Source organism: Lichenicola cladoniae (genome assembly GCF_013201075.1).
Lineage (GTDB): Bacteria > Pseudomonadota > Alphaproteobacteria > Acetobacterales > Acetobacteraceae > Lichenicola > Lichenicola cladoniae.
Window position 1 is genome coordinate 2,060,404 of the sequence record NZ_CP053708.1, and the last position, 55,970, is coordinate 2,116,373.

Annotated in this window: 54 protein-coding genes (2 of these 54 only partly in view); 35 read left to right on the top strand and 19 right to left on the bottom strand. The window is 65.8% G+C overall.

Features of this window, described 5'->3' with window-relative positions:
* Positions 1 to 765, top strand: the 3' portion of a protein-coding gene (locus HN018_RS09525; protein ID WP_204259721.1) for an MGH1-like glycoside hydrolase domain-containing protein. It extends 1,827 nt beyond the left edge of the window; the window shows 765 of its 2,592 coding nt (coding positions 1,828–2,592); its start codon lies beyond the left edge, outside the window; it ends in the stop codon at positions 763 to 765.
* Positions 766 to 776: 11 nt separating this feature from the next.
* Here HN018_RS09525 and HN018_RS09530 read toward each other — a convergent pair whose 3' ends face one another.
* Both HN018_RS09530 and HN018_RS09535 read right to left on the bottom strand, forming a co-directional pair.
* Positions 777 to 1,550: a hypothetical protein gene (locus HN018_RS09530; protein WP_171834069.1), complete on the bottom strand. Its 774-nt coding sequence runs from the start codon at positions 1,548 to 1,550 to the stop codon at positions 777 to 779.
* 2 nt (positions 1,551 to 1,552) lie between these two features.
* Positions 1,553 to 2,212 carry a hypothetical protein gene (locus HN018_RS09535; RefSeq protein WP_171834068.1) on the bottom strand — a complete coding sequence of 220 codons (660 nt, stop codon included), beginning with the start codon at positions 2,210 to 2,212 and terminating at the stop codon, positions 1,553 to 1,555.
* Positions 2,213 to 2,822: 610 nt separating this feature from the next.
* On the opposite strand from HN018_RS09535, the gene HN018_RS09540 reads away from it, so the two are divergent.
* The 4 genes from HN018_RS09540 to HN018_RS09555 all read left to right on the top strand — a co-directional run bounded on the left by HN018_RS09540 (position 2,823) and on the right by HN018_RS09555 (position 8,213).
* On the top strand, positions 2,823 to 3,131 hold the full coding sequence (locus HN018_RS09540; protein WP_171834067.1) for a hypothetical protein: 309 nt from the start codon (positions 2,823 to 2,825) through the stop codon (positions 3,129 to 3,131).
* Between the two features lie 209 nt (positions 3,132 to 3,340).
* Positions 3,341 to 4,846 carry an IMP dehydrogenase gene (gene guaB, locus HN018_RS09545; protein ID WP_171834066.1) on the top strand — a complete coding sequence of 502 codons (1,506 nt, stop codon included), beginning with the start codon at positions 3,341 to 3,343 and terminating at the stop codon, positions 4,844 to 4,846.
* Positions 4,847 to 4,939: 93 nt separating this feature from the next.
* Entirely contained in the window at positions 4,940 to 6,250 is a 1,311-nt protein-coding gene (locus HN018_RS09550; RefSeq protein ID WP_171834065.1) for an RsmB/NOP family class I SAM-dependent RNA methyltransferase, read from the top strand.
* Between the two features lie 94 nt (positions 6,251 to 6,344).
* The gene (locus HN018_RS09555) at positions 6,345 to 8,213 is read left to right on the top strand and encodes a cation:proton antiporter (protein WP_171834064.1); all 1,869 of its coding nucleotides are present in this window, start codon (positions 6,345 to 6,347) and stop codon (positions 8,211 to 8,213) included.
* A gap of 15 nt (positions 8,214 to 8,228) precedes the next feature.
* Here HN018_RS09555 and HN018_RS09560 read toward each other — a convergent pair whose 3' ends face one another.
* Entirely contained in the window at positions 8,229 to 8,735 is a 507-nt protein-coding gene (locus HN018_RS09560) for a L,D-transpeptidase family protein (RefSeq protein WP_171834063.1), read from the bottom strand.
* A 237-nt stretch (positions 8,736 to 8,972) separates the two neighbouring features.
* Here HN018_RS09560 and HN018_RS09565 point away from each other — a divergent pair, with 237 nt between their 5' ends.
* Complete coding sequence (locus tag HN018_RS09565; RefSeq protein WP_171834062.1) at positions 8,973 to 9,692, top strand: response regulator transcription factor; 720 nt, start codon at positions 8,973 to 8,975, stop codon at positions 9,690 to 9,692.
* 24 nt (positions 9,693 to 9,716) lie between these two features.
* Here HN018_RS09565 and HN018_RS09570 read toward each other — a convergent pair whose 3' ends face one another.
* On the bottom strand, positions 9,717 to 10,526 hold the full coding sequence (locus HN018_RS09570) for an exodeoxyribonuclease III (RefSeq protein WP_171834153.1): 810 nt from the start codon (positions 10,524 to 10,526) through the stop codon (positions 9,717 to 9,719).
* A gap of 108 nt (positions 10,527 to 10,634) precedes the next feature.
* On the opposite strand from HN018_RS09570, the gene HN018_RS09575 reads away from it, so the two are divergent.
* From HN018_RS09575 to HN018_RS09605, 7 genes are all read left to right on the top strand, one after another.
* On the top strand, positions 10,635 to 11,693 hold the full coding sequence (locus tag HN018_RS09575; protein ID WP_171834061.1) for a dipeptidase: 1,059 nt from the start codon (positions 10,635 to 10,637) through the stop codon (positions 11,691 to 11,693).
* A gap of 526 nt (positions 11,694 to 12,219) precedes the next feature.
* The gene (gene uvrC / locus HN018_RS09580) at positions 12,220 to 14,121 is read left to right on the top strand and encodes an excinuclease ABC subunit UvrC (protein WP_171834152.1); all 1,902 of its coding nucleotides are present in this window, start codon (positions 12,220 to 12,222) and stop codon (positions 14,119 to 14,121) included.
* An 82-nt stretch (positions 14,122 to 14,203) separates the two neighbouring features.
* Positions 14,204 to 14,815 carry a CDP-diacylglycerol--glycerol-3-phosphate 3-phosphatidyltransferase gene (pgsA, locus tag HN018_RS09585; RefSeq protein ID WP_171834060.1) on the top strand — a complete coding sequence of 204 codons (612 nt, stop codon included), beginning with the start codon at positions 14,204 to 14,206 and terminating at the stop codon, positions 14,813 to 14,815.
* Positions 14,816 to 14,820: 5 nt separating this feature from the next.
* Positions 14,821 to 15,351, top strand: coding sequence for a molybdopterin-guanine dinucleotide biosynthesis protein B (mobB, locus tag HN018_RS09590; protein ID WP_171834059.1), 531 nt, complete (start codon positions 14,821 to 14,823; stop codon positions 15,349 to 15,351).
* A gap of 61 nt (positions 15,352 to 15,412) precedes the next feature.
* Positions 15,413 to 15,961: a hypothetical protein gene (locus HN018_RS09595; protein ID WP_171834058.1), complete on the top strand. Its 549-nt coding sequence runs from the start codon at positions 15,413 to 15,415 to the stop codon at positions 15,959 to 15,961.
* A 27-nt stretch (positions 15,962 to 15,988) separates the two neighbouring features.
* On the top strand, positions 15,989 to 16,249 hold the full coding sequence (moaD, locus tag HN018_RS09600) for a molybdopterin converting factor subunit 1 (protein ID WP_204259722.1): 261 nt from the start codon (positions 15,989 to 15,991) through the stop codon (positions 16,247 to 16,249).
* Entirely contained in the window at positions 16,249 to 16,710 is a 462-nt protein-coding gene (locus HN018_RS09605; RefSeq protein ID WP_171834057.1) for a molybdenum cofactor biosynthesis protein MoaE, read from the top strand. Before moaD ends, HN018_RS09605 begins: the two co-directional genes overlap by 1 nt.
* Before the next feature lie 46 nt (positions 16,711 to 16,756).
* On the opposite strand, the gene HN018_RS09610 is transcribed toward HN018_RS09605, so the two are convergent.
* The gene (locus HN018_RS09610; protein ID WP_171834056.1) at positions 16,757 to 18,007 is read right to left on the bottom strand and encodes an adenosylmethionine--8-amino-7-oxononanoate transaminase; all 1,251 of its coding nucleotides are present in this window, start codon (positions 18,005 to 18,007) and stop codon (positions 16,757 to 16,759) included.
* 96 nt (positions 18,008 to 18,103) lie between these two features.
* Between HN018_RS09610 and HN018_RS09615 the strand changes: the two genes are divergently transcribed.
* Genes HN018_RS09615 through bioD form a run of 3 tightly spaced genes read left to right on the top strand, consistent with a single transcriptional unit; the run spans position 18,104 to position 21,362 of the window.
* A complete protein-coding gene (locus HN018_RS09615) occupies positions 18,104 to 19,285 on the top strand; it encodes an aminotransferase class I/II-fold pyridoxal phosphate-dependent enzyme (RefSeq protein ID WP_171834055.1) in 1,182 nt (393 codons plus the stop codon).
* Complete coding sequence (locus tag HN018_RS09620) at positions 19,282 to 19,917, top strand: alpha/beta hydrolase (protein WP_171834054.1); 636 nt, start codon at positions 19,282 to 19,284, stop codon at positions 19,915 to 19,917. Before HN018_RS09615 ends, HN018_RS09620 begins: the two co-directional genes overlap by 4 nt.
* Positions 19,918 to 19,928: 11 nt before the next feature.
* Complete coding sequence (gene bioD / locus HN018_RS09625; RefSeq protein ID WP_239479177.1) at positions 19,929 to 21,362, top strand: dethiobiotin synthase; 1,434 nt, start codon at positions 19,929 to 19,931, stop codon at positions 21,360 to 21,362.
* Here the strand turns inward: bioD and lexA are convergent.
* Positions 21,301 to 22,074, bottom strand: coding sequence for a transcriptional repressor LexA (gene lexA, locus HN018_RS09630; RefSeq protein ID WP_171834150.1), 774 nt, complete (start codon positions 22,072 to 22,074; stop codon positions 21,301 to 21,303). The two genes, bioD and lexA, sit on opposite strands and share 62 nt — an antisense overlap.
* Positions 22,075 to 22,200: 126 nt before the next feature.
* Entirely contained in the window at positions 22,201 to 23,430 is a 1,230-nt protein-coding gene (locus HN018_RS09635; RefSeq protein WP_171834052.1) for a molybdopterin molybdotransferase MoeA, read from the bottom strand.
* A gap of 235 nt (positions 23,431 to 23,665) precedes the next feature.
* On the opposite strand from HN018_RS09635, the gene rpmG reads away from it, so the two are divergent.
* A complete protein-coding gene (gene rpmG, locus HN018_RS09640) occupies positions 23,666 to 23,833 on the top strand; it encodes a 50S ribosomal protein L33 (protein ID WP_171834051.1) in 168 nt (55 codons plus the stop codon).
* 94 nt (positions 23,834 to 23,927) lie between these two features.
* On the opposite strand, the gene HN018_RS09645 is transcribed toward rpmG, so the two are convergent.
* Complete coding sequence (locus tag HN018_RS09645) at positions 23,928 to 24,254, bottom strand: FtsB family cell division protein (protein WP_171834050.1); 327 nt, start codon at positions 24,252 to 24,254, stop codon at positions 23,928 to 23,930.
* Between the two features lie 167 nt (positions 24,255 to 24,421).
* Here HN018_RS09645 and HN018_RS09650 point away from each other — a divergent pair, with 167 nt between their 5' ends.
* Entirely contained in the window at positions 24,422 to 25,294 is an 873-nt protein-coding gene (locus tag HN018_RS09650) for a dimethylarginine dimethylaminohydrolase family protein (RefSeq protein WP_171834049.1), read from the top strand.
* 45 nt (positions 25,295 to 25,339) lie between these two features.
* Here HN018_RS09650 and eno read toward each other — a convergent pair whose 3' ends face one another.
* Positions 25,340 to 26,617: a phosphopyruvate hydratase gene (eno, locus tag HN018_RS09655; RefSeq protein WP_171834048.1), complete on the bottom strand. Its 1,278-nt coding sequence runs from the start codon at positions 26,615 to 26,617 to the stop codon at positions 25,340 to 25,342.
* A 138-nt stretch (positions 26,618 to 26,755) separates the two neighbouring features.
* Between eno and HN018_RS09660 the strand changes: the two genes are divergently transcribed.
* Together HN018_RS09660 and HN018_RS09665 are read left to right on the top strand one after the other, a co-directional pair.
* On the top strand, positions 26,756 to 27,226 hold the full coding sequence (locus tag HN018_RS09660; protein WP_171834047.1) for a DUF3429 domain-containing protein: 471 nt from the start codon (positions 26,756 to 26,758) through the stop codon (positions 27,224 to 27,226).
* Positions 27,223 to 28,707, top strand: coding sequence for a carboxylesterase/lipase family protein (locus HN018_RS09665; RefSeq protein ID WP_204259723.1), 1,485 nt, complete (start codon positions 27,223 to 27,225; stop codon positions 28,705 to 28,707). The genes HN018_RS09660 and HN018_RS09665 overlap by 4 nt, the downstream gene beginning before the upstream one ends.
* A gap of 2 nt (positions 28,708 to 28,709) precedes the next feature.
* Here the strand turns inward: HN018_RS09665 and HN018_RS09670 are convergent, their stop codons facing one another.
* Positions 28,710 to 28,934 (bottom strand): hypothetical protein, encoded by a 225-nt coding sequence (locus tag HN018_RS09670; RefSeq protein WP_171834046.1) that lies wholly within the window; start codon positions 28,932 to 28,934, stop codon positions 28,710 to 28,712.
* 114 nt (positions 28,935 to 29,048) lie between these two features.
* On the opposite strand from HN018_RS09670, the gene HN018_RS09675 reads away from it, so the two are divergent.
* Positions 29,049 to 31,376, top strand: coding sequence for an FdhF/YdeP family oxidoreductase (locus HN018_RS09675; protein ID WP_171834045.1), 2,328 nt, complete (start codon positions 29,049 to 29,051; stop codon positions 31,374 to 31,376).
* 21 nt (positions 31,377 to 31,397) lie between these two features.
* On the opposite strand, the gene HN018_RS09680 is transcribed toward HN018_RS09675, so the two are convergent.
* From HN018_RS09680 to tpiA, 8 genes are all read right to left on the bottom strand, one after another.
* Positions 31,398 to 31,997 carry a DUF1989 domain-containing protein gene (locus HN018_RS09680; RefSeq protein WP_171834044.1) on the bottom strand — a complete coding sequence of 200 codons (600 nt, stop codon included), beginning with the start codon at positions 31,995 to 31,997 and terminating at the stop codon, positions 31,398 to 31,400.
* Positions 31,990 to 32,709, bottom strand: a complete 720-nt coding sequence (gene gntA / locus HN018_RS09685) for a guanitoxin biosynthesis heme-dependent pre-guanitoxin N-hydroxylase GntA (RefSeq protein ID WP_171834043.1) — start codon at positions 32,707 to 32,709, stop codon at positions 31,990 to 31,992. The genes HN018_RS09680 and gntA overlap by 8 nt, the downstream gene beginning before the upstream one ends.
* Before the next feature lie 228 nt (positions 32,710 to 32,937).
* Positions 32,938 to 33,408 carry an FKBP-type peptidyl-prolyl cis-trans isomerase gene (locus tag HN018_RS09690; protein WP_171834042.1) on the bottom strand — a complete coding sequence of 157 codons (471 nt, stop codon included), beginning with the start codon at positions 33,406 to 33,408 and terminating at the stop codon, positions 32,938 to 32,940.
* A gap of 497 nt (positions 33,409 to 33,905) precedes the next feature.
* Complete coding sequence (locus tag HN018_RS09695) at positions 33,906 to 36,164, bottom strand: TonB-dependent receptor (RefSeq protein ID WP_171834041.1); 2,259 nt, start codon at positions 36,162 to 36,164, stop codon at positions 33,906 to 33,908.
* Positions 36,165 to 36,602: 438 nt separating this feature from the next.
* Positions 36,603 to 38,246 (bottom strand): CTP synthase, encoded by a 1,644-nt coding sequence (locus tag HN018_RS09700; protein ID WP_171834040.1) that lies wholly within the window; start codon positions 38,244 to 38,246, stop codon positions 36,603 to 36,605.
* Between the two features lie 51 nt (positions 38,247 to 38,297).
* Positions 38,298 to 39,632, bottom strand: coding sequence for a flavin monoamine oxidase family protein (locus HN018_RS09705; protein ID WP_171834039.1), 1,335 nt, complete (start codon positions 39,630 to 39,632; stop codon positions 38,298 to 38,300).
* Positions 39,633 to 39,653: 21 nt separating this feature from the next.
* The gene (secG, locus tag HN018_RS09710; RefSeq protein ID WP_171834038.1) at positions 39,654 to 40,016 is read right to left on the bottom strand and encodes a preprotein translocase subunit SecG; all 363 of its coding nucleotides are present in this window, start codon (positions 40,014 to 40,016) and stop codon (positions 39,654 to 39,656) included.
* Positions 40,017 to 40,035: 19 nt separating this feature from the next.
* Positions 40,036 to 40,791, bottom strand: a complete 756-nt coding sequence (tpiA, locus tag HN018_RS09715; protein ID WP_171834037.1) for a triose-phosphate isomerase — start codon at positions 40,789 to 40,791, stop codon at positions 40,036 to 40,038.
* Between the two features lie 256 nt (positions 40,792 to 41,047).
* Between tpiA and HN018_RS09720 the strand changes: the two genes are divergently transcribed.
* From HN018_RS09720 to HN018_RS09785, 14 genes are all read left to right on the top strand, one after another.
* Entirely contained in the window at positions 41,048 to 42,970 is a 1,923-nt protein-coding gene (locus HN018_RS09720; RefSeq protein WP_172443471.1) for a peptidyl-prolyl cis-trans isomerase, read from the top strand.
* Between the two features lie 2 nt (positions 42,971 to 42,972).
* Positions 42,973 to 44,523, top strand: a complete 1,551-nt coding sequence (trpE, locus tag HN018_RS09725; protein ID WP_171834148.1) for an anthranilate synthase component I — start codon at positions 42,973 to 42,975, stop codon at positions 44,521 to 44,523.
* Positions 44,524 to 44,564: 41 nt separating this feature from the next.
* Positions 44,565 to 45,167: an anthranilate synthase component II gene (locus HN018_RS09730; protein WP_171834035.1), complete on the top strand. Its 603-nt coding sequence runs from the start codon at positions 44,565 to 44,567 to the stop codon at positions 45,165 to 45,167.
* Between the two features lie 73 nt (positions 45,168 to 45,240).
* Positions 45,241 to 46,395: an anthranilate phosphoribosyltransferase gene (gene trpD / locus HN018_RS09735; RefSeq protein WP_239479179.1), complete on the top strand. Its 1,155-nt coding sequence runs from the start codon at positions 45,241 to 45,243 to the stop codon at positions 46,393 to 46,395.
* Positions 46,396 to 46,430: 35 nt separating this feature from the next.
* On the top strand, positions 46,431 to 47,237 hold the full coding sequence (gene trpC / locus HN018_RS09740) for an indole-3-glycerol phosphate synthase TrpC (protein ID WP_171834034.1): 807 nt from the start codon (positions 46,431 to 46,433) through the stop codon (positions 47,235 to 47,237).
* A gap of 9 nt (positions 47,238 to 47,246) precedes the next feature.
* Positions 47,247 to 47,795, top strand: coding sequence for a cyclic pyranopterin monophosphate synthase MoaC (moaC, locus tag HN018_RS09745; protein WP_171834033.1), 549 nt, complete (start codon positions 47,247 to 47,249; stop codon positions 47,793 to 47,795).
* 59 nt (positions 47,796 to 47,854) lie between these two features.
* Positions 47,855 to 48,814 (top strand): pyruvate dehydrogenase (acetyl-transferring) E1 component subunit alpha, encoded by a 960-nt coding sequence (pdhA, locus tag HN018_RS09750; protein ID WP_171834146.1) that lies wholly within the window; start codon positions 47,855 to 47,857, stop codon positions 48,812 to 48,814.
* Between the two features lie 5 nt (positions 48,815 to 48,819).
* Positions 48,820 to 50,193: a pyruvate dehydrogenase complex E1 component subunit beta gene (locus HN018_RS09755; RefSeq protein ID WP_171834032.1), complete on the top strand. Its 1,374-nt coding sequence runs from the start codon at positions 48,820 to 48,822 to the stop codon at positions 50,191 to 50,193.
* Positions 50,194 to 50,204: 11 nt separating this feature from the next.
* The gene (locus HN018_RS09760) at positions 50,205 to 51,512 is read left to right on the top strand and encodes a pyruvate dehydrogenase complex dihydrolipoamide acetyltransferase (RefSeq protein WP_171834031.1); all 1,308 of its coding nucleotides are present in this window, start codon (positions 50,205 to 50,207) and stop codon (positions 51,510 to 51,512) included.
* Position 51,513: 1 nt separating this feature from the next.
* The gene (gene lpdA, locus HN018_RS09765) at positions 51,514 to 52,923 is read left to right on the top strand and encodes a dihydrolipoyl dehydrogenase (protein ID WP_171834030.1); all 1,410 of its coding nucleotides are present in this window, start codon (positions 51,514 to 51,516) and stop codon (positions 52,921 to 52,923) included.
* Between the two features lie 111 nt (positions 52,924 to 53,034).
* Positions 53,035 to 54,075, top strand: coding sequence for a lipoyl synthase (gene lipA, locus HN018_RS09770; RefSeq protein ID WP_171834029.1), 1,041 nt, complete (start codon positions 53,035 to 53,037; stop codon positions 54,073 to 54,075).
* Positions 54,075 to 54,575: a type II toxin-antitoxin system RatA family toxin gene (locus HN018_RS09775; protein WP_171834028.1), complete on the top strand. Its 501-nt coding sequence runs from the start codon at positions 54,075 to 54,077 to the stop codon at positions 54,573 to 54,575. The genes lipA and HN018_RS09775 overlap by 1 nt, the downstream gene beginning before the upstream one ends.
* A 148-nt stretch (positions 54,576 to 54,723) precedes the next feature.
* The gene (locus HN018_RS09780) at positions 54,724 to 55,137 is read left to right on the top strand and encodes a hypothetical protein (RefSeq protein WP_171833929.1); all 414 of its coding nucleotides are present in this window, start codon (positions 54,724 to 54,726) and stop codon (positions 55,135 to 55,137) included.
* A 189-nt stretch (positions 55,138 to 55,326) separates the two neighbouring features.
* A complete protein-coding gene (locus HN018_RS09785) occupies positions 55,327 to 55,695 on the top strand; it encodes a hypothetical protein (protein WP_171834027.1) in 369 nt (122 codons plus the stop codon).
* 5 nt (positions 55,696 to 55,700) lie between these two features.
* Here HN018_RS09785 and HN018_RS09790 read toward each other — a convergent pair whose 3' ends face one another.
* Positions 55,701 to 55,970, bottom strand: the 3' portion of a protein-coding gene (locus tag HN018_RS09790) for a CinA family protein (RefSeq protein WP_171834026.1). 237 nt of this gene lie beyond the right edge of the window; only the last 270 of its 507 coding nucleotides appear in the window; its start codon lies off the right edge, out of view — the gene reads right to left on this strand; the stop codon is at positions 55,701 to 55,703.

A 55,970-nucleotide genomic window follows, 5' to 3' on the forward strand; every position in this document is an offset into this window, starting at 1 on the left:
AGCATGCGCGAACTGAAGCTTCGCTCGATGGTCGGCCTTACGCCGCTGTTCGCGGTCGAGACGCTGGAACCCGACATGCTCAAGCGGCTGCCGAACTTCTCGCGCCGGCTGCATCTGTTCCTGAGCCGCCGTCCGGACCTCGCAGGGTTGGTCGCGCGTTGGGACGAGCCGGGGATCGGCGAGCGGCGCCTGCTCTCCCTGTTGCGCGGGCATCGGATGAAGCGGCTGTTGCTGCGCGTGCTTGATCCGGCCGAGTTCCTGTCGGATCATGGCATCCGCTCGCTATCGCGCTACCACGCCGACAACCCGTACGTCTTCGAAAGCGACGGAGCCCGTATCGACGTCGGCTACGAACCAGGCGAGAGCCGTACCGAGATGTTCGGCGGCAATTCCAATTGGCGCGGGCCGATCTGGTTCCCGATGAACTTCCTGATCGTCGAGGCGCTGGACAGGTTCCACGACTATTATGGGCGCGACTTCCTGGTCGAGTGTCCGACCGCGTCCGGCCAGTTCCGTACGTTGCACGATATCGCCGACGACATTGCCGAACGCCTTACCCGGCTGTTCACGCGCGACGCGGACGGCAGGCGGCCGATCTATGGCGATTGCGAGAAGCTGCAGAGCGATCCGCATTTTGCCGGTCTCGTGCTGTTCCACGAATATTTCCACGGTGACACCGGCAAGGGCCTCGGCGCGTCCCACCAGACCGGTTGGACCGGCCTCGTCGCCAACCTCATGGCCCGGCGGCGCGCCAGCAACGGCTGAGTCCACTACGGTCAGTGTGCTGCCGCGGCCAGTCCGTCAGCAGTGAACCGGTTTTCAATATCCGGCGCCAGAGACTGATACGTCTTCATGAGCAGACGCAGCTTTCCCTGCATCCGTGTGTTGCCTGGCAAGGCGGCGACGAGATCGGCTGGATGGCCGAATGCCCGCTGCGCATAGCTTTCGAAGTCGTTCTCGCGGCCGGTCATACCGAGAGCGGTGGCGAAACCATCTCGGTTGAGGAGACTTCCGCCGTCACTGGCACCAGGATCCTGCAGTTCGTGCTTGTATGTTGTCTCGTCTCCGTAGCGAAAACCGTCAGGGTTGAACTTTTCCCATTCTGACCAATCCGGCTGAGCATGCATCAACACCAGAGCCGCGAAGCTGTTATGGAGGGAGGCTATCTCGTAGGCCACGTTCAGGTCCGCGGCTTCGCAACTTACCGCAATGAGGCCGGGTGCATGAAACCCGCCGATCCGGATGTCCCAGGCATGGATCATGTCGGCCAAGGCCAACGTGTGGACCAGGGATCGTACCAGGGCGGGCGGATAGATGGAGAGCGCATCGCTCACTCGATGGAGACAAGGCTGCCGGTCGGCATCGGCCAGATCCCGCATGGTGACCGGCCTGTCGGGTCTCGCGACTGTCGGCACGATTCGGGTCGACAGGTTCTGGGTCACGATCGACAGGCCCAGCCTGTCCCGAAGCATATCGAGATCGTTGGCGCGAGCGGGAGCACTTCCCACCAACAGAATGCCGATGCAGAAGGCCCGGCTGAGGATGGCCATGGTCAATGCGCGAAGGCGCGAGACCACATGCCTCCCGCCACCGCGAGTGCGGCCGGATCGACCTCCGCGTCCGCGCCCCACGTTATGATGTTGGTGGCCAGGACGCCCAACACGAGAATCGCGGCGCCCGGCACCAAGACGCCCGGACGGTCCCACCAGGCGCGACCGCCGGTGTCCGACGCCACCTGAGGTGGGTTGCCGCCGGACGACGTGCCGGCGGAACCAGCGCGTGACGGAGACGCCGCCGTTGCGAAATCATGGCCCCGGGGTGCTGCGGCCGTCGCGAAGTCGTGCGCGGCCGCACCGCTTGGACTTGGCGGCGCGCCGATCCGGGGTCGTATGTCGATCGTCAGGGTGACTGACTCGCCTACGAACAGCGTCATCGGAGGCAAGCGTCCCGCCAGCCTGGGGATGCTGATCTTGGTTCGGAACGCCGGGCGTGGGTCGCTGGTGTCGATGACCGACCCGACGGAGATCAGGCTTGGTGGCACGCCGACGGCATTGGCGGTCATCAGGTTCTCGAAAGTGATCTTTCGTGAGGCCTGATCGAAGGATACTTTTGCGCTGCTGACCAGTTGGTTCAGGGCGGTGTCGGTGTGTTGCTTCGCCGCGAGCTCGTAACCCTTGTCCGTGAAGGTGAGCAGGTCGACCTGCCTGTCCATCCACAGATAGATCTGCCCCTGATACCTGATTTCGTAATCGAATGCCGGTGACGATCCTTTGGCCGGTTGCATCAAATCCAAATTATACTTGAAGGCCGGGCTGTTGACATGTGTCCGCCGGTTAGCTTCAGGCTTTGCATTGAAGCTTGAAGCGCGATGGCTGCCGGCGAGGCTCGGGCGCGGGTTCGCATACTGAGTGGTTGAAGAGCCCGGCGCCGAACAGGCCGCGGCAGTCGGACCATGATGTGCATGTGTGCTTCCGGCAGGAGCGGTCGCTGATCGGATTAGAGGCCTGGTGTGTTGCAGTGGATGCCTGAGCGGACGATGTCTGGCCCGGATCAGGATCACCTGGCCGATCTGAAGCCGGTCAGGGTCCAGCAAACGCGGTTTTGCGTGACTATGGGGGCCCGCGTGATAAGCGAACAGAGATGGCCACAGCTCGGCTTGCCCCAGTTCCTTCGCGGCAATCCCGGAGAGGCTCTCGCCAGCCCGAACGATGTGATGTCGCATGTCAAGTCTCCATGGTCAGCACTCAGGTCCGGCCTTTGCAGCTTAACAGAGCCAGGATCGCGCACCAGCATAACTGCGGCCACTTCGCCGAGCTGAAGCCATGGCGCTGAACTGGACCGCCTTAAGCTGCGCCGCTGCTGCCCTCGTCGGTGCGGGGGTTGTTCATGGCCTGATCAGACTGGCGGACATGCTGGACCGCTCCGGGCGCGTTGCGCATCGCGACTGGATCATACTGGCGGGGTTGATTGTCTGGATTGCTTTGCTGGTCGCCGCCCTTCGCCTGATCGACCTGGTTGCTCCGGATCTCGCCGATCCGGTGGCGGCGGCGGCGGTGCTGGGAATGACGATAGGTAAGCCGATGCCTGGATCTGGACAACGTCCCGGCATCCGGTTCGAGAGCGAAGACTAGCCTACGGCGATCCGCTATGAGTCGTTGAAGATCTTCCCAGCCCTTCCCGGCTTCGTTTTAAGTCTGTGGATCGCCGGAATGCTTGCGCCGGCGTGCCTGTCGTTGTAGGGGGACCCGCCAAAGGTCGGGAACCCGAGGTGCTGCCGCCGAGCTGTCGATGGATCCCATCGGCTCGCCATACGGGCGCTCCCAGACAGGAGAGTCGCGTCATGGATGCCGCCCAAGCTGCTGCCTCCGCCCGATATTCGTTCGACGATCGTATCCGCGAGGCGCTCGCCTTCGACGACGTGCTGGTCGTGCCCGGCTATTCCGAGGTGCTGCCGAACGCCACCGACACCCGCACCCGCCTGACCCGCCGGATCGGCCTCAACATCCCGCTGATCTCGGCCGCCATGGATACGGTCACCGAGGACGCGATGGCGATCGCCATGGCGCAGCAGGGCGGCATGGGCGTCATCCACAAGAACCTGAGCATCGAGGAGCAGGCCGAGCACGTCCGCCGGGTGAAGCGGTTCGAGAGCGGCATGGTGGTCAATCCGGTGACCGTCAATCCGCACCAGACCCTGGCCGAGGTGCGGGCGATCATGGCGCATAACCGGATCAGCGGCCTGCCGGTGGTCGAGCCCGGCACCGGTATCCTGGTCGGCATCCTGACCAACCGCGACGTCCGGTTCGCGACCGACCCGGACGCGCGGGTTGAGCAGATGATGACCCGCAGCGACCTGATCACCGTGACCGACGGCGCCACGCCCGACCAGGCCCGCCAGCTTCTGCACAAGAACCGCATCGAGAAGCTGCTGGTGGTGGACGGGCAGGGGCGATGCATCGGCATCATCACCGTCAAGGACATGGACAAGGCGGTGGCACATCCGCTCGCCAACAAGGACGAGATGGGCCGACTGCGCTGCGCGGCTGCAACCGGCGTCGGCGAGGACGGCTTCGCGCGCGGCAAGGCGCTGATCGAGGCCGGCGTCGACCTGCTGGTGATCGACACGGCACACGGCCATTCCGCCGGCGTGCTGGCCGCGGTCGAGCGCGTGAAAGCACTCTCGAACGACGTGCAGGTGATTGCTGGCAACGTCGCCACCCCGGAAGCCGCGATCGCGCTGATCAACGCCGGAGCCGACGCGGTCAAGATCGGCATCGGCCCGGGCAGCATCTGTACCACACGGGTCGTCGCCGGCGTCGGCGTGCCGCAGTTCAGCGCGGTCATGGAGACCTCGGCCGCCTGCCACGAGCATGACACCCCGGCGATCGCCGACGGCGGCGTGCGAACCTCCGGCGACATCGTCAAGGCGATCGGCGCCGGAGCGGACGTGGTGATGGTCGGCAGCCTGCTTGCCGGCACCGAGGAAGCACCCGGCGAGGTGTTCCTGTATCAGGGGCGCTCCTACAAGGCCTACCGCGGCATGGGCAGCCTCGGAGCAATGGCCCGCGGGTCGGCGGACCGCTATTTCCAGCAGGACATCAAGGACACGCTCAAGATGGTGCCTGAGGGCATCGAGGGCCGCGTCGCGTTCAAGGGCGGCATGGCGGCGGTGGTGCATCAGCTCGTCGGTGGGCTACGTGCTGGAATGGGCTATACCGGCAGCGCCAATATCGCCGACCTGCAGACCCGGACGCGGTTCCGGCGGATCACCGGCGCAGGACTGCGCGAGAGCCACGTCCACGACGTGGCGATCACGCGGGAAGCTCCGAACTACCGCCAGGATTAAGGGGTCCGCCCCCGAAGACCCCGCCAGAGGACAGTCGTCCTTTGGAAACCTAGGTTCTAAGGGCGGCGCCCTGGCCTTGCCCTTGGAATGATCATGACCCCCACCGCCCGCCTGGCCGCCGCCATCGACCTGCTGTTCCAGATGGAATCCACGCCCAAGCGTCCTGCGGATGCGGTCGCCAACAACTTCTTTCGCGAGCGCCGCTACATCGGCGGCGGCGACCGGCGCGACGTGTCGACCCAGGTCTGGGCGGTGCTGCGTGCCTGGCGCCGGCTGGAATGGTGGCTGAAGCGCGCCGGCGGCGAGGCCCAGCCGCGTCTGCTGGTCGGCGCACTGCTGGTGCTCGAGGGCCGTCCGGTGGAGAGCCTGGCCCGCGCCTTCTCCGGCGGGCGTTATGCGCCGGACGTGCTGGAGCCGTATGAAGCCCGCGTACTGCGCGCCCTGGAAGGCCATACACTCGACCATCCGGAGATGCCGGAGGCGGTGGCCCTCGAGGTTCCGGACTGGCTGCTGCCGCTGCTGCAGGAACAGTTCGGCGACCAGACCGCTGCCGAGATCGCGGCGCTGACCTCGCCCGCGACGCTCGACCTGCGGGTCAACCTGCTGCGCACCACGCGGGCAGAAGCAGCCGCCGCGTTGCTGGAGGAAGGCATCGAGGCCCATCCCACCCGCCTGTCCGACTGGGGCCTGCGCATCACGTCGCGCCAGCCGGTGATGGCGACCAAGGCATTCCGCGACGGGCTCGTCGAGATCCAGGACGAGGGCAGCCAGCTCGTGGTCCAGGCGGTCGGCGCCGGACCGGAGATGCGGGTGCTGGACTACTGCGCCGGTGCCGGCGGCAAGACCCTCGGACTGGCGATGACGATGGACAATCGCGGCCACATCGTTGCCTGCGACGTCTCGGAGCCACGTCTCGATGGCGCCGTGCGCAGGCTGCGCCGGGCCGGCGTCCATAACGTGGAGCGGCACCTGCTGGTGCAGGGCGACAAGTGGGCAAAGCGCCGCGCCGCCAGTTTCGACCGCGTGCTGGTGGACGCTCCCTGCACCGGCACCGGCACCTGGCGCCGCAACCCGGATGCCAGGCTACGGCTGACCCGGATCGATCTCGACGAACTCACCGCCAAGCAGTCCGGCATCCTGGACGCGGCGGCTGGCCTGGTCCGGCCGGGCGGACGGCTCGTGTATGCGACGTGTTCGGTGCTGCGCGAGGAGAACGCTGCCCAGATAGAGGCATTCCTGGCCCGCCATCCCTCGTTCTCGATGCTCGACCTGCACGATCCGGCGACCCTGGATGCGCCGATCTCAGCCTCTGCCCTGTCGCCCGACCAGCCGTTCCTGCGGCTGACGCCGCGCCAGCATTCGACTGATGGCTTCTTCACCGCGGTGCTCATGCGCGCCGCCTGAGGCAACCACCCGCGAGGGTCCGCCTTTTTACAGCTGCCTCCATCTCGCATGCACCTGCCTGCGAGCGGACAGGCATGTGCAAAAGGGTTCATCCATGCAGGAAGGCATCGCGATCGGCGTGCTGTGCGTGCTGGTCGGCGGCGTGGCGGCCCAGTGGATCGCCTGGCGCCTGAAGCTTCCGGCGATTGTCCTGCTGTTCGCGCTCGGGCTGCTGGTCGGCCCGGTGTTCGGCATCATCCATCCAAGCGTCACGTTCGGGCGATTCCTGTCGCCGATGGTCGGGCTCGCCGTCGCGATCATCGTGTTCGAAGGCGGCCTGGCGCTCGATTTCCGGGAATGGCGCGCAGCGGGCGAAGGCGTACTCCGCCTGACGGCGTTCGCCCTGCCGATCAACTGGGCGCTTGGCACGCTGGCCGCGCATTACGTCGGCCAACTCGGCTGGGGGCCGGCATTCCTGTTCGGTGCGATCACCGTGGTGACCGGGCCGACCGTCGTGCTGCCGCTGCTGCGTCACACCAGGCTGCAGCGGCGGACCGCGGCATTCCTGCGCTGGGAGGCCATCCTCAACGACCCTGTCGGCGCGATCCTGGCCACCCTGGTGCTGGAGGTGCTGCTGATGCGCACCGGCGCCGGGCCGGGAGCGTTCCTAACCGGCATCCTGCCCAACATGCTGCTCAGCCTCGGGCTCGCCATCGTGGCCGGTGTCCTGCCGGCACTGCTGGTGCGCTGGGCCTTCCTGCGCGACCAGATGCCGGAGATCCTGAAAACGCCGGTGCTGCTGACGACCGCGCTGATGGTCTATGCCGGCTGCAACGCCCGAATGGAGGGCGCCGGCCTGATGGCATCGACGGTGTTCGGCATGGCGCTGGCCAACCTCAAGGTTCCCGGCATTTCCGAGCTTCGCCGGTTCAAGGAGAGCCTGGTGGTGCTGATGGTGTCGGCACTGTTCGTGATCCTGACCGCGGACCTGGATCGCGCCGTGCTGGCGCGCCTGTCCTGGCCGATCATCGGGCTGACCGTGACATTGCTGTTCGTGGTCCGTCCGTTGGCGATCCTGATCTCGACCGCACGCAGTTCGCTGACCGGCCCGGAGCGGCTGCTTGCAGCATGGATCGCGCCGCGCGGCATCGTGGCGGCAGCGGTTGCCGGCGTGGCCGGACTGCGGCTGCAACAGGCCGGCTACCCGACGGCGGAGTTGGTGATGCCGGCGGTGTTCGCGACGATCGCCGCGACGATGGTGCTGCACGGCTTCACCCTGCGGCCGCTGGCTCGACGGCTGAAGCTGACCTTGAGCAATTCCCCGGGCCTGGCGGTGGTCGGTGCGTCGGGATGGACCACCGACCTGGTTGGCGTGCTGAACCGCCTGGATGTGCCGGTGCTGCTGGTGGACACCTTCCCCGGCGCGCTGGCGGCGGCACGGGCGGAACAGGTGCCGGTGCTGCAGGCCGAACTCCTGTCCCAGCACGGCTTGCACGGGCTGGAGGATAGTCCGGTCGACTACCTGATCGCGGCTACCCCGGACCCGATCTATAACGGCCTGGTCTGCGCAAGGCTGGCCCCGGAACTTGGCCGGGAACGGGCGTTCCAGGTCAGTCCGGGGACGGGCAAGCTCGACCTGTATCGTGGCCTCAGCCGCGACGCGCGCGGCAAGGTGCTGGGGCAGGAAGGCTGGGATTTCCCGACGCTCGACCGGCTATATCGCGAGGGCTGGCGCTTCGAGGCGGTGCCTGCACTGGACCCTTCGCTCGACCAGCTGCCGGAACCGGAGCCGGCGATCCCGGTCTCCATCGGCCAGCCGGCTCCATTGCCGCTGATGATCGTCCGGCAGGGTGGACGACTCGTCGTGATGTCGGTCGAGGATGTGGCTCAGGCGGAAGCGATCGCCGGCGACATGACGGTGCTTTTATGCCCTCCGGCACCTGCCGGCCGGGCCCCGCGAGTTGAACTGTTCGTTACGGCCTGAGGCGGATGGATCAGTTCAGCCGGGCACCTCGATCGCGGTAAGGCCGTCGGCCAGCACCGTGATCAGGGACGCCCGGTCGGTCGCGATGCAGCCCTCGGTCGGACGCCCGTCGCGATGGGCGACATGCAGGAATATCGCCGATCCACGGTCACGAACGACCGGCTGGTCGTTCCAGCCCAGCACGCCGATGACGTCGTACTGAGGGTCGTCCCGCCACAGGCGCTCGTGGCGCCCCGGATGGGGGAGCTCAACCATCGTGTTGTAATCTGGATGACGTGGATCGTCGCACCAGCCGTCGTCCGGGCCGAGAGCCTCCCGCGGCACCGCACAGACCGGCGCCGAGCCACGATCGGCCCGGTAGAGCACACGACGTAGCATGAGCAGTCCGGCCGGCGTCGCGTGGTCGCCTTCCTGCTTTTCGCGTCGTATTCCCGCGGCGCCGAGCGATACCGGCACGCTGATCGAGCCGATCCGGAGGCGGGCCTGGGTGCCGTTGACCTGATCGATGACCGCATGCCGCATATCGTGCTCCCGTCGCCGCCACTGTTGCGGTTACATTTACCTTGCAGTGACCAGATCGTTCACGACAATGTGCCTGTGATGCCGTCCATGCCCGTGTGCAGAGGTCAATGTCACCGCGTTGTGAAAGTAACAACTTTGCGGTGCTCACGAAACGAGATCCGTCGCGTTGTGTGAGCGTCGGGACATGACATGGACAGCACGAAGCAGCGTGCTGCCGATCAGGGAAGAAGGTTTTCAATGGCGGGTGAACGCCCAATTCTGATCGTGGACGATGACCAGGCCCTTCGGGAGGCATTGGTCGAACAGCTTCAGCTCGAGGGTGAGTTTGCCGTCGAGCAGGCCGAATCCATCGCGCAGGCGACGAGCCTGCTCAACGAGCCCTCGGCACGATACGACGCGCTGATCCTGGACGTGACGCTGCCGGACGGTGACGGGCGTGACTTCTGTGCCGATCAGCGTCGCCAGGGCCGTCGGATGCCGATCATCATGCTGACCGGCTCGGACGAGGAAGCCGATGTCGTGCGTGGCCTGGACGCCGGCGCAAACGACTACGTGGCTAAGCCGTTCCGGATCGCCGAGCTGCTGGCGCGGCTGCGGGCGCAGATGCGGATCTTCGAGAACAGCGAGGACGCGGTCTTCACGATCGGGCCCTACACGTTCCGCCCGTCCGCCAAGCTGCTGCAGGAGATGTCCCGCAACCGTCGGATCCGCCTGACCGAAAAGGAGGCGGCGATCCTCAAGTTCCTGTATCGCGCCGGAACCAGGCCGGTGCCGCGCCAGGTCCTGCTGAACGAGGTCTGGGGCTACAACGCCGCCGTCACGACGCACACGCTGGAAACCCACATCTATCGCCTGCGCCAGAAGATCGAGCCCAACCCCGCCAACGCGTGCCTGCTGGTGACCGAGGGTGGCGGATACCGTCTCGATCCCGAGGGTGGAACGGCCGCCGCCGCCTGAGACCGCGAGTTCGCTCCACGCTGGCTACAGCTCCAGGTCCATGGCCACCGGCACATGGTCCGAGGGGCCGGGCCAGTCCCGGGCACTCTCGTGAATGATCAACTGGCGCAGGCTCGGCACGAGGTCGGCTGATACCCAAACATGGTCGAGCCGCCGACCACGATTGGATAGCCTCCAGTCGCGATTGCGGTACGACCACCACGTATAGAGTTTCTGGTCCGCGGCCACGAATGTGCGCATCGCGTCGACGAAACCGGTATCGAGCCACGCCTTCATCCGCTCGATCTCCGGTTGGGTATGGCTCACCACGTCCTTGAGCTGCTTGTGGCTCCACACATCATGTTCCAGCGGCGCGATGTTGAGATCACCGACCAGGATGCAGCGGCGTGGCCGGTGCGTCGCGAAATACCGGGTTGCTTCCTCCACGAACGCCAGCTTGTGCGCATATTTCGGGTTCTCGACCGGATCGGGGATGTCCCCGCCGGCCGGGACATAGAAATCGTGGAGTTCGATCGGCCCGCTGGGTGCGTGGATGACTGCCGAGACGTGGCGCCGGTCGTTCTTCAGGCACCAGTCCGGCGCACCGCGGTCCGGTACGTCGGGGATCGCCGAGATCGGCAGACGCGAAAAAATCGCGACGCCGTTGTACGACTTCATACCGCGGCGAAGATAATGTGGGTAGCCGAGGCGGGCAGGCGCGTCCTCAGGGAAGAACTCGTCCGGGACCTTGGTCTCCTGCAGGCAGATGACGTCCGGCGATAGCTCGCCGACCAGCCGCTCGAGCAGCGGCAGGCGCAGGCGCAGTGAGTTGATGTTCCAGGTAACGATCCGCATGCCGGTCAGGTCGCGCATCCCGGCGCACTGCGCAAGGTCGCGATTACGCGCTCGGCGGATGCCGTGGTGGCTTGCCAAAGACCGCGCCTTGGCGCTGCGTTTGTCGCCATGAACGACGATACCGACCTGCACTCGACCCTCCTGACCCTCGACAGCCATATCGACATTCCGTGGCCAGGCGACGACGACCCGTTCGAGTCGAGCCCGAACCGGCGCGTGGACCTGGTGAAGATGCGCCAGGGCGGCCTGTGGGCCGGATGCTTTGCCGCCTACACCGGGCAGGGAAGGCTGGACCGGGCGGCCCACGCGGCTGCCACTGCGCGGGCGTTCGACATGCTCGACCGGATCGCCGGGATTGGTGCCATTACCGCCGAGGGAGGCATCGGTACGCGGGCCTGCACCACCGCCGACGCGATCGAGCAGGCGCACCGCGACCGGCAGATCGCCATCGTGCCGGCGATCGAGAATGCCTACGCGTTCGGCGAGGACCTGTCGGTCGTCGCTGCCTTCCGCGCGCGGGGTGCCTGCTACGTCACGCTCACCCATAACGGGCACAACGCCATTGCCGACAGTGCCATCCCGCGCCGGGACCTCGGCGACGACGAGACCAGGCATGGCGGCCTCAGTGCGTTCGGACGCGAGGCGGTGGCCGAGATGAACCGATGCGGGATGCTGGTCGATGTCTCGCATCTGTCCCGGCAGTCCATGCTGCAGGCGGCAGAACATTCCAGCACGCCGGTGGTGGCCACTCATTCCTGCGTGCGTGCCCTGTGCGACCATCGCCGCAATCTCGACGATAGCCAGCTCGACGTGCTGCGCGAGACCGGCGGGCTGATCCAGATTACTGCGATGCCGAGCTTCCTGCGGCTGCGCGGCACCATCGCCGAGGTCGGCGTTTCCGAGCTGGTGGACCACATCGACTACGTCGTGCGCCGGATCGGGGTGGCGCATGTCGGCATCAGCTCCGACTTCGACGGCGGTGGAGCCCTTCGCGATTGGAGCAATGCCGGCGAGAGCGCGAACGTGACGGCCGAACTGGTTCGGCGCGGCTATGGGAGGAGCGAGATCGAGGCTTTCTGGAGCGGTAACTTCCTCCGCCTGATGCGCCGGGCCGAAGCGGAAGCTCGACCCGTTCAGAGTGCCGCGCCGAACGAACCCGGCCTTTAAAGCTGCGCCGGCGGTGAAGGTTTGAGCGGGCAACCCTGCCCGTTTCGGCAACTTCGACAAAGCCGCTTCCTCATGCGGCTTTCCATGTCAAACTGAACAAAACATGACCGAACATAAGGGTCGTGTTGCATCAAGGGTGTGGATTCGTCCACCTCGGCCATTGACTCGGAGCATTTCCAACGAAATGGGCCAGTATGTTAATGGCGTGACAGGCGCCATTCCGGTGAATACAACAAATTCAACGACTTCGCCTGGATGCCTACAATCTGGGCAATCTGATCGAACGCCAGCTTTACCGCGCCCGGCGGCGATCTGTCCGGCATTGCCCCACAGACTTATCCACAGCGTCGGTGGAGAAAATCAGGACGTTGAAAAATCGCGGAAAATTCGGGCAAGCGGTCTTTGCAACTACGCTTCCGGCTCTCGCCGCACTAGATGAGGCGGCATGACGGAGACGGATACGATCGGCCAGCCTGACCACGCAGCCCGCAATAAGACAGCCAACGCGGCGCCTACCTTGCAGTCGATGCCGACCCGTCCGTCGGAGGTGCCTCCGGGTGTCCTGGCGATCGAGCGGGCGCTCCTGACCATGCCGCTATCGCCGGGCGTTTACCGGATGTTGGATGGGAAGGGCGAAGCGCTTTACGTCGGCAAGGCGCGCAGCCTCAGGAAGCGGGTCTATTCCTACACCCAGATCGGCCGGCTGCCGGAACGCCTGCGGCGGATGGTAAGCGAGACGGTCTCGATGGAGATCGTCACCACCCACACCGAGGCCGAGGCACTGCTGCTCGAGGCCAACCTCATCAAGCGGCTCAAGCCGCGCTACAACATCCTGTTGCGCGACGACAAGAGCTACCCGTGGCTCATGATGACCGACGGGCATGCCTTTCCGCAGATCACCAAGCACCGTGGCAAGCCGGGAAAGGGGGCCAGCTACTGGGGTCCTTTCGCGTCCGCCTGGGCGGTCAACCAGACCGTCACCGCGATGCAGCGAGTGTTCCTGCTGCGCTCCTGCAGCGACAGCGTGTTCACGACGCGCACGCGACCCTGCCTGCTGCACCAGATCAAGCGCTGCTCGGCTCCGTGCGTCGATCGGATCGACAAGGAAAGCTACGACAGGCTCGTGGCACAGGCGCGCGGCTTCCTGTCCGGCAAGGCCGGCAGCGTGCAAAAGGAACTCGCCGTCGAGATGGAGCACGCGTCCGAGGCGATGGAATTCGAAAGGGCGGCCGCCTTGCGCGACCGGATCCGCGGCCTGACCCACGTCCAGGGCAGCGGGATCATGAACCCGGCCAGCATCGAGGATGCCGACATCATCGCCATCCACCAGGCGGCCGGGCAGGCGTGCGTTCAGGTGTTCTTCATTCGAGGCGGCCGCAACAACGGCAATCGTGCCTTCTTCCCAACCAACGTGCGCGGCGAGGAGGCCGGCGAGGTGCTGTCGGCGTTCATCGCCCAGTTCTACGACGACAAGCCGCCGCCGCCGCTGCTGCTCCTGAACGTGGGCGTCCAGGAGCCGGAACTGATCGAGGAGGCGCTGACCTTGAAGGCAGAGCGCAAGGTCGAGCTGGCGGTGCCGCAGCGCGGCGAGAAGCGTGCCGTGGTGGATCACGCCGCCACGAACGCGCGCGAGGCGCTGGAGCGGAAGCTGGCCGAGGGAGCCGGCCAGGCGAAGCTCCTTGAAGGCGTGGCGGCGCTGTTCGGACTACCCGGCCTGCCGGAACGGATCGAGACCTACGACAACAGCCATATCATGGGCACCAACGCCTACGGCGTGATGGTCGTTGCGGGACCGGAAGGCTTCACGAAGCAGGCTTATCGCAAGTATTCGATTCGAGGACCGATCACGCCGGGCGACGATTTCGCGATGATGCGCGAAGTGCTGGAACGGCGGTTCGGCCGGGCCCTGCGCGAGCAGGCAGCAAAACAGGAGGAGGCCGGTGAGGCACCATCGCGACCGGACTGGCCCGACCTGCTGCTGATCGATGGCGGGCTCGGCCAGTTCTCGGCGGTGCGCCAGGTGTTGGACGACCTGGGCGTGAACGACGTCAAGCTGGTGGCGATCGCCAAGGGTCCCGACCGCGATGCGGGCCGGGAGTGGTTCCACACCGGCGATGGGCCGCCGTTCCAGCTGCCGCCGCGCGACCCGGTGCTCTACTATCTCCAGCGCCTGCGCGACGAGGCGCACCGGTTCGCGATCACGACCCATCGTGCCGGGCGCTCCAAGGCGATCGTGCAAAGCGAGCTGGACGAGATCCCCGGTATCGGCGCTGCCCGAAAGCGTGCGCTACTGAACCATTTCGGTTCGGCTCGCGGCGTGAAACAGGCCGGGCTCAACGATCTCGAGAATGCCCCGGGGATCAGCCGGGAGACCGCCCGCTCGATCTATGGGCACTTTCATGCAGGCTGGCGCGACTCCCAAAGCTGAACATCGGGCGCCACGCGCATGCATCGATGTATCGACCTGCCGCCGGTTGCGTTAGGCTTCAACCAGGAAACGGATCCGACCGATGCTGACCGACCTGCCGAACGTCCTGACCCTGTCCCGTATTGCCGCCATCCCGGTGCTGGTGGCGCTGGTGGCGGTGCATCGGCCGATGGCCGACCTGATCGCCTGCCTGCTGTTCATCCTGGCCGGCATCACCGACTACCTGGACGGTCACATCGCACGTGCGAGGCACCAGTTCTCCGATCTCGGGCGCATGCTGGACCCGATCGCCGACAAGCTGCTGATCGGCGCCTCGCTCATGGTGCTGGCCGGACTGGGCCGGTTGCCGCTGTGGGGCCTCTACCCGGCAATCGTGATCCTGCTCCGCGAGATCCTGGTCAGCGGGCTGCGCGAGCACCTTGCCGGCCGCCGCGTCAGCCTGCCGGTCACCCGGCTCGCGAAATGGAAGACCGCGTTCCAGATGGGAGCGTTGGGCGTCCTGCTGGCGGGAGACAGCACCGCCCGTCTGATCGGCATTGCCTGGCTACCGGTCGGACTGATCGGCGCATTGATGCTGTGGGTCGCGGCGTTGCTGACGCTGGTGACCGGCTGGGACTACCTGGTCACCGGCCTGCGTCATGTCGGTCAGCCCGAGGCCCGTTCCACGGCATCTTCCGGCCAGGCGGTTCCCTAGGCCGGATGTCCGGGCGCGTCGTCGGAATCGTCGGCCGGTCCGGCAGTGGCAAGACCACGCTGATCGAAGCGCTGCTCCCACGCCTGCGTGCACGTGGGCTGACCGTCTCCACCGTCAAGCACACTCATCATTCGGTCGACATCGATCCGCCCGGCAAGGATAGCCGCCGGCATCGCGACGCCGGTGCGCAGGAGGTGCTGCTGGTGTCCGAACGACGATGGGCGCTGATGCGTGAGACTCCGGTCGATCGCCCCTTGCTTCCCGAGCTCCTGGCCCGGATGGCACCGGTCGATATCGTGCTGGTGGAGGGATTCGGCCGCACGGAGGGTATGCGAATCGAGCTGGTGCGTGCGGATGTTTCGGTGCGTTCACGCAAGCGACCGCTCTTCCTCGACGATCCGGGAATCGACGCCGTGGCCTCGGATACGGAGGTGCCGGACTGGTCCGGAACCCTGCTCGACCTGAACAATCCGGACGCAATCTGTGTCTGGATTGCCGCGCTGCCGCATCCGTCTGATCACCCTCTCTTGAGCTAAACCCCTGGTTAAGGGCACAGTCCGACCTGGGGCGGCACATGGAGCCGCAGAGGGGATCACGATGCGGCGCTCCGCTATGCTTGGGACGTTACTGCTTCTGAGCAGCTGCTCGGGCCTGGGCAAATTCTTCAACGATACCGAGCGCCTGCCCGGCCAAAATCCGAATGCAGCCACCGGCGTCAGCGAGAACGTGCTGCGGTCGCGCGGCCAGACACCGATTGAGATGCCGATCGAGCCGCAGGCCGGCAACGTCTGGCCCGGTCCGCCGCAACCGCTGCCGTCGCTCAGCGACGTGTCGCGCAATGGCGGCCAGACCAACGGCGCGCTGCTCGGTGGCGCGTCGATGCGCAATGGCGGCAGCATGGCTGCCGGCGAACAGCAGTCGATCCATAGCGGCGCGCCGCTCGACCAGGACGGCTTCGGCGGCGGCGGCGGCTCGACCGGTGGCAACGGGTCATTGGCGGCCAGCGTTCCGGACCCGGCGGAGAAGTTCCACACCAAGAGTGGTGCCGATACTGGCGGCAAGATCGTCATTCCGAACGGCGACGGGACCAATACCGTCATCAACCCCGACGGCAGCGTGCAAACCGTCAAGGGCTTTCCCAAGTAGCAGACCATCCTGCAAGGGCATGGTCGAATGGCTTCGGTGCAGCTGCTTTATTTTGCCTGGGTTCGCGACCGGGTCGGCAAGTCCGCTGAAACAGCGATCCTGCCGACCGAGGTGCGCGATGTTCGCGGCGTGCTTGCATGGTTGCAATCACGCGACCCTGTCTTCGCCACGATGGCCGGGGAGGGACGCACGATCCGGGTCGCAATCAATCAGGAGTTCGCCGGCCCGGATGATCCGGTCGGTGCCGGCGACGAGATCGCTCTGTTCCCGCCGGTGACCGGCGGCTGATGGCGACCGTCCGTGTCCAGGAAGCGCCGTTCGATGTCGCTGCCGAGATGGCGGCACTGACCGCCGCGAGCCCCGGAGTCGGCGGTATCGGCTGCTTCGTGGGAATCGTCCGTCCGGATCGTCGGACCGATGGGCGATCCCTGCAGGCGCTCACCCTCGAGCATTATCCCGGCATGACCGAACGCTCGATCGGCGCGATCGCCGCGGAAGCCGAGCAACGGTTCGAGCTAGCGGGCTGTACCGTGCTGCACCGGATCGGCCGGCTCGGGATCGGCGAGGGGATCGTGCTGGTGCTGGCGGCGGCTCCGCACCGCGGGCATGCACTTGATGCGACCGCGTTCCTGATCGACTGGCTCAAGACCAGGGCGCCGTTCTGGAAGCGCCAGGACTACGATGACGGCGGGAGCGACTGGGTCGAGGCCCGGGCCGCCGACGACGAAGCCGCGGTTCGCTGGAGCTAGGGCATCCTCCGGCCGCGTGGCGAGAGCAGGGCGACCGGACGCTTTCCTAGATCGTTGCGATTGCCCTGCGGACCGCCCGGGTCAGCACGGTGAGCTCGGCCGAGGTGATCGTGAAGGCCGGCGTCAAGTAGATGATGTCGCGGAACGGCCTGACCCAGACGCCCTGTTCGACAAGTGCCGCCTTGAGCGCGTTCATGGCCTCGATCCGCGCCAGCTGCACCACGCCGATCGCCCCCATCACCCGAACATCCACCACCCCGGGCAGCGCCCGGCAGGGCTCCAGTTCGCTCTCCAGTTGGGCCGAGATCGAAGCCACTTGGCCCAGCCGGTCCTCCCGCTCGAACAGGTCGAGCGACGCATTGGCAGCGGCGCAGGCGAGCGCGTTGCCCATGTAGGTCGGCCCGTGCATCAACGCACGTGTCGGACCATGCACCGGATCATCGGACTGGAACGCCTCGAAGACGTGCGGTCGCGCGATTGCAGCGGACAATGCCATGGTGCCGCCGGTCAATGCCTTCGACAGTGTGATGATGTCCGGCACGATGCCGGCCTGCTCGCAGGCGAACAGGCTGCCGGTTCGGCCGAACCCGGTAAAGATCTCGTCCAGGATCAGCAGCAGGCCGTGCTGGTCCGCGAGCCGGCGCAGGCGCTGCAGCACCTCCGGCGCGTGGAACACCATGCCGCCGGCGCCCTGCACCAGCGGCTCGACCAGGATCGCTGCGATGCCGTCCCGGTTCAGCGCGAGAAAACCGCCAAGCATCGCCTCCGACGCGTCGTCGCGCGGCAGGTCGACCAGATGGTGCTGCGCCAGTACCCCCCGGAACAGGCTGTGCATGCCCTCCTCGGGGTCGCACACCGCCATCGTCGCGAAGGTGTCGCCGTGGTAGCCGCCGCGGAAGGCGACAAGGCGGGAGCGGCCCTGCTCACCGCGGTTCAGCCAGTACTGGATCGCCATCTTGATCGCGACCTCGACCGCGACCGAGCCGCTTTCGGCGAAAAACACCGAGTTCAGGTCGCCCGGCAGCAGCGTCGTCAGCCGGTCGGCCAGGCGTTGGGCCGGCTCGTGCACCAGGCCGCCAAACATCACGTGCGGCATCCGCGCGAGCTGCGTCCGCAATGCGTCGGCGATATGCGGGTGGTTGTAGCCATGGCAAGCGGTCCACCAGGACGCGATGCCGTCGATCAGCACCCGCCCGTCGGCGAGACCGATCCGGCAGCCGTCGGTCCAGTCCGCCTTCAGGGGCGGCAAGGCGGTCCGCATCTGGGTATAGGGAAGCCAGAGGTTGCTGCTGCTCATGCCGGTTGATCGCACCGATGCAGGCACCAAGGCCAGGGCCGTCGCAGATCGGCCGAGTTGACCATGCGGCCGGCGATCCGGCAGGAGTGCGGCCTCATGTCATCTCTCGACCCCCTGTTCGACGAGGCGCTGCGCGATCTGGCTGACCGCGGGATGCGGCGCACCCTGCGTCCCGGCCGGAATGGCTCCGGCACGGTCACCCGTGACGAACGGATCCTGATCAACGCATCTGCGAACGACTATCTCGGTCTCGCCCACCACCCGTTACTGGCCGAGCGCTCTGCCGAATGGGGCAGCAAGTATGGTACTGGCGCGGGCGCATCCAGGCTGGTGACCGGAACGCTCCACCTGCACGAGCGGGTGGAGGCCCGCATGGCGGATTTCAAGCGGACCGAGGGTGCCCTGCTATTCGCATCGGGCTGGCAGGCCAATGCGGCCGTGCTGCCGGCGCTGCTGAAGCTGGCCGGGCCAGCACCGCTGGTGTTCGCCGACCGGCTCAACCACGCCAGCCTGCATCATGGCATCCAGGCGGCGGGTATCCGGCAAGTGCGTTTTCGCCACAACGATCTCGACCATCTCGAAGCACTCATCGCCGAACGGGCCGATCACCCCGGACGGCGTTTCATCGTCACGGAGAGCGTGTTCAGCATGGACGGGGATCGTGCCGACATCGGCCGGCTCCGTATGCTGGCGCGGCGGCACGACGCATTCCTCTACGTCGACGAGGCCCACGCGACCGGTGTGCTGGGTCCGGCTGGCGCCGGGCTGTCTGTCGAGGCCGGCGGCGCCGATCTGGTGATGGGCACGTTCAGCAAGGCGTTCGGCAGTTTCGGCGCTTACGTGGCCGGCTCACGGAGCCTTTGCGACTACCTGGTCAACGCGTGCTCGGGCTTCATCCACACCACGGCGCTGCCGCCTCCGGTGCTCGGCGCGATCGATGCGGCGCTCGACCTAGTCCCCGGCATGGACCACGCGCGTCGCCATCTGCAGGTCTCTGCCGGGCGGGTGCGTGCGGTGCTGGCGCAGCTCGGCGTCGATACGGCCGGATCGACCACCCAGATCGTACCGGTGCTGGTCGGCGATGCGTCCGCGTCGCTCGAGCTGGCGGCGGCCCTGGAGCGGCACGGCGTGCTCGGCATCGCGATCCGGCCACCGACGGTGCCGCCCAACACCAGCCGCATACGGCTCGCCCTGAGTGCCGTGCATGACGAGGCGGCGATCGACCGGATCATCGCGGCGCTAACCGACACATTCGCCGTGACCGGTCGGGCCGGATGAGCGAGACGCCGTTCTTCCTGTTCGCCCATGGCTGGGGTTCGAGCGCGTCCATCTGGGGTCCGATGCGGGCGGCGCTACCGGAAGCACAAACCGCAGTCATCGAGCGCGGATATTTCGGTGCCACGCCATCCTGGCCGACCGTGCCGACCGGCTATATTGGGGTCGGCCACTCGGCGGGCACGCTCGACCTCTTAGGCGACCGTCCGGCGGGCTGTATCGGGTTGATTGCCATCAACGGCTTCAGCCGGTTCAGCCAGGCACCGGACTTCGCGTCCGGGGTGCCGATGCGCGTGCTCGATCGGATGCTGCTGCGGCTTGCGGCGGATCCGGTCGGGACCGTCACCGCCTTCCGGGTCCGGTGCGGAACCGACGGCGGGTTTTCCGGCGCACCGAGGCCGGATCGTCTGGAGCAGGGCCTCCATGCATTGCGGGATCGTGACGCACGCGCGGCGGCGGCGGACCTTAAGCTATTGGCTCTGGCCGGGCGCCTCGATCCGATCGTCTCACCCACGATGACGGTTGCCAGCTTCGACCGGAGCACGATCCTTTGGAACGAAGCCGCCGGTCATCTTCTGCCACTCACCCATCCGGACTGGTGCGCCGGACAGCTGATGAAATTCGCGCGGGCATGAATCGGAGCCGCATGATCGGCCGCAGCTTCGGGCGTGCGGCGACGACCTACGAGTCGAACGCCACGCTCCAGCGACTGGTCGCCGGACGGCTGGCGTTGCGCATCGCCGGGGAGCTTGCTCGCACCCGGTCGATGGGTCCCCTGCGGGTCCTCGAAATCGGCTGTGGCACCGGCCTGCTGACACAGGCGCTGCGCAGACTTCTGCCCGACTCCCTGATCGTCGCCACCGATCTGGCCCCAGCGATGCTTCAGGCCTGTAGTAATGGGATGGGCGATGATCCCCGGCTGCTGATGCTGGCGATGGACGGGGCATTTCCGGCAGTGGCCGGGGGCTTCGACCTGATCTGCTCGAGCCTGGCGCTCCAGTGGTTCGCCGATCCGGCCGGCGCGATCCTGCAGCTGACGCGACTGCTTGCACCGGGTGGACATCTGCATCTCTCGACCCTGGTCGCCGGCAGCCTGTCGGAATGGCGCGATGCGCATCGCAGCGAGGGGCTGGTGGATAGCGGTCCCGAGTATCCCCAGGCGGACCGGCTGCTTCGGGCGTGCGGCGGTCGATGGAATACGGAAACCGTTGCGATCGGCCATCCCACCGGGCTCGCATTCGTTCGCGCCCTGCGCGGCATCGGGGCGCACCAGCCATCCGCCGGGAGTCGGCCGCTCGGGCCAGGCTCGATGCGGCGCGTGCTGCGCCGTTTCGAGGCCGACCACGCGAGCACCGCCTCCTATTGGGTCGCCTACGGCACCATCCTGCAAGCCCCTCGGCGCGGCGTATTCGTGACCGGGACCGACACCGGAGTAGGCAAGACGCTGGTGGCGGCCTGCCTGGTTAAAGCCTGGGACGCCGACTACTGGAAACCGATGCAGACCGGGCTCGACGAGGAACCCGGCGATAGCGAAACGGTGGCTAGGCTGACCGGGATCGATCAGGCGCGTCTGCATCCGCCCGCACTGGCGCTTGGCGCCGCCCTGTCGCCCGAGGACGCGGCTGCCGTCGCGCACGTGGTGTTCGACCCGACCCGGCTCGACCTGCCGGAACAAGCCGGGACGAGGCCGCTGGTGGTCGAAGGGGCAGGGGGAGTGATGGTGCCGGTCGGGGGCGGGCTCTTGATGATCGACCTGATTGCTCTGTTCGGCCTTCCGGTGGTGCTGGTCGCCCGGAGCACGCTTGGGACGATCAACCACACGCTGCTGAGCATCGCGGCGCTTCGGCACCGGGGCATCGCCATCGCCGGCGTCGTTCTCAACGGTCCGGTTTCACCCGGCAACCGCAGCGCCCTCGAACGCCATGGCGGGATCAGGATCCTCGCCGAGATCCCGCTACAGGATCACCTGGACGCGGAGGCGATTGGCCGCCTGTCCAGGCTCATGCCGGCAGCCGGATTTAATAGCGCCGCAGAAGCCCGACCAACCGGCCCTGAACCCGGACGCGGTCGGACGGAATGATACGGGTCTCGTACCGGGCATTCGCCGGCTCCAGCGCCACCGCATTGCCGCGCTGGCGGAGCCGCTTCAATGTCACCTCAGCGTCGTCGATCAAGGCCACGACGATCTGGCCGTTATCGGCGCTGTCGGACCGGCGGATGATGACGGTGTCGCCGTCCAGAATGCCTGCTTCGATCATCGAGTCACCGGCAACTTCGAGGGCGTAGTGCTCGCCGCTGCCGATCAACGCCAGCGGCACTTCGACATGCATCCCGGTATCACGGAGGGCCTCGATCGGCAGTCCGGCCGCGATCCGTCCATAGAGTGGAAGCTGGACTGCACCCACTCCTGGCGCCGCTCGCACTCCGGGAAGCCTCTGGCTGAAATCGCCCTTGATGACGTTGGGCGCAAAGCCCGGCTGCTCCTCGAGCGGAGCCGGCACCGCACCGCCAGCGTCAAGCGCAAGTCCAGTCAGGTCCTGCTCCGGCAGGAACACCGTGATCCCGTCCCGGCCGCCTGTTTCGGGCAGGCGAAGCACTTCCAGTGCGCGGGCCCGATGGTGCCGCCGGCTCAGGAAACCGCGCTCCTCGAGCGCCGAAATCAGCCGGTGGATTCCGGATTTGGATTTCAGGTTGAGCGCGTCCTTCATCTCGTCGAAGCTCGGCGAGAACCCGGTCTCCTTGAGGTGCCGGTCGATGAAGCCGAGCAACTCGTGCTGCTTGCGCGTGAGCATCGTGGTGTCTCCGTCCGCCATGCATGCCCCGTCCCGCACCAGTTCGCGAGCGCATAGAACAAAGCGGCAACTCCAACCGTTCTAGGTTGGTTCTTCCACACAGGTCAAGTGTGTTAGGTCAATGCATTAGATGCCAAGTCGGTCGAGCCGCAGGATCTCGACGTCAGTTCCGGCAGCCGCAGCCGGTGCATGTGGTGCGCGCAGGATCAGCGCCTCGCAATCGGCCAGCCGGCGGAGCATGCCGGAGTCCTGGCGAGAAAACGGTGTCACGACGAACGCGCCGTTGGCGGCCCTGGTCAGCGACGCCCGCAGATGGTCCGCCCGTTGATCGTTCGCCTCGAGCGGCGTGGCCAGGCTGGCATGCTCGCGTTCCAGGCCGCCGGCCGGATCGAAGACGGTCTCACCCGACAGCGCCTGCAGGGCCGGGATCAGGAACAGCAGGCTGCACACAAGCGCCGATACCGGGTTCCCGGGCAGTCCCAGCACCGGGATCCGTGTATCTCCCGCCCCGATATGACCATGCATCAACGGCTTGCCGGGCCGCATCGCGATCTTCCAGAAATCGACCTGGAGCCCACGCGTGGCGAGCGCGGTCTGCACCAGGTCGTAATCGCCGACGCTGGCGCCCCCGATCGTCACCAGCATGTCCATGCCGGCCAGCCCATCGGTCGCGCGGGCTATCGCGTCGGCATCATCCCTGACCAGCGGCAGCAGCACCGGATCGCCGCCCGCAGCACGGACCAGGGCCGCCAGCATCGGCGTGTTCGAGTTGGTGACACCGCCGGGGGGGATCGGCTCGCCGGGCAGCGCCAGCTCGTCGCCGGTAGCCAGCAGTGCGATTCGCGGCCGCCGATGCACCGTGGCCCAGGCATGGTTTCCGGCGGCGGCAACGCCGACATCTCGGGCACCGAGGCGCCGCCCGGCGGGAACCAGCACGTCGCCAACCAAAAAATCCTGTCCCTGGCGGCGAATGTGACGCGCCGGCGTCACCGCCTCCCGGACCTCGACCTGCTGCTCCCGGCGCTCGGCATTCTCCTGGATCAGCACGCAATCCGCACCGTCTGGCATGACGCTGCCGGTAAACAGCCTGACGCACTCGCCAGGGCCGACGGTTCCCGCAAACGGATGTCCTGCCGGGGCCTCGCCAGTCAGGCTCAGGAACGAGCCCGGGACGGTATCGGCACTACGGACCGCATAACCATCCATCGCCGAAATGTCGTTCGGCGGGTTGTTGAGCCGAGCCAGTAACGGAGCCGCGGCGACCCGTCCCCAGGCGTCCAGGATCGAAACGATCTCGGCCGGCAAAGGGCGCAAATCTTCGAGGATCCGGCGTCTTGCCTCGTCGACACTCAACATCGCGCTCGAATCCTTCCGGGAAAGCTGCCGGTCGAAGCCTTATCCGCCCCCTTCTACTGTGTCTTCTCACAGGCAGGGTAGCTGCCCGCCCGACCTTAGGGCTTGACCTGGGCCGCCTTGATGAGCATTTTCCGGCCCCTTGAACCACTGCTGCGACCAGTGACCCTGACGGCTCCGTTTCCGGAGTCTGGATCGGGCGCGGCCGCGACGGCGGCAGGCAGAGGCTGAGGATCCCATGGCGAAGTCGAACACCATCCAGATCAAGCTCGTGTCGAGCGCGGACACTGGCTATTTCTACGTGACCAAGAAGAACGCGCGTGCCCAGACCGGCAAGCTCGAGCTCAAGAAGTATGACCCGGTTGCGCGCAAGCATGTCGCATTCCGCGAAGCTAAAATTAAGTAGCTTCGCGACTCGCGTCCACGACGCGTCAGCTTCGAGCCTTGTAAGCGCGGCCGGTTATCCGGCCGCGCTTGTCGTATGAAGCTCGTATGGTGGGCTAGTAGAGCTTGTTGGAGCCGTAGGGAACGACAATGTCGTTCGGCTCCGCCAGATTGAGCATCGCGCGCGCGCGCTCATCCAGCGTATCCGCGTCCAGGCCCTTGTCGCGCAGGCCGGATACCCGCTGGGTCCACGCTGCCCGCTCGTATTGCGCAGCTGCCTGCGACTCGTTCGCCTGCTGCAGCAACTGGAGCTGGGCGCGATAGGTGCGCAGGCCATGGTCGCCCTGGGTGGCGTTCCATCCGAAATACCCGACCAGGGACAGGAACAGCAGCGGCGGCAGCGTCGCCCTGACCTTGCGCTTCACAGCACGTCCGAAGCTCATCAGGTCTTTCTCCAGGCACACCAGCCCCGACGATGGGCGCATTGGCGGCAAGCGGTGCTATCAGTTCAGTAGCCTATGTCGCCACGGCCGGGTGGTCGATTGCAAGAGGTCTATGACGGGAAGGGCGGATTTCTCCGTTTTCCGGTCCAACGTCGGAGCGCCGCAGCATGCCCACCTACCTCCTGGTCGATCCGGCCCACTACGAGGTGTCCTACGCGATCAACCCCTGGATGAAGCCCGGCACCTGGTCCGAGCATCCGGAACGTCACCTGGCCGAGGCACGGACTGCATTCAGTTCTCTCAAGCGGGCCCTCCGCGAGGCGGGCGGCGACATCGAGACGGCGCCGGGCGTTCCCGGCCTGCCCGACATGGTGTTTCCGGCCAACGGCGGCATCGTGTTCGATCGCAAGGCGCTGGTAGCCTCGTTTCGCCATCCGCAACGCCAGGGCGAGGAGGCGGCGTTCAGGGCGGTGTTCCAGGGAATGCGCGATCGTGGGTTGTTGGACGAGGTGATCGACCTGCCGCAGGGCATGTTCCAGGAAGGGGCCGGCGACTGCATCTGGGACCGGACCCGCTCGCTGGCCTGGACCGGCTTCGGCCCACGTTCGGCGGCCGGGGCACCGGACCATATCGCCCGTGTGTTCGACATCGATATCGTCCGGCTCGAACTGGCGACCGAGCAGTTCTATCACCTCGATACCTGCTTCTGCGTGCTACCGCATGGCGAGGTGTTCTTCTATCCGCCCGCGTTCACCAGGGAGGGCGTGAGCCTGATCCGCGATGTCGTCTCGGCCGACCGGCTGATGGAGGCATCGGCCGAGGATGCGGCCCGCTTCTGCGTCAATGCGGTGGCCGTCGACCGTACCATCGTCATGGCCGAACCGACCCAGCGCTTGAAGGACCGGTTTGCCGAACGCGGCTACATGGTGAAGGAGGTCGGGCTGGCTCCGTTCATCCTGTCCGGCGGCGGCGCCTACTGCATGACGCTGCGCATGGATCTCGTCACCCGCGGCACCGACCACGATACCGATACCGTCTGACCGAATGCCGGTCCGGCGGCTGGATGCCGCCGGACCGGTTGTTCGTCAGCCGCGCAGGATGGTCCGGCCCGCATAGCGCGCCGCACTGTCCAGCTCGGCTTCGATGCGGATGAGCTGGTTGTACTTCGCGGTGCGGTCCGAACGGGACAGCGAGCCGGTCTTGATCTGGCCGCAGTTGGTGGCGACGGCGAGGTCGGCGATGGTGCTGTCCTCGGTCTCGCCGGACCGGTGGCTCATGACAGCAGTGTAGCCGGCACGGTGCGCCAGTTCGACCGCTTCCAGCGTCTCGGACAGCGTGCCGATCTGGTTGACCTTCACCAGGATCGAGTTCGCGGTCTTGGCGGCGATGCCGCGACGCAGTCGCTCCGGGTTGGTCACGAACAGATCGTCACCGACCAGTTGCACCTTGGCGCCGAGCACGCTGGTGAGATGCGCCCAGCCTTCCCAGTCATCCTCGTCCAGCGCGTCCTCGACCGAGGCGATCGGGTAGCGGCTGCACAGGTCGGCTATGTAGGCGACCATGCCGCCGGCATCGAGCGACTTGCCCTCGCCTTCGAGCTCGTACTTGCCGTTCTTGTAGAACTCGGTGGCGGCGCAATCGAGCGCGAAGGTCACGTCGTCACCCGGCTTGTAGCCGGCCTTCTCCACCGCGCGGGTGATGAAGGTCAGCGCTTCGTCGGCCGACTTCAGCCCGGGCGCGAACCCGCCCTCGTCACCGACATTGGTGTTGAAGCCGGCATCCTTGAGGCCCTTCTTGAGCTGGGCAAAGATCTCCGAACCCATCCGGATCGCGTCGGCCACGGTGGCGGCGCCGACCGGCTGGATCATGAATTCCTGGATGTCGATCGGGTTGTCGGCATGCTGGCCGCCATTGATGATGTTCATCATCGGCACCGGCAGGGTCCGCGCATACACGCCGCCGACATAGCGATACAGCGGCACCTGCAGCTCTTCCGCGGTCGCCTTGGCCACCGCCAGCGAGACCGCCAGGATCGCGTTGGCGCCCAGGCGCGACTTGTTCGGCGTGCCGTCCAGGTCGATCATCGCGTGGTCGATCGCCACCTGCTCGGACGATTCCGCGCCCTGCAGCGCTTCCAGGATCTCGCCCTCGGCGAACGCGACGGCCTGCAGCACGCCCTTGCCGCCGTAGCGGCTCTTGTCGTTGTCGCGCAGTTCGGCAGCCTCGTGGGCGCCGGTGGAGGCACCCGACGGGACTGCGGCGCGGCCCTTGGCGCCCGACGACAGCTCTACATCGACCTCGATGGTCGGGTTGCCGCGGCTGTCCAGGATCTCGCGCGCGACGATATCGACAATGGCGCTCATGCTATCTCTCTATTCTCTTGTTCGGGCGGCCCTTTTCGACCATCTCGGCCGATGATGCGCAAGCCCGGGCGACATGGCGCATCCGCGCTCCGGCTGCGACGTTGCCCGTGTCCCTGAACGCTGCCGAGGATTCGCATCATGAGACGCCTGCCGCTGCTCGCCGTCATCCTCGGAATAGGCGGCCTGATCCCGTTCGTGGCGTGTGCGATGGGCATCCTGATCTACCCGAACCAGGTGCCCGTGCCGCGCCTGGTGCAGGCACTGATCGGCTACGGCGCGGTCATCCTGTCGTTTCTGGGTGCCGTCCATTGGGGCCTGGCTCTGGCAGCGCGCCCGCTCGACGGCCCGGCGCCGGCCGGGGTCCTGGGCCGCCGCCTGACCCTTGGGGTGCTGCCGGCGCTGGTCGGCTGGGCCGCCATCCTGATCCCGATGGTCGCCTCGCCGGTCGTGTCACTGGTGGTGCTGCTGCTCGGCTTCATCCTGACCGCGGTCATCGAGGCGCGTACCGCCAGGGCCGGGCTGTTGCCGCCGGGCTACATGGCCCTGCGCTGGCTGCTGACCGGCGTGGTCTCGCTCTGCCTGATCGCATCGATCCCGGTCCGGCTTTGAGCCAGGCGGGTCAGGCCACGCTGACCGTTGCCACCGAAGCGGGCCTGGTCGAGGGCACCATCTCGATCCATGCCGAGGGCCCGGTCTGCATCTGGCGCGGCATTCCCTATGCGGAGGCCGTGCGGTTCCAGCACCCACATCCGCCGACCCCATGGCAGGGTATCCGGGCGGCGACGTCCTACGGGCCGCCGTGTCCGCAGCGGATCCCCGGTATCCCGCTCGCCATCGGCGCGCATGGCGATCACTCGGACGAAGCCTGCCTGGTCCTGAACGTGTTTTCTCGGGCTGCGGATGCGGCGCGCCGACCGGTCATGGTCTGGATCCATGGCGGCGCGTTCCTGCTCGGCTCGGCCGACATGTATGACGCAGCCCATCTCGCAGCGTCCGGCGAGATCGTTGCGGTGACCATCAACTACCGTCTGGGCGTGCTCGGTTTCCTGGATCTCGGCAGCGCGCTGGACGACCCGGGCATCCCGAGCAATCTCGGGCTGCGCGACCAGATCGCCGCGTTGCGCTGGGTCAGGGACAACATTGCCGCGTTCGGTGGCGACCCCGATCGGGTCACCATCGCCGGTGAGTCGGCCGGTTCGGTCTCGGTGTCGTTGCTGATGCTGTGCCTGCAAGCAACCCCGTTGTTCCATGGCGCCATCATGCAGAGCGGTGCCCTGACCATCGCGCATGAAGCCGGTCGTGCCCGGATGCTGGCCTGCCGGTTCATCGAATTGCTCGGTGAACCGGAGCCGACCCTGGAACTGCTTCAGGGGCTGCCGGTGCGCAGGCTGCTCGAGGTCCAGCAGGCGGTGCAGCAGGAGATGTCGGCCGATGCCCCCGGCCTTCCCTGGTATGACGGCGACCTGCTGCCGGCGACGCTCGCCGATGCGCATTCCGCGCCCACCCCGACGATACCGCTGCTGGCCGGCAATAACCGGGACGAGTACCGCAGCTTCGAGATCCTTCCCGGCGGGATCAGGCAGCGGCAGCGCAACCGGCTCGAGACGCTGCTGCGCCGCGGCTTCGGCGATCACGCGACCGACGGCATCATGGCTCAGTATCCTTCGACGCGGGCCGGAAGCCTGCAACTGGCGACCGACCTGTATTTCGCCATGCCGACCCTGCATTTCGCGGAACGCCATGCGGCGCACGCGCCGACCTGGCTCTACCGGTTCGACATCACCAACCCGCTGCTCGGCGCGGCGCACGGCTTCGACCTGCTCTATCTGTTCGACATGCACGGCTTGTTGCCGTCGGCACTGCGCGGGGGACCACTTCGCGGTGTGCGTGCAGCCCTCGCCAGCCGCATGCGACGGCACTGGATCGAGTTCGTTCGCGACGGCCGGCCCGGCCTTGCCTGGCCGCAATTCGAGCCGGTCCGACGGCAGACCCTGCTGTTCAACCGGGTAGACGGCGTTGCCGACGACCCGGAGATGTCACGACGGATGGCGTGGAGCGAACCGGATCTCGCGGAACCGACTGTCGGCTGACGTCAGGTCCGGCGTGGCACGACGCACAGCATGACAAGGGTACCGACCCCGAGGGCCGCTGCCAGGGACGCCACCGGCGCCCGTCGTGCGCCGATCGCGACACGCTCCAGCACACCTTCGAAGTCGCCCGCCGCATTGATGGCGACCGGCATCACCTTCTGGTCGAAGAACACCTTGACCGGGGAAGGTCCGGCCGGCTTCTCGGTCATGTAGGCCTGACTAACCATCGCGACGCCAATCCCCCTGAATACGAGTCACGAACAACGTGATGGAGGCTGCGGTTCCATCGGCAACGCAAGCCACCCTAAAGGTGTTGAGTTCGCTGAATCGGAGCGCCGTCGATGAGCCAGAAAGCCACCTTCAAGCCCTATACCGCGCCAGCCGGTGGTTGGGGCTCGGCCAAGTCGCTCGGCAAGATCCTCAGCCGGGAAGGCGTGCTGGCCTCGGGAGCGCTGACCTTGGCTCGCCAGAACAAGGTGGATGGCTTCCAGTGCGTCAGCTGCGCCTGGGTGAAGCCGGCCAAGCCGCTGCCGTTCGAGTTCTGCGAGAATGGCGCCAAGGCGACGGCCTGGGAGATCACCTCGCACCGCTGCACGCCGGACTTCTTTGCCGCCCACACGGTCACCGAACTGCTCGACTGGGACGATTACCAGCTGGAGCAGGCCGGCCGCCTGACCCATCCGATGCGCTACGACGCGATGTCGGACAAGTATGTTCCGGTATCCTGGGGTGCCGCCATGGCCGAGATCGGCCGCGAGATGCGCGCCATCGAGGATCGCAAGAGCGCCGTGTTCTACAGCTCCGGCCGCTGTTCGAACGAGGCCAGCTATCTGTATGCGTTGTTCGCCAGGCTGTACGGAAACAACAACCTGCCCGACAGCTCCAACATGTGCCACGAGACGACTTCGGTGGCGCTTCCGATCAGCATCGGTATTCCGGTCGGCACGGTGAGCCTGGATGATTTCGCCGAGACCGACTGCATCCTGTTCTTCGGCCAGAACCCGGGCAGCAATGCGCCGAGGATGCTGCATCCGCTGCAGGTCGCGGCGGAACGCGGCGTGCCGATCATCACCTATAATCCGCTGCGCGAACGCGGCCTCGAGCGCTTCACCAATCCGCAATCGGTGGTCGAGATGGTCGCCGGCAAGGAGACACGGATCAGTTCGTCCTATCACCAGATCATGGCCGGCGGCGATCTCGCCGGCATCACCGGGATCTGCAAGGCGCTGATCGAGATCGACGACGCGGCCCGGGTAGCCGGCGAGACCCCGTTCCTCGACGACAGATTCATCGCCGAACAGACGCATGGGATGGACGAGTTCATCAGCTGGCTGCGCACGCAGGACTGGGAAGAACTGGTGCGGCGTTGTGGTCTGTCGCGAGCGGCACTGGAATCCACGGCGCGCATCTATGCCCGTGCGAAGGCGACGATCGCCGTCTACGGCATGGGCCTGACCCAGCATCGGGCGGGGGTCGAGACCGTGCAGATGCTGGTGAATCTGATGCTCCTGCGCGGCAATATCGGCCGTCCGGGGTCCGGCATCTGCCCGGTCCGTGGCCACAGCAACGTGCAGGGCCAGCGCACCGTCGGCATCACCGAGAAGCCCGAACTGGTGCCGATGGACACGCTCGCCGAGCAGTTCGGGTTCGAGCCGCCCCGCGATACCGGCCTTAATACGGTCGAGGCGTGCGAGGAGATCTTGGCCGGCAAGGTCAAGGCCTTCATCATGCTCGGCGGCAACTTCGTCCGGGCCATACCGGACCGGAGCCTGATGGAGCCGGCATGGCGCCGCATCCGCCTGACGGTCAACGTGGCGACCAAGCTCAACCGCAGCCAGATCATCCCCGGCGAGGTCAGCTTTATCCTGCCGGTGATCGGACGGATCGAGACGGACAGCCAGGCGACAGGTGAACAGTCGACCTCGATGGAGGACAGCACCGGCTGCATCCATGGCTCGAAGGGCGTCCGCCGGCCGGCCTCGCCGCATCTGATCAGCGAGGTGCGGTTCGTGGCCGAGATGGCCAAGCATACGCTCGACCCGAACCCGAAGACCCCGTGGGACGAGTGGACCGCCGATTATAGCCTGATCCGCAAGCAGATCGGCGTGACGTATCCGGAGATCTTCTTCGACTACGACAAGCGCATGTGGGAGCCGGGCGGCTTCAAGCGGCCGATGCCCGCCCGCGAGCGGGTGTGGAAGACCAAGACCGGCAAGGCCAACTTCATTACCCCGAAGGGGCTGGACGAGGACTTGGACATGCCCGAGACCGGGAACGATGTCCTGCGGCTCATCACCCTGCGCAGCAACGACCAGTTCAACACCACGGTCTACGGCTATAGCGACCGGTTCCGCGGCATCAACGGCACCCGCGACGTCGTGCTGATGAACAAGGACGATATCGAGCGGCTCGGCCTCAAGGTCGGTGCCACGATCAGGCTGGAAACCTCGTCGAAGGATGGCGTGTATCGGGCCCTGGGTGGGCTTGCCGTCGTCGCCTACGACATACCGGCCGGCTGTATCGGCGCCTACTACCCGGAAGCGAACGTGCTGCTGCCGATCTGGCACTATGCGGAGAGCAGCAAGGTCCCAGCAGCCAAGTCGATCCCGGTCACCATCCACAAGGAGAGCGACGAGGTGACAGAGCCGGGACTGATCGCCGCGGAATGAGCCGGCGCCAAACGACCGTGTTCAGTCGATCCGGTAATGGATCGGCTTGAATGCGTAGTTGTTAGACTGGAGCGCGGAGCAGGCGGTCAGTCCGATGATCAGATCCTGCTCCGCCAGGAACGTCGTGTGGTCGCCGGCCTTGCTCATCGGTGGCTCCACGGTCAGTGCGCCGCTCTGACCGTCGACCTGAACGTTCATGAACACGTTGAAGGCGATCGGGATCTGGTCGGGTCCGATCCCGTAGGGTGCCAGTGCTGCGGCCAGGTTGCCGAAGCAGCCACGATGCGGCTGCTCGTCGCCATAGATGATCCTGAAGGTGTCCGCCGAGCAGGGGGTCAGCAGGAAGTCGTGACGGCCGACAGTGTCCTCGATGATCCGCAGCATCACGTTGCTTCGGTTCGAGTAGATAGGATCACCGGTGGTCAGGAACAGCCGGCTGGCATAATCCAGCGTGCGCCCGGATGAAATTACCTCCGACGTGTCACCGCGCACGTATGCGAGGAGATCCGCCACCTGCTCGCCCTGGGGATCGATTACGGTAAGGCGCTGGCCTGCATCCAGAGTGAAGGCAGCGCCGGAACGGGGCGGGATCTCGAAGATGCGACCGGTCTGGTCAGGCATCTTCGAGATCTCCCGAAGTTGACTGAGCCGGTGCCGCCTGACGGCCACTGAATGGACACTGCCAGTCCGAGCCAACTGCCCGGCCACTATATTGGCGTGCCTCGGAGTTCTCGCCGAACCGCGACAGCATCGGGTTCTGGGTTCCGTTCAGGTTCAGGTCCCGATCGAGAATGGTCGTCCGAAGCCGGTCGTAGAGACCCTGTTCACGCAACTGCTCGAACTGGTCATGCAGGTTGAACACCAGGGCAGGGCGCTCGAACCGCCTGGCGATGCGGCTGGCACCGGGGTGCAGTCCGACCACGAAGAATGCCTCGCCACCGAAGCTGAGGGAGAAATGTGGGCTGGCAGGGTCGGGGCTGACGCGGGCATCGTAATCCTTGCCCATCCAGTCATCCTTATCGGACAGCGACTGCACGCGGTCCCAGAGATGTTCCTCGAACTCGTGTTCGTCGAGTTGGTCCGGTTGCTCGAACAGCACCACGAAGCTCTGGAACAACAGGCGATCGGCCCGGTAGCTCTGCACCAGATCGAGCAACTCCGGGAGGATCCTGAGGTCGTCCCATGCGGACCGGATATCGCGGGCCACTACGATCCGAAGCTGACCCTTTGCAAGCGCCGACTTGGCACCGATGCAGGAGAAGGATGAGTCGCGGATGAAGGACCGGAACCTCTCGGCGAGCGGATGCTGATCGTCGTTGAGGCCTGGTGGCATCGGTGTTCCTCTGCGTCCAACCGCGTCACTCGGCCGGGGTCAGTATTCGGAACGCGGGATATAGGGCAGGCACCGGGCAGCCAAAGGTATGCCTGCCTTGCACCCTCTGCGTGCAACCAGTCCGGATATCCCTAGATCAAGAACCGACGGATCCGAAAGGCATTACGATTCAACAGGATTCCGCAGGAGGCTGCCGCAGGAAGTGAGCCGTTGCCGGTTCGGTCTTTTTCAGTGACCGGAGACGGCGACGAACTCGATCTTGAACGCCAGCGCCTCGTTCGGCGGGATCGGACCGGCACCCTTGGCGCCATAAGCCAGGGCTGGCGGGATATAGAGCATCCAGACGTCACCCGGCCGCATCAACTGCAGACCCTCGGTCCAGCCCTTGATCACGCTACCGAGAGGCAGCGTCACGATCTGGTCGTGGCTGTCGTCGAACGTGGCACCATCGGAGAGCTTGCCAACATAGTTGACCATCACGCTGCTGGTCGCGGTGGGATGCTCGCCGGAGGTATCGCCCGACGAGATCACCTTGTACTCGAGGCCGGACGGCAGGGTGACGACCCCCGGTTCGGCCGACTTCTGCTTGAGAAAGGCCGCTGCCTCGGCAAGCGTGCCGGCCTGGGCACCGCCAGCCGCGGTGACAGCCAGGATCATCGCGACCAGGGGCGAGAGAAGCGAAGCGCGAACGAACGGCATGGTCTCTCCGGCGAGGTATCGGATCGCTGTATAGCAGCACTCGATGCCAGAAGCATCCGGGCATCGGGACCAAGGCCCCGATGCCCATTTTGGGGTCTAGAACGCCGAGGAGACGGTGACGATCGCCCCGAACGCCGGCTGCGTGTAGTAGGTCGGCGCGCTGCCTGAGATACTGCTGCCGAAGATGCCGGGTGTCGTCTTGGCGTTGTTCTTGAAGCTTTAGACGCCGGTCCGGTAGGTAGCGCCGGTCAGGTTGGACATGTTGCGGTTTATCTGCGGCGCTCTCATTACGCCGAAGCCAGCCAGGTAGCGCGGCCGGAAAGGCGACTGACATCACGGTTGTCTAAACCCGGACCAGGCCGTTCGCGATCACCTCAGTCACGACTGCAGCGTCTGCTCACGGATAAAAATGGTCGGCACCATCCCGGTGTTAGCGATGACACCGGGGAAGCATTGATCGCATGCCTGTCGGTCAATGCTTCCCCCTGGCCGGACGGTCAGAACGAGGATGACATAGTGACTGCGATCGAGAAGCCCGGCTGCAGCTGGTAGAGCGGTGCACCACTGCTGGAAATGGTGCTGCCATAGACGCCCTTGGTGGCCAGGGCATTGTTCTGCGGGCTGTAGACGCCGGTGCGGTAGGTCGCGCCGGTCAGGTTCTGCAGGTTCAACTGGATCTGCGGTGCCTTCAGGTAGCCGAACCGGTGGAAACGGTAGCCGGAGTAGACGCTGTTGGTGATGAAGTCGGGCATGCTCTCGTCGTTCATGAACGAGGAATACTGCTTGCCGACATAGTCGAGGTCCGCACCGAGGAAGAATCGTCCATCATCGTAGTCGAGACCCAGTTTCGCCTGGACATGCGGACTTGCGATCGCGTTCTTGCCGGTGGTCGGCAGGTAGTCGGTTACAGTTGCCCCGCGCAGGAGACCAGTTGTCGCCAGATTGTTGTCGATCCGCGCATCGAGATACTCGAACGCGAAATACGGGCGCAGATGGAACAGGATCGGCCGCGTCGAAAGCTGGATGTCGACGCCGCGCGAGGTCTGGCCGCCGGCATTGACCGAGGAACTGATGGGCGCCCCGCCGACCAGATAGTTGAGAGAGATCTGCCGGTTCGTAAAGTTGTAGTTGAAGAAGGAGATGCTGCCGATCAGCGTTGACCCGCTATAACGGTAGCCGATCTCCTCGGCGATCGAGTATTCCGATTTCTGGTTGCTGGCAGATTGCGACGTCTTACCGGTCGTGTTGCTGATCTGATCGGCCAACGAAGTGTTGCTCGGCGAGCGGAAATTGGTCGAGCCGGTCACATAGATCTGGTTACGTGGATCGATCTGGTAGCTGATGCCGAGTTGCGGTAGCGGCAGCGCCACGTTGTTGGTGTTCTGGTAGGTGGTTCCGGGGATATGGTTGGTCAGATCACGTGAGACCATCGCCTCCTTGAAGCCGGCATCAATGACCAGGCGATCATCCAGGTAATGTGCGTGCTCACCGACGAACAACATGTTCACCTGGGTAATCGTGTCCCAGTCTCGCGCATTATATTGTTGGCCGTTCGATAGAGTGTAGTTGTGTTGAACGCCCCAGACATTGGCCGCAACGCCGGATTGCTGATTGATAATGCCGATTGGTGAATACTGCAGGAGGTCGGAATACTCATACCACCAGCCGGCGGTGACAGTGTTGTGCTTGTCGACATCATACACCGCTTTGATGGTGTTGCCGGGGCGGAACTGTTCCTGGTTCGACGGGGTAAATGCCAGCACCTTATTCGCGGTGTTGGTCTTGCCGTCACCGTTCAGATCGACGCTGACCTTCTGGTTTCCGTAGTAGAGGCTGTTCTCGGTCAGCAAGGTCGCGCCGGTTCCGTTGCCGATGCCATGCCAGAAATACGGGGGGTCATCGATGTGCAGGCGCGAGTTGATCACCAGGCTCGACGGGGCGCTGGCGATGACGTTCTCGAACGGGTTCTGATGCAGCAGGTAGAAGTTCGCACCGGCCGCGGCGCCGGGATAAGTTGCGAGATAGGAGTTGCTGTTCCCCTTCTCGATAAAGTTGCGGTAGTTCGCAGCCGTGACGCCGTTACTGTTGAACGAGTCTGCCACCTCGTTATTGTAGGCGACGGTCAGCGATGTTCTGCTGCCGTTGTCGAAATCCTTCACCGCTTTGAAGTCGATGTGCTTCTTGTGCGCACCGCCCGGGCCTTCCCAGTTATTCGCCTGCGTGTTGCTGAACGCGAACATGGCGCGGATACCGGAGTTGCCGATCAAGCCGGTGTTGAGACGAAGGAACTCACGGCTCAACTTGTAGGTGCCATAGGAGATGTCGAGCAGGCCGCCCGGCTTCAACGTCGGATCGGACATTTTCATTTCGACGAGGCCGGCCGCTCCACTGACCACCGGGCTATCGAGATTGACCGACCCAGGCGTCAACGAGACCGATTCGAGATCTTCGGCTTCCAGCACCTCGTTCGAATAGAACTGGCCCGCACCGATATCGTTCAGTGGGGCGCCGTCCAGCAGCCAGCCGACTTCCGACGTGTCGAGGCCGCGCACGCGCGACGATCCCGAATACAATCCGTATGGGTCTACGTCCGTCACGTTCGTGCTGGGCAACGACCGCAGCAACGACTGGGCGTCGCTGGTCGGCGACTGCTTGGCGATGAAGTCGCGGGTGATCGTCTGGACCGCCTTCGGGGCAGTTTCGACACGCATCAGGCCGCCGCCTGGAGACGTCGTACGGACGCTGCGTCCGGTCACCGTCACGCTTTCGGCGTTCGACGTTGTTGGCTTGGCAGCACCCGGCTGTGCGGCCGTTTGTGCCGATGCTGACAAGGCGGTGCAGGTTAAGGCGGTGCTGGCGAGCAGGGCAGCGAGACAAGTTCTGGTCAGTATGGAGGGGATGCGCCTTGAAGCAGGGGGGCCGTGCCGCCGCTTCTAGCCGTTCCGAAACGATCTGCCCGCAAAATCCTGCCTACCTGGACAAGTATGCCGACGAAATGTGCTTTTGATGCAACGGGATGTGTCGTGCTGTTGCAATTGGCGCATATGCCAGGGGATAGGGCAGCATTCTGCGATCAGACGCCCATAAAATAGGCTATCGGCTCCCGGGCGCTCTTGCAGGACCGGACATAGCCGATCCGGCAGCGGGACACCGGTGATACTTTTATGACGCCATCTGAGAAGCTGGCGGCCGGCTCAGACCAGCCGTGCTTTTTTCACCGACGCGGCGATGAAGCCCGAAAATAGCGGGTGAGGAGCGAACGGTTTCGACAGCAGCTCGGGATGATACTGCACGCCGATGAACCACGGGTGCGCCGGATACTCGATGATTTCAGGAAGAATACCGTCCGGCGACAAGCCAGAAAATACCATGCCGGTCTTCTCGAGTTGTTCGCGGTAATGGATGTTCACCTCGTAGCGGTGCCGGTGGCGCTCCCGGATCTCCGTGGTCCCGTATGCCTCGGCGACACGCGACCCTTCCGCAAGCACCGCGTCGTAGGCACCGACCCGCATCGTGCCGCCGAGGTCGCCACCCTCGCGACGACGTAGCATCTCGTTGCCGCGCGCCCATTCGATCATCAGCCCGACCACGGGGTCCTCGGTGGCGCCGAACTCGGTTGAGGACGCATCCGGAATGCCGGCCAGGTTCCGCGCGCACTCGATGACCGCCATCTGCATGCCGAAGCAGATCCCGAAGAACGGGATCCTGTGCTCGCGGGCGAACCGCACGGCTTCGATCTTGCCTTCCGATCCGCGCTCGCCGAATCCGCCCGGAACCAGGATTCCGTGCACATCCTCGAGCCGTGCGATGGCACCGGCCGGGTCGCTCGCCGCACTCTCGAAGATCTGGCTGTCGACCCAGTCGAGCTTGACGCGAACCCGGTTGGCGATGCCGCCGTGGATCAGCGCCTCGTTGAGCGACTTGTAGCTGTCGAGCAGCGAGGTGTATTTGCCGACGACCGCGATGCGCACTTCACCTTCCGGATTTCGCATCGCGTCCAGCACGTTGTGCCAGGCGGACAGGTCGGGCTCGCCCTCGTAGGGCAGGCCGAAATGCCGAAGCACCTCGTTATCCATGCCTTCGGCATGATAACTTACCGGGCAGGCATAAATCGTATCGACATCGAGTGCCGAGATGACCGCTTCGGGCCGGACATTGCAGAAGCTGGCGATCTTGCGACGCTCATTGTCGGGTAGCGGCCGATCGGACCGGCACAGCAGCATCTGCGGCTGGATGCCGACATTCTGCAGCTCCTTGACCGAGTGCTGGGTCGGCTTGGTCTTGAGCTCGCCGGCGCTGGAAATCCACGGCACCAGGGTCAGGTGCACGAACATCGTGCGGTCCGGGCCAAGGTCGTTGCGGAGCTGGCGGATTGCCTCGAGGAACGGCAGGCTCTCGATATCGCCGACGGTGCCGCCGATCTCGACCAGCACGAAATCGAGATCCTCGGTATTCTGGACCACGACATCCTTGATGGCGTCGGTGATGTGCGGGATGACCTGCACGGTGGCGCCGAGATAGTCGCCGCGCCGTTCGCGGGCGATCACGTCGGAATAGATGCGCCCGGTGGTGGCGTTGTCCGCCCGGGTGGCATGCACGCCGGTGAAGCGCTCGTAATGCCCCAGATCGAGATCGGTCTCGGCCCCGTCATCGGTTACGAACACCTCGCCGTGCTGATAGGGGCTCATGGTGCCCGGGTCGACATTGAGATAGGGATCGAGCTTGCGTAGCCGGACCCGGTAGCCACGAGCCTGCAGAAGCGCTGCGAGCGCTGCCGAGGCAATGCCTTTGCCGAGTGAGGAGACCACACCGCCGGTGATAAATACGAACCGCGTCATGGGCGGTCGTCCTACACCTGAACCGGCGCACACGAAACCCATGGTTCGAATTCATGTGTCCGATTGTGGCCATATTGCCGGCCATGGACCGCGATCCCCGAGTGCCGCCAGCACCGAATGGGCGGCGCGCTCTCCGTCCAGCATTGCCCCGCCGACCGTGCCGGCCAGCCCGTCGGTCCGGCAGGCTTCTCCGGCCAGCACGAGTCGGCCGTCGCCGATCGGCCGCCCCAGCGCCGCCCGGGCGTCGGTACGGCCGGGGCTTGCGTACGCATAGGCGCCGAGAAACAGCGGGTCGCTGCCCCAGCGGGAGACGAAGCCGCCTGGCTTGAGTGCATCGATCGCGGCGGCCCCCAGTGTCTCGGCCAGCCGGCTCATCGCTTCGTCGAGCGCATCCTCCTCGCGACCGCTGAACGACCAGGCGAACCGCCCGCCGAAGAACCCGGAAACATAAGGGGCATCGGCTGGACGCACGCTCAGCAGCATCATCGGCTCGCCGCGCGCGCTCAGTCGCTGCTCGATCAGGGTGTCGGGATCAACGGCCAACCGTGCGGCCGAGTCCGGCTTGTCCGAGATCGGCAAGGCGAGCTTGCTCAGCAATCCCATCGGCAGGCCGTCGAGTGCCGTCAGGGTCTCGGGCGGCAGTGGCGGGGTAAAGCGTATCCGCTCGTCGCGAAGCACCCCCGTCGAGACGGTGACGATGCATGCGCGGGCCCTGACGGTGCCGCCGGTGGTGGTGATCGTGACCCCGGCCGGATGATGCCAGTCGATCCCGATTACCGTGACGCCGCATCGCACCGGTCCGGCCAGAGGTCCCATCAGCTTGGCCAGCAGGGTGCCGACGCCCCGATCGGGACGGAGATCGTCGTCGGCGAGCTGGTTGCGATGCCAATCGAACAGCGACAGCTGGTCCGCATCGACCGCGGCGATGATGGCGCTTTCCCAGGCTTCCGCGTTCGGCAACCACGGGTCCGAGGCATGGTTCCGGGCATTACCGGCCTCGGCCAGGCTGATGTCCGGACCATCGAGACTGGCCTGGACGCATGAGCGCCAGGCGGTGTCGGCTTCGGCGTAGGCGTTTTCCTCGTCCGGGCTGGCGACCTTCGACCCGATCAGCAGGCGACGGCTCCCGGGATGGCCTTCATGCAGCTTCGTTCCAGCCTGGCGGGCGAGCGCCACGAGGGGATTGCGGCCGGCTTCGTGCAGCCATGTGGCACCCTCGTCGATCGAGGCGCCACCCAGTTGTTCCGGCTGCACGGTGCGGGCACGGCCGCCGATCCGGGGGCCGGCCTCGAGCACCAGCACCGAGTTTCCGGCACGGCGCAGGACCGCAGCAGCTGCAAGTCCCGCAGCACCCGCGCCGATGACGACGATGTCCGGATCGCTCACCCTGGCACCAGGGCGTCGCAGTCAGTGGCCGGGGGTCGGAGCCGGGACGGGGCTTGGCGGCCGCGCGGGGAGGGCGGCTCCCGGTACCGGCGTGGCGGGTGTGGCCGGCGCAGTGGCAGTTGCCGGCACCGCGAGGATGTCGTGCGTATGGCCCGAACTGCCACGGTTGAGCACCGCGAGCGTCAGCGACAGCGCCATGAACAGGCCGGCCAGGATCGCGGTGGTGCGGGTCAGCAGGTTGGCGGTGCCGCGACCGCTCATGAAGCTGCCCATGCCCTGGCTGGAGCCGATGCCCAGGCCGCCGCCTTCACTGCGCTGGATCAGCACCGTGCCGATCAATGTCAGCGTGACGAGGAGATGAAGGACGAGCAGTGCGGCGATCATGATGCTGTTCCGTTCCGGCTCAACCGCGCGAGGCGGCAGCCGCGATGGCAAAAAAATCCTGGGCCTTCAGGCTGGCGCCGCCGACCAGGGCGCCGCCGACATCGGCAACCGCGAGCAGGCCTGCGGCATTCTTCGCATTCACCGATCCACCATACAGGATGCGGGTCTTGTGGCCGGCATCGCCGAACTGGCGAACCAGCTCGGCGCGGATGAAGGCATGCATGGCCGCGACATCCTGTTCGGTCGCGGTGCGGCCGGTGCCGATCGCCCAGACCGGCTCGTAGGCGACGACGCCTTCGCCATCGGCAAACCCGTCGGGCAGGCTGCCCTTGATCTGCCAGCCGACCACGTCCTCGTGTCCGTCGGCCGATCGCTGATCCTCGGTTTCCCCGACGCAGACTATCGGGATGAGGCAAGCCGACCGCGCCGCCAGCACCTTCTCGCGAACCGTCTCGTCTATTTCCTTGTGGTTCTGCCGGCGCTCGGAATGGCCGAGAATGACGTGGGTTGCACCAAGATCGCGAAGCATCGGGGCGGAAATATCGCCGGTATGCGCGCCCTTCGCCTGCATGTGGCAATCCTGGCCACCGACCGTGATTGCAGTGCCGGTCAGGATGCCCGCTACCGTCGAGATCTGGGTGAAGGGCGGGCAGACCAGCAGATCGGCATGCCCGAAGCCGTTGCCCGCGCCGGACTGCAAAGCCTGAGCCAGGCTCCTTGCGTCGGCGGTCAGGCCGTTCATCTTCCAGTTGCCGGCGATCAGTTGACGACTCATTCCCGGACCATCCCCGCCAATCTTCCGTGGTGTAGACATCCCAGACCGAAACCGGGGTGCGACCCCGCCCGGCAGGCTGTCAGGGCGGGTGGTAGACCATGCCGGGGTGCTGCATGACAAGCGCGCCGCCTTACAAGGTCGCTGCATGACAAGGTCGGGGCCCCACCCTATGGTGCGCCGCCTCGCCGACCCGACGACCGACCGGCCCAGTCTTCCTGTTGCCGCCCTCCATGTGGATTGCTCAATGCTCGCTTTCATGCGCCGCGTCTTTATCGGCTCCTGGCTCGGACGGATCCTGGCCGTCGTGATCTTCGCGAGCTTCGCGGTCTGGGGGATCGGCGACTTCTTCACCAACCTGATCACCGGCGGCGGCGCCAACGTTGCGACCGTGGGCGGCCGGCACATCGCCACCGACGAGTTCCAGCGCACCTACCAGCGTGCCCTTGGCCAGACCGCGCAGTCGCAGGGTATTGCCGATCCTACTTCGTTGCCGTTCGGCGAGCGTCGCCAGATCGCGGTCCAGGCGCTGCAGCAATTGATTTTCCAGGCAGTCATTGCCAACCAGGCCGGCCGGACCGGGATCGTGGTGCCGGACCAGATCGTCCGCGACCAGATCTTTGCCGAGAAGGCGTTCCTCGGCGCGGACGGCAAGTTCAGCCGGACGCTGTTCGACCAGCGGATGCAGGCGGCCGGCTTCACCGAGGACCAACTGGTCAAGATCTTCCGCGAGCAGTCGGCGGCGACCGCGCTGGTCGAGCCGATCCGGGTGGGGGCGATGGCGCCGTCCGAACTGGTGCGCCGCGCCTTCGATTACGGTGCCGAAACCCGCGTGCTGGACATGGTTTCCCTGCCGTTCACCGCCATTCCGGTCCCGGCGGCGCCGGATGAGGCCGCGCTGCATCGCTACTTCGACAACAACAAGGACCGGTTCAAGGCGCCCGAGTATCGCCGGATCAAGGTCGTGCTGCTGTCGCCGGAAACCATCGCGCACGGGCTTGATATCCCCGAAGCGGACGAGCGCCGGGCATATGATTCATTGATCACCAAGTACCAGGTTGCGGAGAAGCGGTCCGTGCAGGTGCTGATCGTCCCGGACGAGACCCATGCGAAACAGCTCGCCGGCCTCTGGACCGGTGGCGTCGCCTGGGCCCAGCTTCAGGCGACCGCCAAGGACGCGACGCCGATCTCGCTGGACGACGCCACCCTGGCCAGCATCCCGTCACCCGACATTGCGAAGCTGGTGTTCGCTGCCCCGGCCGACGTCGTGACCGGCCCGGCGAAAACCGATGCGGGTTGGGTAGTGCTGCGCGTCTCCAAGATCACTCCCCCGGTGAACCGGACGTTCGACCAGGCGAAGGACGAGCTGCACGACCTGGTCGGCCGGCAGCAGGCGGCGGCGCTGCTCTCGCCGCGTGTCCAGAAGCTGCAGGATGCGATCGCCGGCGGCGGGCTCGACGCGATCCCCGGCGATCTCGGCGCAGTGGCCGCGGAAGGCACGCTCGACACCCAGGGCCTGACGCAGGCTGGCGAGCCGGCACCGTTCCCTGGCAGCGCCGCGATCCGCAAGGCGATCCTGGCCCAGGCGTTTGCTGCCCGCAAAGGCGATGTGCCGACCCTGATGCAGGGGCCGGAAAATAGCTGGTACGCCCTGGCGGTCGAGGACATCACCCCGGCCAGGCCGCTGACCTTCGAGCAGGCCGGCGACCGGTTGCGTGCCGACTTCCAGCAGGACGCAGTACGGCATGCCGATGAGCAGGCCGCCGCGGCCCTGTACGCCAACGCTCAGGCGCATGGCGGCCTAGCGGTCACTGCCGCAGCCCGGCCGGACATGCTGCGCGACGTCGTGGTCCGCCGCGGCCAGACTTCTGGACCGGCGCCCCAGAATCTCGTGCAGATCGCGTTCTCGCTGAAGCCCGGCACGTCGACAATGCTGGAGACCCCGACCGGCTTCGTGGTGGCGACGATCACCGGCATCCGCCACCCGGCCCCGTCGGCCGATACGCTGGGCTACAGCCGGACCCGGCAGGCGCTCGACGCCGCACTGGCCGACGACATCGAGAACAGCTACGTGAGCGCACTCCGCGACCGCGCGAAGCCGAACATCAACGTGAAGACCGTCGAGAAGGTGGTTGGAGTGCCATCCGGGGCGGGAGCCTCGGACAGCAACAGCGGCTCGTGAGCATGTCGCCCTTGCAGGACAGGCTCAGGGACGGGCAGGCGGTCATCGCCTGGACCGTCGAGGCCGCGGACCTGCTGACCCCGGTCTCGGCTTTCCTGAAGCTGCGCCATCACCTGCCCGGTGCGGACCGGAACAGCTTCCTCCTTGAGAGCATCGAGGGCGGCGTCGCGCGTGGTCGCTACTCGGTGATCGGGCTGCTACCGGACCGGATCTGGCGCTGCCGGACCGGGACTGTGGCGGTCAGCCGGGATGGGGACAGCTTCATGCCGCTCGATGCCCATCCGATCGACAGCCTGCGCCAGCAGATCGCGGCGAACCGGATCGAGCTTCCGGCGTCCTTGCCGCCGATGATCGGCGGCCTGTTCGGCTATCTCGGCTACGACATGGTCAGACAGATGGAGCGGCTGCCAAACTCTCCCGTCGATGATCTCGGCCTGCCGGAGGCGATGCTGCTGCGGCCGTCGCTGTTCGCGGTGTTCGACAACGTTCGCGACGAGCTGACCCTGGCGGTGCCGCTGCGTCCGGACGGCGAGCACCAGGCCGACATGCTGTGGGCGCGCGGACAGGCGCTGCTGGCACAGGCCCGCGACGCGCTATCGCTGGAACTACCCGCGGCCAGCGCTGTCCAGCCCGTCGCCACCGTGCCGATCGAGCCGCGCTCGAACTTCACGCGGGAGGCATTCCTCGATGTGGTGGGCCGCGTCCAGGAGTACATCGCCGCCGGCGACGCGTTCCAGGTGGTGCCGAGCCAGCGTTTCTCGGCATCGTTCGCGCCGCCGCCATTCGCCCTCTACCGGGCGCTCAGGCGGATCAACCCGGCGCCGTTCCTGTTCTTTCTTGACCTGTCCAGCGGGGACGACCGGTTCCAGCTGGTCGGCAGCAGTCCCGAGGTGCTGGTACGCCTGCGCGAGGGCACCGTCACCGTGCGTCCGCTGGCCGGCACCAGGCCGCGGGGCGCCGACCGTGCCGAGGACGAACGGCTCGAGGCCGAACTGCTCGCCGACCCGAAGGAGCGCGCAGAGCATCTGATGCTCGTCGATCTCGGCCGCAACGATGTCGGCCGGGTTGCCACGCTCGGGAGCGTCAAGGTCACCGAAAGCTTCATGATCGAGCGCTTCAGCCACGTCATGCACATCTCCTCGACCGTCGAGGGCATGCTGCGTCCCGAACTGGATGCGGTGGACGCGCTGATCGCCGGCTTCCCCGCCGGGACCCTGACCGGCGCCCCGAAGATCCGTGCCATGCAGATCATCGACGAGATGGAGCTGACCCGGCGTGGCACCTACGCCGGATGCATCGGTTACTTCGGCGTGGATGGCGCCATGGATACCTGCATCGGCCTGCGAATGGCGTTGATCAAGGACGGGACGATGCATGTGCAGGCGGGATGCGGGGTCGTTGCCGACAGCGTGGCCGAGGCCGAGTATCAGGAAACGATCCAGAAAGCGCGTGCGCTGTTCCGGGCGGCCGAGCTGGCGATAGCCCAGACCCAGCCGCCCCCTGGTGTCCAGGTGCATGCTGATGCGCAGCGTCCGCATGGCGTTTCTACCTGAGGTGGTTTGACCGGTCCGGGGCGGCACCCCACAATAACAGCATGATCCTGCTGATCGATAACTACGACAGCTTCACCTTCAACCTGGTGCATTACCTGGGCGAACTCGGTGAAGCGTGCGATGTGCGCCGGAACGATGCGCTCTCGGTCGACGAGGCGATGTCGCTGCGGCCGGAAGCGATCGTGCTGTCGCCTGGTCCGTGCTCGCCAAACGAAGCCGGGATCTGCTGCGACCTGATCGAGGCGGCGGCGGGCAGGGTACCGATCTTCGGCGTTTGCCTCGGGCACCAGGCGATCGGCCAGGTGTTCGGCGGCGAGGTGGTGCGTGCGCCAGCGCCGATGCACGGCAAGGTCAGCCCGATCCAGCATAACGGCGGCGACGTGTTCGCCGGTCTTCCGTCGCCGTTCCAGGCGACCCGCTATCATAGTCTGACCGTTAGGCCGGACACCCTGCCGGCGACCCTGGTCGCCACGGCCCATACGGCTGACGGGGTGGTCATGGGCCTGCGGCATCGGGACTTCCCGATCTTCGGGGTGCAGTTCCACCCGGAGAGCATCGCCTCCGAGCATGGCCACGCGATCCTGGCCAACTTCCTGGCACTGGCACGTGGCCGCAACACTCAAACGCGCGAACTGGCTGCCTGAACGATGGGCCTCGCAGACCCGGCTTCTCGGTGCGCCTCCGGCCTGTGCACCCGGTATGATGCGGGCCCGACGAATGGATGAACAGCCGTCGCTGAAGCCGGTGCTCGCCCGGGTTGCCGATGGTGCGCGCCTGAGCGTCGAGGAAGCGCAGGCGGCGTTCGAGATCGTGATGTCGGGGATCGCCACCGACGCGCAGATCGCCGGGCTGGTGATGGCGCTTCGGGTCCGCGGCGAAACGGTATCCGAACTGGTCGGCGCAGCCCGGGCAATGCGGGCCAGGATGACGATCGTTCCCGGCGTCGCCGACGCGATCGATGTGTGCGGTACCGGCGGGGATGGCCACGGCACCCTCAACATCTCCACGGCGGTCGCCTTCGTGCTCGCAGCCCTCGGCGTGCCGGTCGCCAAGCATGGTAACCGCGCGGTCTCCTCGCGTGCCGGCGCGTTCGATACGCTCGAGGCGCTGGGCATTCCGTTCCTGCAGGAGCCGGCCGCACTCGAGGCATCGCTGCAGATGAACGGCCTTGCCTTCATCGCGGCCCCCGCCCACCACCCGGCCATGCGGCACGCCGCCTCGGTGCGGTCCGATCTCGGCACACGGACGATCTTCAATCTGCTGGGTCCGCTCTGTAATCCTGCCCGCGTGCGCCGCCAGATGATCGGGGTGTTCGCCCCCGGCTGGATGGAGCCGATCGCCAGGGCGATGCATCAGCTCGGGTCTGATTGCGTGTGGGTGGTACATGGCGACGGTGCGGCGGGCAGCACCGCGCCGGGCATGGACGAGCTCAGCCTTGCCGGTCCGAACCGGGTGGTCGTCATGGACCAGGGCCGGCTCAGCCGGTTCACGCTTCGTCCCGAGGATCTCGGGCTCGAGCGGCAGCCGATCGAGGCTGTCGCCGGGGGCGATGCCGGCGATAATGCGCGGGCGCTGGAGCGCCTGCTCGAGGGTGAGGCCGGTCCGTATCGCGATACGGTCATGCTCAATGTGGCCGCGGCCTTGCAGGTCAGCACCCGGGGCAACATCTCCCCGGCATCGTTGTCGGTGCCGGTGGATGCAGTCGGCGGGAACCCGGGGGCGACAGACGAGGTGGAGGCACCGATCGAGCGGTTGCGGCAGGGGCTGCGACATGCCGCACGCGCGCTCGACGACGGCGCGGCTCTTTCCGTGCTGAACGCGTTGCGCAGACCAGATCCCCGCCTTAACCGAACGAACGCAGGATTTGTGTGAGATGGGCCTCCGAGATCGATCAGGTCGCAAATTCGATGCATGACATGCCCGATGTGCTGGACCGGATCTGCGCGCTGACCCGCGAGGAAGTCTCGCGCCGTTGCGTCGGCCTGCCGCTCAAGGAGCTCAAGCTCCGGCTGCGCGACCTCGCCGAGCCGCCACGCGGGTTCGGTCAGGCGCTCAAGCTGAAGACCGCGGAGCGCCAGGTCGGCCTGATTGCCGAGATCAAGAAGGCCTCGCCCTCCGGTGGCATGATCCGGCCGGAATACGACCCGGCGTCGATCGCGCGCCAATACCAGGCGGCCGGCGCTGCGTGCCTGTCGGTGCTGACCGAAGGCCCGTCGTTCCAGGGTCATGTCGCGGACCTGCAGATAGCCAGGGCCGCAGTGCGCCTGCCGGTCCTGCGCAAGGATTTTATCCTCGACCCATGGCAGGTCTATGAGAGCCGCCTGATCGGGGCGGACTGCATCCTGCTGATTATGGCTGCCCTGACCGACCGGATGGCGATCGACCTGCTGGACCTGGCGCGATCCCTCGATCTGGACGTCCTGGTCGAGGTCCACGACGAGGCGGAGCTGGATCGCGCACTGGGTCTTGAGGCATCGTTGATCGGGATAAACAACCGTAATCTCAAGACGTTGAAGACCGATCTTGAGACCACGATGATCTTGGCGCCGCGTGTTCCCCCGGACCGTATCGTCATTGCCGAGAGCGGGATCCGGACGCGCGAGGATGTGGTTCGGCTCGGCACTGCGGGCGCGTCCTGCTTCCTCGTGGGCGAGAGCCTGCTCAGGCAGCCGGATGCGGAGGCGGCCTGTGCGGCGCTGCTCGGTCCGATTTAGAGCGGCCGGATGGAGTCCCAAAAATTGGATGGCGAATCGCCCCGGCTAACCCATCTCGACGACCAGGGATGTGCCGCCATGGTCGATGTCTCGGACAAGCTGGTCACGCGTCGCCAGGCAGTCGCCGGTGCACGCGTCGCTATGCGCCCGGAGACGTTGCGGCAGATCGTTTCCGGTGACACGAAGAAGGGGGACGTCTTTGCCGCTGCCCGGATTGCGGGCATCATGGCGGCCAAGCGCACGTCCGACCTGATCCCGCTCTGTCATCCGCTGGCGATCAGTTCGGTCGCGGTCATCCTGACACCGGAGCCGGACGGTGGGGGCGTGGAGATCGAGGCGACCGTTCGCACGACCGGTCAGACCGGTGTCGAAATGGAAGCCTTGATGGCGGCCAGCGTCGCCGCGCTGACCATCTACGACATGTGCAAGGCGGTCGATCGCGGCATGCGTATCGAGGAAGTGCGCGTGCTGCATAAATCCGGCGGCAAGTCCGGCGCCTACGACGAGGCGGCCGAGACCCCGATTGAACCTGTTGTCCGACCAACGAGCGAGGAATGACGATGAGCGGTGCGAGGAAGATGAAGGACGAGGCGCCCCGCGGCAGCAACAGTCCGGTGATGAGCCGGGAAGACCTGACCCGCGCCTACCACGACATGCTGCTGATCCGCCGGTTCGAGGAACGCACCGGCCAATTGTATGGCATGGGTCTGATCGGCGGCTTCTGCCATCTGTACATCGGGCAGGAAGCGATCGTCGTCGGCGTGCAGATGGCGCTCAAGCAGGGCGACAAGATTGTCACCTCCTATCGCGACCACGGCCACATGCTGGCGACCGGCATGGACCCGAAGGGCGTGATGGCAGAGCTGACCGGCCGCTCCACCGGCTATTCCCGCGGCAAGGGCGGCTCGATGCACATGTTCTCCAAGAAGGAGCACTTCTACGGTGGGCACGGCATCGTCGGCGCGCAGGTGTCTATCGGTGCCGGGCTGGCCTTCTCCAACAAGTATCGCGGCAGCGACGAGGTCGCAGTCGCCTACATGGGCGAGGGGGCATCGAACCAGGGCCAGGTTTTCGAGAGCTTCAACCTCGCGGCACTCCACAAGCTGCCCTGCATTTTCGTGATCGAGAACAACCAGTACGGCATGGGCACCAGCGTCGAGCGGTCGTCCGCCTCGAAGGAGCTGTGGAAGAACGGCTCGCCCTGGGGCATCCCGGGCCAGCAGGTCGACGGCATGGACGTGGTCGCGGTGCGTGACGCTGCCCAGGAAGCCGTCGCCCATTGCCGCGCCGGCAACGGACCGTTCCTGCTGGAGATGAAGACCTACCGCTATCGCGGACACTCCATGTCCGACCCGGCGAAGTATCGTACTCGCGAAGAAGTCGACCAGATGCGTCGCGAGCGGGATGCGATCGAGCAGGTGAAGCGTGCGCTGCTCGACCTCGGCGAGAACGAGGCGACCCTCAAGGCGACCGACGACGACATCAAGAAGATCGTGGCCGATGCAGCGGATTTCGCGCAGTCGAGCCCGGAACCCGACGCGTCCGAATTGTGGACGGACATACTGGTGGAGGCCTGACGCCTATGTCGACCCAGGTGCTGATGCCAGCCCTTTCTCCCACCATGACGGAGGGCACGTTGGCCCGCTGGCTCAAGAAAGTGGGCGATACCATCGCTGCCGGCGATATCATCGCCGAGATCGAGACCGACAAGGCGACCATGGAGGTCGAGGCGGTCGATGAGGGGATCCTGGGAAAGATCCTGGTCGAGGAAGGCACCGAGGGCGTCGCGGTGAACGCGCCGATCGCCGTGCTGCTGGCCGATGGCGAGGATGCCTCCGCCGTCGATCAGCCGGCAACCAAGGAAGATGCTGCCCAGCCGAAGGTCGCGGCCGATAGTGGCGCCAAGGAAATCGCCGATCGCGCCTCGGCGGAAAAGACGCCGGAACTCGCCCGGCCGAGCCCGGAACGCGAGTGGGGCGAGACGAAGCCGACCTCGGTCCGCGAGGCACTGCGCGATGCCATGGCGCTGGAGATGCGCGCCGACGACGACGTGTTCCTGATCGGCGAGGAAGTTGCCGAGTATCAGGGCGCCTACAAGGTCAGCCAGGGTCTGCTGGAGGAATTCGGCGCGCGTCGGGTCATCGATACCCCGATCACCGAGCACGGCTTTACCGGCATGGCGGTCGGCGCGGCGCTGACCGGCCTCAAGCCGATCGTCGAGTTCATGACCTTCAACTTCGCCATGCAGGCGATCGACCAGATCATCAATTCGGCGGCCAAGACGCTTTACATGTCCGGCGGCCAGATGGGCTGTCCGATCGTGTTCCGCGGCCCGAACGGTGCCGCGTCCCGCGTCGGCGCGCAGCATTCGCAGTGCTACGCGAGTTGGTACGCGCACGTGCCGGGCCTGAAGGTGGTGGCGCCGTATTCGGCGGCTGATGCCAAGGGCCTGCTGCGGGCCGCCATCCGCGACCCGAACCCGATCATCTTTCTCGAGAACGAGATCCTGTATGGCCAGAGCTTCGAGTGCCCTACCGACCCGGACTTCATCCTGCCGATCGGCAAGGCGAAGATCGAGCGGGAAGGCACCGACGTCACCATCGTCGCGTTCTCGATCATGGTGGGCGTCGCGCTGAAGGCTGCCGAGATCCTGGCCGAGCAGGGTATCAAGGCAGAGGTGATCAACCTGCGCACGATACGTCCGCTCGACACCGCGACCATCATCGAGAGCGTGAAAAAAACCTCGCGCCTGGTGACTGTCGAAGAGGGCTGGCCGTTCTCCGGCATAGGCGCGGAGGTGGCGATGCAGGTCATCGAACACGCGTTCGACTGGCTCGATGCGCCGCCGGTCCGGGTGCATGGCCTGGACGTGCCGCTGCCGTATGCGGCCAACCTGGAAAAGCTTGCTCTGCCGCAGCCGGACTGGGTCGTGAACGCTGTGAAAAAGCTGGTCTGAGGGCGATACCGATGTCCGTCAACATCCTCATGCCGGCGCTTTCCCCGACCATGACCGAGGGCACGCTCGCCCGCTGGCTCAAGAAGGAAGGCGACGTGATCGCGTCCGGCGACATCATCGCCGAGATCGAGACCGACAAGGCAACCATGGAAGTCGAGGCGGTCGAGGAGGGCATCCTCGGCCGTATCCTGGTGGCCGACGGTACCGAAGGCGTGAAGGTCAACGACCCGATCGGCATCATGGTGACCGAGGGCGAGGCGGTGCCGGACGCCGCCGACGATGGCGGCAAGCAGGATGCTCCGGTTCCTGCGGGCGAGCCTGTCGCCCAGGGTGGCATTCCGCCGGCAACTTCTACGCCGGCTCTGCCCGCCGCATCGAGTCCCGGCAAGACCGACAGCGCCAGCCGCGTGTTCGCGTCGCCGCTGGCACGGCGGCTGGCCACCCAGGCCGGGCTCGACGTGTCGTCGATCAAGGGCACCGGACCGAACGGCCGCGTCATCCGTGCGGATGTCGAGGCAGCAGGCAAGCAGGCGGCCCAGCCGAAGCCGGCCGCCGCTCCCACCTTGCCGCCGTCGGCTGCCGGGCGTCCGGCATCGGCGGTCATCACCGCGCCGCATCGCCGTATCCCGAACACCAGCATCCGCCGCGTCATCGCCAGGCGCCTGTCGGAATCCAAGCAGTTCGTTCCGCATTTCTATGTGTCGATCGACGTCGAGATGGACGCGTTGCTGGCGCTGCGTGCGCAGCTCAATCACGCGTCACCCGCCGAGGGCCCGGGGTCGTTCAAGATCTCGGTCAACGACATGCTGATCAAGGCCTGCGCGGTGACCCTGGTCCGGGTTCCCAAGGTGAACGCGACCTATACCGACGAGGCGATCATCGAATACGAGGACGTCGATATCTCGGTGGCGGTCTCTATTCCGGATGGGCTGATCACCCCGATCGTCCGCAGCGCCGAGAAGAAGTCGCTGGTGCAGATCAGCAGCGAGGCACGCGGCCTGATCGCTCGCGCCCGTGACGGAAAACTGAAACCGGACGAGTTCCAGGGTGGTGGTTTCTCGATCTCCAACATGGGCATGTTCGGGGTGAAGGCTTTCTCGGCGATCATCAACCCGCCGCAATCCGGTATCCTCGCGGTCAGCGCCAGCGAGAAGCGCGCCGTAGTCCGGACCAGGGATGGCGTCGACCATATCGAGAGCGCCACGGTCATGACCGCGACCCTGTCGGTCGATCATCGCGCGGTCGATGGGGCGCTCGCCGCCCAGTGGGCCTCGGTCTTCAAGTCGGTGGTCGAAAATCCGCTGAGCCTGGTGATCTGAAATGGCAACCACCGATTTCGACATCATCATCATCGGCGGCGGGCCTGGCGGCTATGTCGCCGCGATTCGGGCCGCCCAGCTCAAGCTGTCGGTCTGCGTCGTCGAGAGCACTCATCTGGGCGGCATCTGCCTGAACTGGGGCTGCATCCCGACCAAGGCGCTGCTGCGTTCAGCCGAGATCAACCACCTGCTGCACAATCTCGGCGAGTTCGGGTTCTCGGCCGACAATATCCGCTTCGACCTGGACAAGGTGGTGAAGCGGTCCCGTGCGATCTCCAAGCAACTGGCGTCCGGGGTCGGCTTCCTGCTCAAGAAGAACAAGGTTCCGGTGTTCGACGGCCGCGGCAAGCTTGCCGGAACGGACGGGGACAAGCGTCGGGTCGAGGTTACCAAGGATGGCAAGGCGGTCGCCACCCTGACCGGCAAGCATGTGATCCTCGCCACCGGTGCACGGGCCCGCGTGCTGCCCGGCCTGGAGCCGGACGGCAAGCTGATCTGGTCCTATCGCGAGGCGATGGTGCCGGCGGCGATGCCGAAGCGCCTGCTGGTGATCGGCTCGGGCGCGATCGGTATCGAGTTCGCCAGCTTCTATCGCAACATGGGGGCAGAGGTGACGGTGGCCGAGGTCGTCGATCGGATCCTGCCGGTCGAGGACGAGGAGATCGCCACCTTCGCGCGCACTCAGTTCGAGAAGCAGGGCATCCGTATCCTGACCGGTGCCAAGATCGGCACGCCGCAGAAGCTGGCCGACAGCGTCTCGATCACGATCGAGGCAAAGGGGAAGTCGGAGACGCTCGAGTTCGACCGCATCATCTCCGCGGTCGGTATCGTCGGCAATGTCGAGGATATCGGCCTCGAAGGCACCAAGGTCGAGGTCGAGAAGACTCATGTGAAGATCGACCATTTCTGCCGTACCGGCGAGCCGGGCGTCTATGCGATCGGTGACCTGGCCGGCGCCCCATGGCTCGCTCACAAGGCCAGTCATGAAGGTGTCCTGTGCGTCGAGAAGATCGCCGGGATGGACGTGCACGGGATCGACTGGACCAACATCCCGGGCTGCACCTACTGCCGTCCGCAGGTTGCCAGCGTCGGCTGGACGGAGGCCAAGGCGAAGGCCGAGGGTCGTGAAATCCGCGTCGGGCGCTTTCCGTTCATCGGCAACGGCAAGGCGATCACGATGGGCGAGCCCGATGGCATGGTCAAAACGGTGTTCGACGCCAAAACCGGCGGGCTGCTCGGCGCACACATGGTGGGTGCCGAAGTGACCGAGTTGATCCAGGGCTACGTCATCGCGCGCACGCTGGAGTCCACCGAGCAGGAGCTGATGCACACGGTGTTCCCGCATCCCACCGTCAGCGAAACCATGCACGAGGCGGTGCTCGACGCATGGGGCCAGGCAATTCACTTCTGACGACGGGCGACTTCCGGGGTCAGGCCAGCCGTGCGGCCAGCGTGCGCTTGACGCTTCGCTGCCCGGGTTCCACTTGTCGATGACCGTTCACCACTGGAAACCCTGGCAACGATGTCAACGCGCCTGCTGATCGACCATCGCCTCGGGGCGGTATCCCAGGAGACGGCCCCGTCCGTGGCAGGGTCCGGGGCAGGGCCGGTCGTGGTGCGGCATCCGGAGAAGGCGCATCGCCCCGACAACCCGATCCTGCGCAAGCCGGACTGGATCCGGGTCAAGGCGCCGAACAGCCCGGTCTATCACGAGACCCAGAAGCTGATGCGCGAGCATCGCCTGGTGACGGTGTGCGAGGAGGCGGCCTGCCCGAACATCGGCGAGTGCTGGTCCCAGCGCCATGCCACGATGATGATCATGGGCGAGATCTGTACCCGTGCCTGCTCGTTCTGCAATGTGCGCACCGGGCAGCCCCTGGCGCTCGATGCCGACGAGCCCAACCGGGTGGCGGATGCGGTGGCCAAGCTCGGCCTGCGCCACGTGGTCATCACCTCAGTCGATCGCGACGATCTGGCCGATGGCGGCGCGCGCCATTTCGCGCGGGTGATTGCGGCGCTTCGGCTCGCGTCGCCGAACACCACGATCGAGATCCTGACCCCCGATTTCCTGCGCAAGCGCGGCGCACTCGAGATCGTCGTGGAAGCCAGGCCGGATGTGTTCAACCACAATCTCGAAACCGTGCCTCGGCTGTATCCGACGATCCGGCCGGGCGCGCGTTACTACCAGTCGATGCGGCTGCTGGACACGGTCAAGCAGCTCGATGCGTCGATCTTCACCAAGTCCGGCCTGATGGTCGGGCTCGGTGAGCAGCGACTGGAGATCCTGCAGGTCATGGACGATTTTCGAATAGCCGACGTCGACTTCCTGACGCTTGGCCAATATCTGCAGCCGAGCGTCAAGCATGCCGCGGTCGATCGCTTCGTCACGCCGGACGAGTTTGCCGACTACGCCGCGATGGCGCGTGCCAAGGGCTTCCTGCAGGTGAGCGCTACCCCTCTGACCCGGTCCTCTTACCACGCGGACGAGGATTTCGCGGCTTTGCGGGCGGCTCGCGCGCTACAGAACACGCGTTCAGCAAACACCGCTCCGGCGTCGGCCTGATGCCGACGCACGCCGAACGCCGTCTGATCGCCTACAGCGCCGAACAGTTGTTCGACCTGGTCGCCGACGTCGGCCGCTATCCCGAATTCCTACCCTGGTGCGTCGGTTCGCGAGTCAGAAGACGGAGCGAGACGGAGTTGGTTTCGGACACGACTATCGGTTTCGGGCCGTTTCGGGAGACCTTCACCAGTCGGGTTGAGCTAAATCGGCCACATACGGTCAAGGTTCGCTACGAGAGGGGCCCGTTCCGCTACCTCAATAACGTGTGGACCTTCACCCCCGACCCGCGCGGGTGCCTGGTCGACTTCTTCGTGGAGTTCGAGTTCCGGTCACGCTTTCTGCAGGCCGCGATCGGCGTCGTCTTCAACGAGGCAGTCAAGTTGATGGTGAGTTCGTTTCTCAAGCGCGCTCGCGACATCTATGGGACGCCTCCGACGCGCCCGGTTTCAGCTCCGGTATCGGTGCCAGGCTCGACGCAGGTTGCCGGCTCGTCGGGTTGAGCCCAAGTTCGACCCGCTTGGCGACTTTCGGCGACTGTTGCGCAACTGCCACCGTGACTGATCGTTTCCACGTCGTGTCGGAGTTGCGATGCTCGCAGCTTACCCGCTGAACCAACCACCTGTCTTTGCGACGAAGAAGGAATATCCGATGAAGTCGATCCTGAGCGCTTCGATCTGTGCTGCCGCCCTCGCATTCGCTCTTCCGGCGATGGCCGCGACAGATGATGCGAAGCCGATGCATCATCATCATCACAAGATGGGCATGCACGGTAAGCATGCAGGCATGCATGGCAAGGGCGGAATGAGGGGCGATGCGAGCACCGACGCGCTGAACGAGAAGAGCCTTGCAGCGGCTCGTGGCGGTACCGATGCCTCGATGGCCCCGGGCGCAGCACCGGCAGCGGGCGCGATGGCTGCTCCGGGGGCCATGTCGGCACCGGGCGCAATGGCGGCTCCGGGTGCGATGTCCGCTCCGGCGTCGGGAACGTCGGCCGAGACGATGCCGTCGAATGCACCCGCCGGCGCCATGGCGGCACCTGCAGCGACTCCGGCCGGCAACTAAAGCAGCAACCGATCACGGAGCGAACATCAGGCCCCACTTGACATGGACGTCCTGCTTAACGTGATCGAAACGAGTTGGTGTTGAACTGATGGAACCCCGGGGCATGATGCTCCGGGGTTCTTTTAGTTTGGCACCGAAGCGATCTTCTCTGCAGATCGTATGGGGTGCCGCGCCAGGAAAGCGGAACCAATGCGTCTGTTCGTCAATCTGAGTGCAGTCCTGATCTGCGGCGGTCTTGCCGGTTTTACCGCACTTGCCCAAGTGGTCCCGTCGCATGCGTCGTCGATGCCGGCGATTGCCGGGGCATCGGCCATCGATCGAGCCGACGGCTACGTGCTCCAAGTGAGCCATGGTGGCAGCGTCGAGACCCATTTCGCGGCAGCCAATATCACCCATGACGGGCACCTGACCAAGGCGCAGGCCGAGCAATCGAGCTGGATCCGCGTGGTGAAGCGGTTCGACGAGATCGATACGGACCACAAGGGCTGGGTCTCGGTCGAGCAGATCCATGCCTACAACAAGGGACACCGCAAGCACCGTGCCGATCCGGCAACGTAAGGGTTCTACCGCCTCGGAAACGCTTCGACGGCCGCCTGCCGCAACATCGTGAGGGCTTCCCGGACCGCCGCCTCGCGAATGGTGGCCCGGTCACCGGGCAGCACCATCGATCGGGTACGAGTCGGAGCCCCACGAGCGGAGACGCCGAACCAGACCAGTCCGACCGGTTTGTCCGGGCTGCCGCCCCCGGGTCCGGCGATCCCCGTGGTGGATACCGCAAGGTCCGCACCGCTGCGCGCCAGTGCGCCCTCTGCCATTGCAGCGGCGACTTCGGA

Coding starts and splice junctions, on each gene's coding strand:
- HN018_RS09530 (WP_171834069.1), bottom strand. CDS start 1,550: ATGGCCATCCTCAGCCGGGCCTTCTGCATCGGCATTCTGTTGGTGGGA.
- HN018_RS09535 (WP_171834068.1), bottom strand. CDS start 2,212: ATGGACAGGCAGGTCGACCTGCTCACCTTCACGGACAAGGGTTACGAG.
- HN018_RS09540 (WP_171834067.1), top strand. CDS start 2,823: ATGGCGCTGAACTGGACCGCCTTAAGCTGCGCCGCTGCTGCCCTCGTC.
- guaB (WP_171834066.1), top strand. CDS start 3,341: ATGGATGCCGCCCAAGCTGCTGCCTCCGCCCGATATTCGTTCGACGAT.
- HN018_RS09550 (WP_171834065.1), top strand. CDS start 4,940: ATGACCCCCACCGCCCGCCTGGCCGCCGCCATCGACCTGCTGTTCCAG.
- HN018_RS09555 (WP_171834064.1), top strand. CDS start 6,345: ATGCAGGAAGGCATCGCGATCGGCGTGCTGTGCGTGCTGGTCGGCGGC.
- HN018_RS09560 (WP_171834063.1), bottom strand. CDS start 8,735: ATGCGGCATGCGGTCATCGATCAGGTCAACGGCACCCAGGCCCGCCTC.
- HN018_RS09565 (WP_171834062.1), top strand. CDS start 8,973: ATGGCGGGTGAACGCCCAATTCTGATCGTGGACGATGACCAGGCCCTT.
- HN018_RS09570 (WP_171834153.1), bottom strand. CDS start 10,526: ATGCGGATCGTTACCTGGAACATCAACTCACTGCGCCTGCGCCTGCCG.
- HN018_RS09575 (WP_171834061.1), top strand. CDS start 10,635: ATGAACGACGATACCGACCTGCACTCGACCCTCCTGACCCTCGACAGC.
- uvrC (WP_171834152.1), top strand. CDS start 12,220: ATGCCGACCCGTCCGTCGGAGGTGCCTCCGGGTGTCCTGGCGATCGAG.
- pgsA (WP_171834060.1), top strand. CDS start 14,204: ATGCTGACCGACCTGCCGAACGTCCTGACCCTGTCCCGTATTGCCGCC.
- mobB (WP_171834059.1), top strand. CDS start 14,821: ATGTCCGGGCGCGTCGTCGGAATCGTCGGCCGGTCCGGCAGTGGCAAG.
- HN018_RS09595 (WP_171834058.1), top strand. CDS start 15,413: ATGCGGCGCTCCGCTATGCTTGGGACGTTACTGCTTCTGAGCAGCTGC.
- moaD (WP_204259722.1), top strand. CDS start 15,989: ATGGCTTCGGTGCAGCTGCTTTATTTTGCCTGGGTTCGCGACCGGGTC.
- HN018_RS09605 (WP_171834057.1), top strand. CDS start 16,249: ATGGCGACCGTCCGTGTCCAGGAAGCGCCGTTCGATGTCGCTGCCGAG.
- HN018_RS09610 (WP_171834056.1), bottom strand. CDS start 18,007: ATGAGCAGCAGCAACCTCTGGCTTCCCTATACCCAGATGCGGACCGCC.
- HN018_RS09615 (WP_171834055.1), top strand. CDS start 18,104: ATGTCATCTCTCGACCCCCTGTTCGACGAGGCGCTGCGCGATCTGGCT.
- HN018_RS09620 (WP_171834054.1), top strand. CDS start 19,282: ATGAGCGAGACGCCGTTCTTCCTGTTCGCCCATGGCTGGGGTTCGAGC.
- bioD (WP_239479177.1), top strand. CDS start 19,929: ATGATCGGCCGCAGCTTCGGGCGTGCGGCGACGACCTACGAGTCGAAC.
- lexA (WP_171834150.1), bottom strand. CDS start 22,074: ATGCTCACGCGCAAGCAGCACGAGTTGCTCGGCTTCATCGACCGGCAC.
- HN018_RS09635 (WP_171834052.1), bottom strand. CDS start 23,430: ATGTTGAGTGTCGACGAGGCAAGACGCCGGATCCTCGAAGATTTGCGC.
- rpmG (WP_171834051.1), top strand. CDS start 23,666: ATGGCGAAGTCGAACACCATCCAGATCAAGCTCGTGTCGAGCGCGGAC.
- HN018_RS09645 (WP_171834050.1), bottom strand. CDS start 24,254: ATGAGCTTCGGACGTGCTGTGAAGCGCAAGGTCAGGGCGACGCTGCCG.
- HN018_RS09650 (WP_171834049.1), top strand. CDS start 24,422: ATGCCCACCTACCTCCTGGTCGATCCGGCCCACTACGAGGTGTCCTAC.
- eno (WP_171834048.1), bottom strand. CDS start 26,617: ATGAGCGCCATTGTCGATATCGTCGCGCGCGAGATCCTGGACAGCCGC.
- HN018_RS09660 (WP_171834047.1), top strand. CDS start 26,756: ATGAGACGCCTGCCGCTGCTCGCCGTCATCCTCGGAATAGGCGGCCTG.
- HN018_RS09670 (WP_171834046.1), bottom strand. CDS start 28,934: ATGGTTAGTCAGGCCTACATGACCGAGAAGCCGGCCGGACCTTCCCCG.
- HN018_RS09675 (WP_171834045.1), top strand. CDS start 29,049: ATGAGCCAGAAAGCCACCTTCAAGCCCTATACCGCGCCAGCCGGTGGT.
- HN018_RS09680 (WP_171834044.1), bottom strand. CDS start 31,997: ATGCCTGACCAGACCGGTCGCATCTTCGAGATCCCGCCCCGTTCCGGC.
- gntA (WP_171834043.1), bottom strand. CDS start 32,709: ATGCCACCAGGCCTCAACGACGATCAGCATCCGCTCGCCGAGAGGTTC.
- HN018_RS09690 (WP_171834042.1), bottom strand. CDS start 33,408: ATGCCGTTCGTTCGCGCTTCGCTTCTCTCGCCCCTGGTCGCGATGATC.
- HN018_RS09700 (WP_171834040.1), bottom strand. CDS start 38,246: ATGACGCGGTTCGTATTTATCACCGGCGGTGTGGTCTCCTCACTCGGC.
- secG (WP_171834038.1), bottom strand. CDS start 40,016: ATGATCGCCGCACTGCTCGTCCTTCATCTCCTCGTCACGCTGACATTG.
- tpiA (WP_171834037.1), bottom strand. CDS start 40,791: ATGAGTCGTCAACTGATCGCCGGCAACTGGAAGATGAACGGCCTGACC.
- HN018_RS09720 (WP_172443471.1), top strand. CDS start 41,048: ATGCGCCGCGTCTTTATCGGCTCCTGGCTCGGACGGATCCTGGCCGTC.
- trpE (WP_171834148.1), top strand. CDS start 42,973: ATGTCGCCCTTGCAGGACAGGCTCAGGGACGGGCAGGCGGTCATCGCC.
- HN018_RS09730 (WP_171834035.1), top strand. CDS start 44,565: ATGATCCTGCTGATCGATAACTACGACAGCTTCACCTTCAACCTGGTG.
- trpD (WP_239479179.1), top strand. CDS start 45,241: ATGGATGAACAGCCGTCGCTGAAGCCGGTGCTCGCCCGGGTTGCCGAT.
- trpC (WP_171834034.1), top strand. CDS start 46,431: ATGCATGACATGCCCGATGTGCTGGACCGGATCTGCGCGCTGACCCGC.
- moaC (WP_171834033.1), top strand. CDS start 47,247: ATGGAGTCCCAAAAATTGGATGGCGAATCGCCCCGGCTAACCCATCTC.
- pdhA (WP_171834146.1), top strand. CDS start 47,855: ATGAGCCGGGAAGACCTGACCCGCGCCTACCACGACATGCTGCTGATC.
- HN018_RS09755 (WP_171834032.1), top strand. CDS start 48,820: ATGTCGACCCAGGTGCTGATGCCAGCCCTTTCTCCCACCATGACGGAG.
- HN018_RS09760 (WP_171834031.1), top strand. CDS start 50,205: ATGTCCGTCAACATCCTCATGCCGGCGCTTTCCCCGACCATGACCGAG.
- lpdA (WP_171834030.1), top strand. CDS start 51,514: ATGGCAACCACCGATTTCGACATCATCATCATCGGCGGCGGGCCTGGC.
- lipA (WP_171834029.1), top strand. CDS start 53,035: ATGTCAACGCGCCTGCTGATCGACCATCGCCTCGGGGCGGTATCCCAG.
- HN018_RS09775 (WP_171834028.1), top strand. CDS start 54,075: ATGCCGACGCACGCCGAACGCCGTCTGATCGCCTACAGCGCCGAACAG.
- HN018_RS09780 (WP_171833929.1), top strand. CDS start 54,724: ATGAAGTCGATCCTGAGCGCTTCGATCTGTGCTGCCGCCCTCGCATTC.
- HN018_RS09785 (WP_171834027.1), top strand. CDS start 55,327: ATGCGTCTGTTCGTCAATCTGAGTGCAGTCCTGATCTGCGGCGGTCTT.